Annotated in this window: 46 protein-coding genes and 6 tRNA genes (2 of these 52 running past the window's edge); 32 read left to right on the top strand and 20 right to left on the bottom strand. The window is 53.5% G+C overall.

What is annotated here, in order from left to right:
* Positions 1-106: the 5' portion of a phosphoglucosamine mutase gene (glmM, locus tag ACOYW1_RS12040; protein ID WP_482422989.1), read on the bottom strand. 1,238 nt of this gene lie to the left of the window's left edge; only the first 106 of its 1,344 coding nucleotides appear in the window; its start codon is at positions 104-106; its stop codon lies beyond the left edge, outside the window.
* A 39-nt stretch (positions 107-145) separates the two neighbouring features.
* Positions 146-1,396: a protein GlmU gene (locus ACOYW1_RS12035; protein ID WP_482422988.1), complete on the bottom strand. Its 1,251-nt coding sequence runs from the start codon at positions 1,394-1,396 to the stop codon at positions 146-148.
* A 333-nt stretch (positions 1,397-1,729) separates the two neighbouring features.
* Between ACOYW1_RS12035 and pgi the strand changes: the two genes are divergently transcribed.
* Positions 1,730-3,364, top strand: coding sequence for a glucose-6-phosphate isomerase (gene pgi / locus ACOYW1_RS12030; RefSeq protein WP_482422987.1), 1,635 nt, complete (start codon positions 1,730-1,732; stop codon positions 3,362-3,364).
* Between the two features lie 484 nt (positions 3,365-3,848).
* On the opposite strand, the gene ACOYW1_RS12025 is transcribed toward pgi, so the two are convergent.
* Both ACOYW1_RS12025 and ACOYW1_RS12020 read right to left on the bottom strand, forming a co-directional pair.
* Positions 3,849-4,862 carry a 3-oxoacyl-ACP synthase III family protein gene (locus tag ACOYW1_RS12025; RefSeq protein WP_482422986.1) on the bottom strand — a complete coding sequence of 338 codons (1,014 nt, stop codon included), beginning with the start codon at positions 4,860-4,862 and terminating at the stop codon, positions 3,849-3,851.
* A 16-nt stretch (positions 4,863-4,878) separates the two neighbouring features.
* Positions 4,879-5,808, bottom strand: a complete 930-nt coding sequence (locus ACOYW1_RS12020) for a foldase protein PrsA (protein ID WP_482422985.1) — start codon at positions 5,806-5,808, stop codon at positions 4,879-4,881.
* A gap of 1,262 nt (positions 5,809-7,070) precedes the next feature.
* Between ACOYW1_RS12020 and ACOYW1_RS12015 the strand changes: the two genes are divergently transcribed.
* The 5 genes from ACOYW1_RS12015 to ACOYW1_RS11995 all read left to right on the top strand — a co-directional run bounded on the left by ACOYW1_RS12015 (position 7,071) and on the right by ACOYW1_RS11995 (position 12,181).
* Positions 7,071-8,354, top strand: coding sequence for an MFS transporter (locus tag ACOYW1_RS12015; RefSeq protein WP_482422984.1), 1,284 nt, complete (start codon positions 7,071-7,073; stop codon positions 8,352-8,354).
* A 139-nt stretch (positions 8,355-8,493) separates the two neighbouring features.
* Positions 8,494-9,234, top strand: a complete 741-nt coding sequence (locus tag ACOYW1_RS12010) for an alkaline phosphatase family protein (RefSeq protein WP_482422983.1) — start codon at positions 8,494-8,496, stop codon at positions 9,232-9,234.
* Positions 9,128-9,829, top strand: a complete 702-nt coding sequence (locus tag ACOYW1_RS12005; protein ID WP_482422982.1) for an alkaline phosphatase family protein — start codon at positions 9,128-9,130, stop codon at positions 9,827-9,829. Before ACOYW1_RS12010 ends, ACOYW1_RS12005 begins: the two co-directional genes overlap by 107 nt.
* 188 nt (positions 9,830-10,017) lie before the next feature.
* On the top strand, positions 10,018-11,298 hold the full coding sequence (locus ACOYW1_RS12000) for a Y-family DNA polymerase (RefSeq protein ID WP_482422981.1): 1,281 nt from the start codon (positions 10,018-10,020) through the stop codon (positions 11,296-11,298).
* A gap of 64 nt (positions 11,299-11,362) precedes the next feature.
* Positions 11,363-12,181 carry an SDR family NAD(P)-dependent oxidoreductase gene (locus ACOYW1_RS11995; protein ID WP_482422980.1) on the top strand — a complete coding sequence of 273 codons (819 nt, stop codon included), beginning with the start codon at positions 11,363-11,365 and terminating at the stop codon, positions 12,179-12,181.
* Between the two features lie 91 nt (positions 12,182-12,272).
* On the opposite strand, the gene ACOYW1_RS11990 is transcribed toward ACOYW1_RS11995, so the two are convergent.
* Positions 12,273-12,566 (bottom strand): hypothetical protein, encoded by a 294-nt coding sequence (locus ACOYW1_RS11990; protein ID WP_482422979.1) that lies wholly within the window; start codon positions 12,564-12,566, stop codon positions 12,273-12,275.
* 1,219 nt (positions 12,567-13,785) lie between these two features.
* Here ACOYW1_RS11990 and ACOYW1_RS11985 point away from each other — a divergent pair.
* The gene (locus ACOYW1_RS11985) at positions 13,786-16,035 is read left to right on the top strand and encodes a SulP family inorganic anion transporter (protein ID WP_482422978.1); all 2,250 of its coding nucleotides are present in this window, start codon (positions 13,786-13,788) and stop codon (positions 16,033-16,035) included.
* Positions 16,036-17,612: 1,577 nt separating this feature from the next.
* Here ACOYW1_RS11985 and ACOYW1_RS11980 read toward each other — a convergent pair.
* The 4 genes from ACOYW1_RS11980 to ACOYW1_RS11965 are packed head-to-tail and all read right to left on the bottom strand — an operon-like array spanning position 17,613 to position 22,703.
* Complete coding sequence (locus tag ACOYW1_RS11980) at positions 17,613-19,169, bottom strand: hypothetical protein (protein ID WP_482422977.1); 1,557 nt, start codon at positions 19,167-19,169, stop codon at positions 17,613-17,615.
* Positions 19,170-19,185: 16 nt separating this feature from the next.
* The gene (gene ade, locus ACOYW1_RS11975; RefSeq protein WP_482422976.1) at positions 19,186-20,916 is read right to left on the bottom strand and encodes an adenine deaminase; all 1,731 of its coding nucleotides are present in this window, start codon (positions 20,914-20,916) and stop codon (positions 19,186-19,188) included.
* Positions 20,917-20,928: 12 nt separating this feature from the next.
* Positions 20,929-21,792, bottom strand: a complete 864-nt coding sequence (locus ACOYW1_RS11970; RefSeq protein ID WP_482422975.1) for an adenine deaminase C-terminal domain-containing protein — start codon at positions 21,790-21,792, stop codon at positions 20,929-20,931.
* Entirely contained in the window at positions 21,789-22,703 is a 915-nt protein-coding gene (locus ACOYW1_RS11965) for a hypothetical protein (RefSeq protein WP_482422974.1), read from the bottom strand. Before ACOYW1_RS11965 ends, ACOYW1_RS11970 begins: the two co-directional genes overlap by 4 nt.
* 666 nt (positions 22,704-23,369) lie before the next feature.
* On the opposite strand from ACOYW1_RS11965, the gene ACOYW1_RS11960 reads away from it, so the two are divergent.
* From ACOYW1_RS11960 to ACOYW1_RS11900, 13 genes are all read left to right on the top strand, one after another.
* Positions 23,370-23,798 carry a hypothetical protein gene (locus ACOYW1_RS11960; RefSeq protein WP_482422973.1) on the top strand — a complete coding sequence of 143 codons (429 nt, stop codon included), beginning with the start codon at positions 23,370-23,372 and terminating at the stop codon, positions 23,796-23,798.
* Between the two features lie 398 nt (positions 23,799-24,196).
* On the top strand, positions 24,197-24,577 hold the full coding sequence (locus tag ACOYW1_RS11955) for a hypothetical protein (RefSeq protein ID WP_482422972.1): 381 nt from the start codon (positions 24,197-24,199) through the stop codon (positions 24,575-24,577).
* Between the two features lie 188 nt (positions 24,578-24,765).
* Positions 24,766-25,026 (top strand): hypothetical protein, encoded by a 261-nt coding sequence (locus ACOYW1_RS11950; protein ID WP_482422971.1) that lies wholly within the window; start codon positions 24,766-24,768, stop codon positions 25,024-25,026.
* 2,661 nt (positions 25,027-27,687) lie between these two features.
* A complete protein-coding gene (locus tag ACOYW1_RS11945) occupies positions 27,688-29,226 on the top strand; it encodes an arylsulfatase (protein ID WP_482422970.1) in 1,539 nt (512 codons plus the stop codon).
* 175 nt (positions 29,227-29,401) lie between these two features.
* Positions 29,402-29,923 carry a dCTP deaminase gene (gene dcd / locus ACOYW1_RS11940; protein ID WP_482422969.1) on the top strand — a complete coding sequence of 174 codons (522 nt, stop codon included), beginning with the start codon at positions 29,402-29,404 and terminating at the stop codon, positions 29,921-29,923.
* 290 nt (positions 29,924-30,213) lie between these two features.
* The gene (locus ACOYW1_RS11935; protein ID WP_482422968.1) at positions 30,214-33,135 is read left to right on the top strand and encodes an autotransporter family protein; all 2,922 of its coding nucleotides are present in this window, start codon (positions 30,214-30,216) and stop codon (positions 33,133-33,135) included.
* A gap of 1,016 nt (positions 33,136-34,151) precedes the next feature.
* Positions 34,152-34,625 (top strand): hypothetical protein, encoded by a 474-nt coding sequence (locus ACOYW1_RS11930; RefSeq protein ID WP_482422967.1) that lies wholly within the window; start codon positions 34,152-34,154, stop codon positions 34,623-34,625.
* Between the two features lie 73 nt (positions 34,626-34,698).
* Positions 34,699-35,268, top strand: a complete 570-nt coding sequence (locus ACOYW1_RS11925; RefSeq protein ID WP_482422966.1) for a ParA family protein — start codon at positions 34,699-34,701, stop codon at positions 35,266-35,268.
* Entirely contained in the window at positions 35,190-35,720 is a 531-nt protein-coding gene (locus ACOYW1_RS11920) for a P-loop NTPase family protein (protein WP_482423899.1), read from the top strand. Before ACOYW1_RS11925 ends, ACOYW1_RS11920 begins: the two co-directional genes overlap by 79 nt.
* 190 nt (positions 35,721-35,910) lie before the next feature.
* Positions 35,911-36,609 (top strand): hypothetical protein, encoded by a 699-nt coding sequence (locus ACOYW1_RS11915; protein ID WP_482422965.1) that lies wholly within the window; start codon positions 35,911-35,913, stop codon positions 36,607-36,609.
* 244 nt (positions 36,610-36,853) lie between these two features.
* Positions 36,854-37,294: a hypothetical protein gene (locus ACOYW1_RS11910; RefSeq protein ID WP_482422964.1), complete on the top strand. Its 441-nt coding sequence runs from the start codon at positions 36,854-36,856 to the stop codon at positions 37,292-37,294.
* A gap of 166 nt (positions 37,295-37,460) precedes the next feature.
* Entirely contained in the window at positions 37,461-37,802 is a 342-nt protein-coding gene (locus ACOYW1_RS11905) for a hypothetical protein (protein ID WP_482422963.1), read from the top strand.
* 409 nt (positions 37,803-38,211) lie between these two features.
* A complete protein-coding gene (locus ACOYW1_RS11900) occupies positions 38,212-38,508 on the top strand; it encodes a super-infection exclusion protein B (RefSeq protein WP_482422962.1) in 297 nt (98 codons plus the stop codon).
* A 1,650-nt stretch (positions 38,509-40,158) separates the two neighbouring features.
* Here ACOYW1_RS11900 and ACOYW1_RS11895 read toward each other — a convergent pair.
* The 4 genes from ACOYW1_RS11895 to ACOYW1_RS11880 all read right to left on the bottom strand — a co-directional run bounded on the left by ACOYW1_RS11895 (position 40,159) and on the right by ACOYW1_RS11880 (position 44,547).
* Positions 40,159-41,172, bottom strand: coding sequence for an AraC family transcriptional regulator (locus tag ACOYW1_RS11895; RefSeq protein ID WP_482422961.1), 1,014 nt, complete (start codon positions 41,170-41,172; stop codon positions 40,159-40,161).
* A gap of 270 nt (positions 41,173-41,442) precedes the next feature.
* Positions 41,443-42,138, bottom strand: coding sequence for an SDR family NAD(P)-dependent oxidoreductase (locus tag ACOYW1_RS11890; protein WP_482422960.1), 696 nt, complete (start codon positions 42,136-42,138; stop codon positions 41,443-41,445).
* 680 nt (positions 42,139-42,818) lie between these two features.
* Positions 42,819-43,145 (bottom strand): hypothetical protein, encoded by a 327-nt coding sequence (locus ACOYW1_RS11885; protein WP_482422959.1) that lies wholly within the window; start codon positions 43,143-43,145, stop codon positions 42,819-42,821.
* A 943-nt stretch (positions 43,146-44,088) separates the two neighbouring features.
* Positions 44,089-44,547: a hypothetical protein gene (locus ACOYW1_RS11880; protein WP_482422958.1), complete on the bottom strand. Its 459-nt coding sequence runs from the start codon at positions 44,545-44,547 to the stop codon at positions 44,089-44,091.
* 672 nt (positions 44,548-45,219) lie between these two features.
* Between ACOYW1_RS11880 and ACOYW1_RS11875 the strand changes: the two genes are divergently transcribed.
* Positions 45,220-45,810 carry a GNAT family N-acetyltransferase gene (locus ACOYW1_RS11875; protein WP_482422957.1) on the top strand — a complete coding sequence of 197 codons (591 nt, stop codon included), beginning with the start codon at positions 45,220-45,222 and terminating at the stop codon, positions 45,808-45,810.
* 316 nt (positions 45,811-46,126) lie between these two features.
* Here ACOYW1_RS11875 and ACOYW1_RS11870 read toward each other — a convergent pair whose 3' ends face one another.
* The 4 genes from ACOYW1_RS11870 to tadA all read right to left on the bottom strand — a co-directional run bounded on the left by ACOYW1_RS11870 (position 46,127) and on the right by tadA (position 50,077).
* On the bottom strand, positions 46,127-47,290 hold the full coding sequence (locus tag ACOYW1_RS11870; RefSeq protein WP_482422956.1) for a tetratricopeptide repeat protein: 1,164 nt from the start codon (positions 47,288-47,290) through the stop codon (positions 46,127-46,129).
* Between the two features lie 687 nt (positions 47,291-47,977).
* Positions 47,978-48,054, bottom strand: a tRNA-Pro gene (locus tag ACOYW1_RS11865).
* 60 nt (positions 48,055-48,114) lie between these two features.
* Positions 48,115-49,401 carry an adenylosuccinate synthase gene (locus tag ACOYW1_RS11860; protein ID WP_180145456.1) on the bottom strand — a complete coding sequence of 429 codons (1,287 nt, stop codon included), beginning with the start codon at positions 49,399-49,401 and terminating at the stop codon, positions 48,115-48,117.
* 178 nt (positions 49,402-49,579) lie between these two features.
* Positions 49,580-50,077, bottom strand: coding sequence for a tRNA adenosine(34) deaminase TadA (gene tadA, locus ACOYW1_RS11855; protein WP_482422955.1), 498 nt, complete (start codon positions 50,075-50,077; stop codon positions 49,580-49,582).
* 326 nt (positions 50,078-50,403) lie between these two features.
* Between tadA and ACOYW1_RS11850 the strand changes: the two genes are divergently transcribed.
* From ACOYW1_RS11850 to ACOYW1_RS11830, 5 genes are all read left to right on the top strand, one after another.
* A tRNA-Arg gene (locus ACOYW1_RS11850) sits at positions 50,404-50,480 on the top strand.
* Between the two features lie 58 nt (positions 50,481-50,538).
* Positions 50,539-50,615: transfer RNA gene (locus ACOYW1_RS11845), tRNA-Arg, on the top strand.
* A gap of 58 nt (positions 50,616-50,673) precedes the next feature.
* Positions 50,674-50,750 (top strand) — tRNA-Arg (locus ACOYW1_RS11840).
* 54 nt (positions 50,751-50,804) lie between these two features.
* Positions 50,805-50,881, top strand: a tRNA-Arg gene (locus ACOYW1_RS11835).
* 31 nt (positions 50,882-50,912) lie between these two features.
* Positions 50,913-50,989: transfer RNA gene (locus tag ACOYW1_RS11830), tRNA-Arg, on the top strand.
* A 42-nt stretch (positions 50,990-51,031) separates the two neighbouring features.
* Here the strand turns inward: ACOYW1_RS11830 and ACOYW1_RS11825 are convergent.
* Positions 51,032-51,751 (bottom strand): TIGR04283 family arsenosugar biosynthesis glycosyltransferase, encoded by a 720-nt coding sequence (locus ACOYW1_RS11825; protein WP_482422954.1) that lies wholly within the window; start codon positions 51,749-51,751, stop codon positions 51,032-51,034.
* 99 nt (positions 51,752-51,850) lie between these two features.
* Positions 51,851-53,581: a methyl-accepting chemotaxis protein gene (locus tag ACOYW1_RS11820; protein ID WP_482422953.1), complete on the bottom strand. Its 1,731-nt coding sequence runs from the start codon at positions 53,579-53,581 to the stop codon at positions 51,851-51,853.
* 189 nt (positions 53,582-53,770) lie between these two features.
* Here ACOYW1_RS11820 and ACOYW1_RS11815 point away from each other — a divergent pair, with 189 nt between their 5' ends.
* On the top strand, positions 53,771-54,226 hold the full coding sequence (locus ACOYW1_RS11815; protein WP_482422952.1) for a hypothetical protein: 456 nt from the start codon (positions 53,771-53,773) through the stop codon (positions 54,224-54,226).
* A 184-nt stretch (positions 54,227-54,410) separates the two neighbouring features.
* Here ACOYW1_RS11815 and ACOYW1_RS11810 read toward each other — a convergent pair whose 3' ends face one another.
* The gene (locus tag ACOYW1_RS11810) at positions 54,411-54,566 is read right to left on the bottom strand and encodes a hypothetical protein (protein ID WP_482422951.1); all 156 of its coding nucleotides are present in this window, start codon (positions 54,564-54,566) and stop codon (positions 54,411-54,413) included.
* Between the two features lie 95 nt (positions 54,567-54,661).
* Here ACOYW1_RS11810 and ACOYW1_RS11805 point away from each other — a divergent pair, with 95 nt between their 5' ends.
* The 5 genes from ACOYW1_RS11805 to ACOYW1_RS11785 form a co-directional block, all read left to right on the top strand.
* Positions 54,662-55,108: an ABC transporter substrate-binding protein gene (locus ACOYW1_RS11805; protein ID WP_482422950.1), complete on the top strand. Its 447-nt coding sequence runs from the start codon at positions 54,662-54,664 to the stop codon at positions 55,106-55,108.
* Between the two features lie 161 nt (positions 55,109-55,269).
* Positions 55,270-55,608, top strand: coding sequence for a hypothetical protein (locus ACOYW1_RS11800; RefSeq protein WP_482422949.1), 339 nt, complete (start codon positions 55,270-55,272; stop codon positions 55,606-55,608).
* The gene (locus tag ACOYW1_RS11795) at positions 55,605-56,711 is read left to right on the top strand and encodes a hypothetical protein (protein WP_482422948.1); all 1,107 of its coding nucleotides are present in this window, start codon (positions 55,605-55,607) and stop codon (positions 56,709-56,711) included. The genes ACOYW1_RS11800 and ACOYW1_RS11795 overlap by 4 nt, the downstream gene beginning before the upstream one ends.
* Positions 56,708-57,607, top strand: coding sequence for an ATP-binding protein (locus ACOYW1_RS11790; protein WP_482422947.1), 900 nt, complete (start codon positions 56,708-56,710; stop codon positions 57,605-57,607). Before ACOYW1_RS11795 ends, ACOYW1_RS11790 begins: the two co-directional genes overlap by 4 nt.
* Positions 57,604-57,671, top strand: the start of a protein-coding gene (locus tag ACOYW1_RS11785; protein ID WP_482422946.1) for a sigma-54-dependent transcriptional regulator. It continues 1,297 nt past the right edge of the window; 68 of the gene's 1,365 nt are visible here — the first part of the coding sequence; the start codon lies at positions 57,604-57,606; its stop codon lies beyond the right edge, outside the window. The genes ACOYW1_RS11790 and ACOYW1_RS11785 overlap by 4 nt, the downstream gene beginning before the upstream one ends.

Below are 57,671 nucleotides of genomic sequence, written 5' to 3'. Positions count from 1 at the left end.
TGGCAAAGGTGGCTGCCACGGCCTGGCCCACCCGAAGGGCGGTTTCCACGGTCATGGGATGCTGATTGAAGGTACCGCGGATGCCGTCGGTTCCGAATAATTTCATGGATATCACCTTGGATTTTAATGGGTTGTGGCCCATGTTTTAAGCGTAAGTTAAGGAGAAGTGATCGGCCCCGAGGGCCTCGGTGCGGCGAACGATGTCGAAGAGCCAGTCCCGACCCAGGGCGCGTTCCCGGTCGTCCAGGCCGTGGATGGTTTCAATGTAACCGGCCCCGTCGGCCATCTGGCCCACGACCTCTTCGAAGGGGCCGGGAACCTTGGGGTGGGCGCCAGGAGCTGCAAAGGCCTGGAGAGCCTCTTGAAACGCTTCGAGTTGTGCCGTCACCTCTTTTTTCTGGGCGGCCAGGGAGGAGTCGGCTGGAACCGTCCCCTTTTCCATGCCCATGGCAAGGGAGGCGGGAAGCTTTTCGGCAAAGGCGCGGAATCGCTTCATGCGCTCATTCAGGGCACGGTCCAGGTTGGCCAGGTGTCCCTGGTGCACTGCCTTGGGGTAGGCCCTGCCCACAAAGGCGCTTCGGACCTGGCGGGTCCAGGCGGAGAGAGCCACGAGGTTGCCCATGTAGCGGATATTGTGCTTCACGATGCGGGTGACGTTCTGGTAGACCCCTTCGGGGGCGGCAACGGAGCCTGCCCGCATTGCGCCGCCGAAGTGGAGCCGTCCTTCGGTCTCTTCGTCCTTGCGCATGAGGGTGCCTGCGGCCACCACCGTGCCGAAGGCCAGGTGGCACGGTCCCACCAGGCCCCCCTGCCCTCCCAGAAAGATGGGCTTCTTGTCCAGCATCACCCCTTCGGGGACGTTTCCTAAAAGGGAGGCCGTGGCCTTGTCCTGGTTGGGGGTGAAGTTGAAGTGGATGTAGGAGCTGCCCACCTCACTGTGGTCGCGTCGGCTGGTGCCTCCGGCCATGAGCACGTCGCAGAAGTTGATGAGGCTCCCCAGGGTGACAAAGGGGAGCAAAATGGTCTGTTTGAGCCCCACGGTGTGGGCGCAGGAGGCCTCCTCTTCCAGAATGGTGCCTTCGCGCAGATGGGCGCCGGAGCCGACTTCGGCTTTTTCCAGGAAGACGGTTTTCTGGGCAAAGCCTCCCTTGAGGCGGACGCCTTTGGCCAGCTGGCAGGAGTCCACGGTCATGGGCGCCTCTTCGCCGAGGACGACCCCCGGGCCGATGAAGGTCTCCTCCCCGGAGATGCGGCAGCCCCTGTGGAGTGTCACCCCGTCGCCGGAGATGCGATCGATACGGACCTCCGGAGAGATCTCTATGCTCATGGGGGCGGGAATGTTGACGCCTTTGTCCAGGAGCGCGCGAATGATGTCACCGGGTTCTGTTTCGTTCATGATGGCCTCTTATGGTAGGATGGTGTGGTCAGGTTTATAAATATCATGTTTTTAACGGCTGGTGAATGGCAAGTCAAGGGAAAGGCCCGGCGGAGGATCCCTGGACTGAGGGGTGCTGCGGCACCGGCACTGGCCGGATGGCGTAGGCGGTCATCGCCTGTTTTTCACCGTCGCCATTTTTAAAGAACCGATGTACTTATGATCCGGTATCTTGGCCAGTGGCAGCCGTCGCGGATTTTTTTCCCTTGTCACACCCTGGCCCCACCCTTATAATTTAATCTTTTTTTAACCCGATTGCCTCGCGGAATCACAACAACACGAACTGGAGAGACGATGGCTGAAAAAGGTTTCAGGATCAGCAAAACCCCTGTGTGGAAAAAACTCAAAGCCCATGCGGAAGAGATGAAGAGGCCTGAATACCATTTGAAGCACCTGATACAAGAAGACGGCCGGATGGAGGGATTTTCCTTAAAGCATGTGGACTTCTTCTACGATTTTTCGCGCCAACGGGTCACGCGCAAGACCATGGACCTTCTCTTTGAACTCGCCAAGGTCGCGAAAGTTCATCGCAAATATCGCGACAAGGTGGACGGCTGCAAGGTGAACGTGACGGAAAACCGCGCTGCCCTGCACACGGCCGCACGCAGCTTCTCCGGCCAGTCCATCTGTGTGGACGGGGTCAACGTGATGGATGAGATCGACGCGGTTCGTCGCCAGATGAAGGAGTTCAGCGAAAAGGTCCACGATGGCACGGTGTGCGGCAGCACCGGGAAAAAGTTTCGTCACATCGTGGTCATCGGCATCGGTGGCTCCTACCTGGGCACCGAGTTCGTGGCCAACGCTCTGTTTGCCTATGCCGACAAAGGCATGGAGCTCCATTTTCTCTCCAACGTGGACTCCCACAACTTCGAGACCATCAAGACCAAGATCGACCCGGAATCCACCCTGTGCATTGTCATCTCCAAGAGCTTCACCACGGTGGAGACCATGGCCAACGCCCAGCAGATGAAGGCCTACATGACCTCCTGCGGCCTGGATGCCCCCAAGCATTTCGTGACGGTGACCAGCAAGGGGAGCCCGGGGGACAAGGGCAAAGAGTCCGGCATCGAGACCTTTCACATGTTCGATTTCATCGGCGGCCGGTTCAGCGTCACCTCGGCGGTGGGGGGCGTGCCCCTGAGCCTCTACCTGGGCTACGACCGCTTTAACCAGTTTCTGGAAGGGGCCCGGGAGATGGACATCCACACCAAGTACGCCCCCTCCCCTGAGAACATCCCCCTGGTGTCGGCCCTCATCGGGATCTGGAACAACAATTTTCTCGGGTACCAGGCCCAGGCCGTGATTCCCTATGCCTCTCCCCTCTCCAAGCTGGCCCCCCACATCCAGCAGCTCAACATGGAGAGCAACGGCAAGTCCGTTACCATCAACAACTACGAGATCGATCAGTCCTCCGGGGTGATCATCTTCGGAGAGCCCGGCACCAACGCCCAGCACTCCTTTTTCCAGCTGGCCCACCAAGGCCACCCCTTCCCCATCGATTTTATCGGGGTGATCACGCCCCAGTACCCGGAAGGGAGCTGCCGCCCCCACGGGGTGAGCAACCACCAGGAACTCTGGGCCAACCTCATTTCCCAGGCCACGGCCCTTGCCGTGGGGAAAGATTCCGAGGAAAAGACCCGGTTCTTCCAGGGCAACCGCCCCTCCTCCACCATTTTGCTCAACGACCTCTCCCCGGTGAACGTGGGACGTCTCCTCGCCTACTACGAGGCTCAGACCGTGTACAAAGCCTTTATCTGGGACATCAACCCCTTTGACCAGTTCGGGGTGGAGCTGGGCAAGACCATCGCCAACGACCTGCGCCGGGAGATCGTGGCGCGCAATACGAATCCGGAGCACAGCTTCGGTCATATGGATGAGATCACCCGGTTCTATCTGGAACGGTTGTTTGCCGGGAGGTTGCCCCTTTAAGGGGCATGCCTCCGGCGGCCCTGCCGGGGGATTTGAATGTTTTTCGGTGCGCACGGCGCACCCTACGAACCACCGACCGGTTACGCGTGCTGTAGGGTGCGGCTCCCGCACCGCCTGACGCAGCGTTTGCCACCGTCCTTTGCCAAAACCCTTACAATATCGACATCTTGAATGTTTTTCTGGTGCGCACGGCGTCCCTCACGAACCACCGACCGGCCTCGCGGATCAAAACGAAAGAAATGCCGCCACACATTGACCAGAGGAACGAGGGTCAATGTGTGGCGGCAACCAGCTTTTAAGGTGGCTCACCTTGCCGCCGGAGGCGCTTTTATTCTTTTTTTCGCCAGCCCTACAACGGAAGGCGAGCGCGCGTCCGTTAAGATGGCGCAGGTCTGGTCGCCTATGGCCCAAAACAAAAACGGAGCCGCTTTTTAAAAAGCGGCTCCGTTTTTTTGTTTGGTCAAGTGCCTTGCGGCAGCGGCTGCTACTCGCCGAAGCGGTAGATCATGGCCGCCCAGGTAAGCCCTGCGCCCAATGCGGAGAAGAGGACGGTGCTTGATGCGGGGTCTACGAGGCCCTGCTCAATGGTTTCGTCCAGGGCGATGGGAATGGTGGCGGCGGTGGTGTTGCCGTATTTCTGGATGTTGTTGAAGATTTTGTCGCTGGGGAGGCCCAGGGTTTTCTGGTAGGCCTCGTTGATACGCAGGTTGGCCTGGTGGGGGATCACCATGTCTACCTCGTCCAGGGTCATGTCGGCCTGGTCCAGCACCTCACGGGTGACCTCGGGGAGCTTGCGGAGGGCCAGCTTGAAGATGCGGGTGCCGTCCATGGTGGGGAACTGGCCGCCGGTCTTGAGAAGCTCGGCGTTGATACGCTCCGGGTACTTGGAGGCAGGCAGCTCCAGCATGAGCTTATCGGCGAATTTGCCGTCGGCCTTCAGGATGGTGCCGAGGATGCCTATGTTCTTCTCTGTCTCGATTCCCTCCAGGCAGACGGCGCCTGCACCGTCTCCGAAGAGCACGGCCACGTCACGACCGGCTGTGGTCTTGTCCAGGCCGGTGCTGTGGACTTCGGCCCCGATGACCAGGACCTTGTTGTACATGCCGCTACGGATGTAGGCGTCTGCCGTGCCCATGCCGTAGATAAAGCCGGTGCACTGCTGGCGGATATCAAGGGCCGGTGTCTCGGAGAGGCCCAGCTTGGCCTGAAGGAGGCAACCGGAGCCGGGGAAAAAGATGTCCGGGCTCAGGGTGGCGAAGATGATCAGGTCCAGCTCTTCGGCTTCCCATCCGGCGGTGTCCAGGGCCTTTTTGGCCGCTTCCAGGGCAAGATCGGACGCCCCGACGATCTCTCCTTCCGGAACCCAGTAACGGGTCTTGATGCCGGTGCGCTGCTGGATCCACTCGTCGTTGGTATCCATCATCTTGGAAAGATCATCGTTGGTGACGCATCGGGAGGGGATACAACGGCCGGTGCCTCTGATTACACTTCGTTTCATATATGTATGTTCCTTTCTATTTAAGGTAGATTTTAATGTCGGCCTTGTCTGCCATGGACTTTTCAAAGTAGGCGCGCTGGATCTGCAGGCGTTCTTTGGTCATGTTGTTCTTGATGGAACTTTTGACTTCGTCGAAGCCCATGGTGGAGGGCGCCTTACGATCGGTCACTTCAATGATGTGGTAGCCGTCCAGGGACTTGACGATGCCGCTGCGCTCACCCTTTTTCAGGGAAAAGGATGCATCCAGCAGGGATTTGGCCACGGGAGAGTCTTTGGTGATGAACCCGACATCCCCGCCGTTCTTGGCGTCCACCGCGTTGGATTTGGCCTTGGCAACCTCGGCAAAGGGTTTGCCGGCGTCCAGCTCTTTTTCCACGTCCTGGATCTTTTTAAGGGCCTCTTTGGTCTCTTTGTCGGTGGCGTCGGCGGGAAGTGCGATGTGGATGTGGCTGACGCGTACCTTCTCCGGGGTGCTGAAAAGGGAGGGCTGCTCATCGTAAAAGAGTCGGGCTTCCTCGTCGGTGACCACGATGTTGGCTTTTTTATCGAGCTGCTCCATAAAGGCCTGGACCATGAGCTGCTTTCGGATGCCGTTTTTGATGTCTGCCGGTGTCTTGCCCTGGGAGGCCAGGAGCTTGTCGAAGTCCACCTTGTCGCCGGTGAACCTGTTTTTCAGCTTCTCATAGTTTTCGGTCACAAGGCTCTCTTCCACCTTGATTCCCGCTTTTACGCTTTCCTGGTAGTAGAGGGTGTTGATGATAACGCGCTTGAGGACCTCCTGCTGGAGCTTCCGATACTCCGGAAGAGTCTGGACGGCGTAGTTCAGTTCCTTGAGGGTGATGGCTTCGTCATTGACGGAAGCGATCTCCATGGCCCCGGCTCCACCCGCCATAAGCATGAGGCATGCCGAGGTGGTGGCAAGGAGTCTGGTGAGAGGTTTCAGCATGTGTGGTCTCCAAAGTGTTTTTAAATGGGTACATGGTTATGCAGGACCTTGTGAGGGCTTGGATGCCCTCCATCGTGCTCTGACACTCTACGCACTGGCGTGCGATATGTCAAACAGGGACAGGCGGGACGTCCCGGTGCGCATAATAAACAAGGGCCACCGCCTTATCGCCTTATTATTAAGGTAAGCCTACGCTACGGCTGTTGCCGTCCCCTGTTTTTGGATCGTGGGGTCATGTGGTCAGACTATCCCGGATAGTTCACGAGTCGAGTGCACCTATATTCAAGGCATCAGAGCTGCAGATGTAGTGGTTTACCTCAAGGCTCTGATAACGCAAAAAATGGGTGAACTCGGCTCGCCCAGAGGCTGAGAAAATCGAGCAGAAAACCGTGGGTTTTGTAAAAAACGCTTAATATATAGCTGTTATGGTTTTTTATTGCGTGTTGCTTCCCCTTCCCTATTTTCAAAGTGGTTGGTGTTCCTTCCTTCCTGCCGAACAGATCGGTCCTTTCCCCGCAGCTGAATAGTTACGAATGAACAACAAATTCATCGAGAACTCTTTCAAAAAGGGACATGGGCCGACCACGTATTTCACCCCGACTCCTCATTAAACGTATGATTCGCAAGAAAATGGCATATCGGTTGTTTATTCCTAAATGAAAAATATATTTGTCAATACATACGACAAATATATTTGTCATTTCATTCTTTGGGTCAACATATAGACAAATATATTTGTCAGGCTTTTCTTGCCCAGAGTGTAAAATAAAAAAAGAGCAACATATATTTCTGATATTAACATTTTGATTTTTTTAGAGAATGGATTTGTCTGGCCGTTTTTGAGAAGACAGGAACGGTGTTTTGCTATGTGGCCGGCACGTAAGTTGCTGTGTGTTACTCTGTAATAGTTAATATTGTTAGCACAAGGACGGATACAAGGTTTACCGGGATATGGAATGCACTACCGCCAGATTAGATTCCTTTTGACTTTTCGATTTATTCGGATTGGGTGCAAGTGCTTGTAATGTTCTGATGCGATGAAAAAAATAGACTAAAAGGTTACGAATACTAATTTTTTCATGTGCGTTTTTGGTTATGAACCCATAGCTCAGCTAAACCCCGACTGTGACGGTACTTATCTTATGAGCCGTTAAACTTTTTAGTAAAGTTGACTACTTCCACTGGTGGAACTGTCAAACTTGGGGAGTCCCCCCACCCGAGGTGGGGACCTCTCAATTTACCAGAAGAGGAGGAGGAGGATAATGGGAGATAAGCAGGTAAACAGATGGTTTAGATTTATGGTTCTGGTTCTTGGTGGGGGAACAATATATAAACTTGCATCGTTGAAAGATGCATTTTATGTCCCTATGCAGGAATATTTCAACCTGACGCATACCCAAATAGGTAACGCCATGTCTGCTTGGGGAACTGTAGCGTCCTTTGGTTTTATTTTTTCAATCTATCTGTCCGACAGATTCTCAAAAAGGATATTGATACCTGTGTCATTGATTTCGACCGGGTGCCTCGGGTTCTACCTGACGACATTTCCCAGCTATACCGGAATTCTTGTCACCTGGGCGTTATTCGGCGTTGTCTGCGACATGGCCTATTGGCCTGTTCTGCTCAAAGCGGTAAGGTTGTTAGGAAATAAAGATGAGCAGGGAAGAATGTTCGGATTCCTTGAAGCCGGAAGGGGCGTTGTCGACACCATCGTCGCTTTCAGCGCACTGGCAATATTTGCCTGGCTGGGCAAGGAGGCTGCAGGATTCAGGGGGGCAATCATATTTTATTCCGTAACTGTTATTGTTGTCGGGATTATTTCATATTTCCTGATTGAGGATGATAAGATAGAAGCGGCTCAAGCTAAAGGGGCTAGCCGAAACAAGCTTGCCATTGACGGAATGATCAAGGCCGTAAAAACCCCCCAGATCTGGACGGTGGCATTCACCATTTTCTCCGTGTATTCCGTATTCTGCGGTTTGACATATTTTATTCCCTTTTTGAAAGATATCTATGGGCTGCCTGTTACCCTGGTCGGCGCATACGGTATTATCAATGTCTATGGCCTAAAAATGGTGGGCGGTCCTATCGGCGGGATGCTGGCAGACAAAAAGGTGAAATCCGCATCACGCTATTTAAGGCTCGCCTTTATCGCGTTTATTGTCGCCATGACGGCATTTATCCTGCTGCCCCACGAATCCATGAATGTCTATGTAGGGATGGTGGTTACCCTTGGTATTGGTGCCATTGTATACACCCAGAGGGCCGTGTTTTTCGCCCCCATGGATGAAGTGGATGTTCCCAGAGAAATCAGCGGTGCCGCCATGTCCATAGGAAGTTTCATCGGATATGCTCCGGGTATGTTTATGTATTCGGTCTATGGCAGACTGCTTGACCGTACTCCGGGAATTGGCGGATACAAGCATGTTTTCATTTTGATGACGGCTTGCGCCGTGATGGGTGTTATTGTGAGCAGCATCCTTTGCAAAATGGTGGCAAAGAAAAAAGAGGCCGCGCAAAAGGAAGCCCAGGAAGCATTTGCCTGACGTGTAGGAGTAATATGACACGGACCTGAAATGGTCCGTGTCTATGAAGGTACGGCCAGGCAACACACGGTTACAGATGGCCCTTGGTTTCGTCTAATAGCACATTTTAAACCGTGTTTGCAGAGGACACATCTAAGAGGTGGTGAAAGTGAATAAAACGATAAGACCAAGCGTTGTGCTGGTATCAATAGATGCCGTAAAGTCTGAATTCGTTTTCGATTCCGATCGTCTCGGGCTGAATTTACCCAACCTCCGCAAATATTTTGTGGAGAACGGCACTCATGCCTCCTGCGGCGTCAAAAGCGTTTTTCCCACATTTACGTATCCCTGTCACCAGTCCATCATCACCGGCACCCATCCGGGCACCCACGGAATACATACCAATTATGTCTTTGATCCTGAAGGAAAGCACCTTAAAGCGTACAACTGGTTTGTCAGCGAGAGGGTTCAAAACCTGTGGTACTATGCCGGGAAAAATGGTTATGTCTCAGTTAACGTGGGATTTCCGACATCCGTAGGAGCGGATGCGGATTATAATATTCCCGAGTACTGGAGGGACGGAACCTATCTGGACAGTAAAATACTCGACGCGGTAAGCCGCCCTCAGGGCCTGGTCAGGGAAGCGGAACAAGAAATGGGGCAATACCCTGCAACGGATCTGAGCCTTAAAGGAGATGGAAAACGTCTGGAATTCTCATCATGGCTGCTTGAAAATAAGGTAGCCTCCGGCGCCGGAACCCCCCCCTTTTTTCTGACAACATACATTGCTGCATATGATACCGTGGCCCATGAAGTGGGAACCTACGGCAAGGAGGCCTTGGAGGCCCTGGAAAAGATCGATCAGATGTTGGGTGCGTTCGACCTCCTGCTTATTCCATGAAATGACCGGCGGTAATGTTGTTGTGTGCGTGGTCTCGGACCATGGAATGCTGGACAATATCGGAGATATAAGGCCCAATACGCTTTTTGCCCGGGAGGGGTTAATCTCGCTTGATGAAAGTGGCAATGTCTCGGACTGGAAGGCATGGTGCCAGCGTTCAGGCGGATCAGGGTACATCAAGCTGAAACATTCCGATGACAGCGCCGTCAGAAAGAAGGTAGAGGAAATATTGAACCGGCTTCAAGAAGATGAAGACAGCGGAATCATGGAGGTGATGACCGGTCAGCAAGCCTTTGCCAAAAGAAAAGGCGTATCTGAATTCGATTATGTTCTTGTAACCAAGCCGGGCTATGAAATACAGGAGCAGACTCAGGGAAACTATTTTAAATCAGAGCCCACCTATATGGCTCAGCACGGCTATTCAGAAACGTTTCCCGAGATGAGGGCCGCCTTTTTTCTTGAAGGGGTGAGCATTCCTAAGAATAAAGACATCAACGGGATGGAGCTTGTGGACATTGCGCCGACACTTGCCCATATTATGGGTTTTGCCATTCCGACTGCCGAAGGGAGAAATGTTCTGGAGGATAATGCCTGATAGTTGTGAAGTGATCTGCTGTTGTTCTGATGACATCATGTGCCGTGCCACACAATGTCCAAGACCCGCAGAGATCATGGGGCGGGGCCGCCTTGGGTAACAAATCCTTCCAAAAGGTTGCCCGAGCCTTTATTCTGTGATTGTATCCCTCATCAGGAACCCGAACCATCACCTTTATCGAGGCACCCATGGCCCGTTTTGCCCTTGTGGACTGCAACAATTTTTACGTCTCCTGCGAGCGCGTGTTCAACCCGACCCTTGTGGGCCGCCCTGTCATCGTCCTTTCCAACAACGACGGATGCGCCGTGGCGCGTTCCAACGAGGCCAAGGCCCTGGGCATCGGCATGGGGGCTCCGGTCTTTACCCTGGAGGCGCTGCTCAAAAAGCACGACGTGGCCGTCTTCTCCTCGAATTACGCCCTCTACGGGGACATGTCCCGACGGGTGACCATCACCCTGGGCCAGCTGGTGCCGGACCTTGAGGTGTACTCCATCGACGAGTCCTTTCTGGACCTTTCCACATTCCGGGCGGCAGATGTTCCCGGCCTGTGCCGCACCATCGCCCAAACCGTGACGCAGAACACGGGCATCCCTGTCTCCGTTGGTGTGGGGCCCACCAAAACCCTGGCCAAGGTGGCCACGGGCTTTGCCAAAAAGTGCCCCAGCCTTGGCGGGGTCTGCGATATCTGTGATCCGGTCTGGCATGAACGGGCCCTTGCGGCCACGCCGGTGGGCAAGGTGTGGGGCGTTGGCAGGCGGTATGCAAAATTCCTGAAGGTTCGGGGGATCAACACGGCCCTGGACCTGGCAAAGGCGGACCGGGCAATGATCCGCAAACGCATGGGGATCAACGGCACCCGGATCATGGACGAGCTCTCCGGGATCTCCTGCTACCCGTTGGAGGCCAATCCACCCACAAAAAAAGGGGTCGGTGTATCCCGCACCTTTGTCAGGGGCATTGATGAACTCCGGGAACTTCGGGAGGCCCTCTCCTCCTATGCAGAACGTGCCGCTGAAAAGCTTCGAAAAGACGGCCTCCGGGCAGGCTCCATGGAAGTCTACGCCATGAGCAGCAGGTTCCGCAAAGACGATTTCTACTACAACACGGCCACGTTCCGGTTCCCGACCACGACCTCGGACAGCCCGGAGATCATCAAGGGCGCCCTTGAAGCCTTTGACACCATCTACCGGGAGAACACCCCGTTCAAAAAACTCGGGGTCCACATGCGGGAGCTGACCCGGGAAGCCGCGGAGCAGCAGCTTCTCTTCGATACCATGGACCGCACCCGCTCTTCGGCCCTGATGAAAACCGTGGACGCCCTGAACACATCCATGGGGCGGCGTACCGTGGGCTACGCTTCTTCCGGTCTCGCCGCAAGCCGCCTGGCCCCCAAGGCCTGGCACACCCGGTTTAACCACAAGTCCCCTTCCTACACCACGCGCTGGGATCAGGTCCTTCGGGTGACCTGAGCGTCCACGCAACCCACCGGGGCGGCATGGTCGCCAATGCGCCCCAAGAAAATCGGGAGGACGTATGGAACCGAAAACCATTCTCCTTACCGGAGCCACCGACGGCATCGGTCTGGAAACGGCCAGGATGCTGGCTTCGGACGGCCATACCCTGTTGCTGCACGGACGCAACCCCGCCAAGCTTGAATCGGTTGAAAAGGTGCTGACTGCATTGCCCGGTGCGGGGCCAATGTACGGGTATGTTGCGGACCTCTCCCGGCTGGCCCATGTGGAAACCATGGCAAAGGCGGTGTTGGACGCCCACGACAGACTTGATGTGCTGATCAACAACGCAGGGGTGTTCACAGCACCTGAAACCGAGACGCCGGACAGGCTGGACATCCGTTTTGCGGTCAACACCATTGCACCCTATCTCCTGACCAGGCGCCTGCTTCCCTTGATGGGCGCCACAGGCCGGGTGGTCAATCTCTCCTCCGCCGCACAGGCCTCCCTTGCCCCCAAGGCGCTCCATGGCCCGAGTCGGCTCGGCGACGGCGCTGTCTATGCCCAGAGCAAGCTGGCCCTGACCATGTGGTCCCGCCACATGGCCCTGTATCCCTCGCGGGATAAAGGGCCGTCCGTCATTGCGGTGAATCCCCGGTCCTTTCTGGGCAGCAAGATGGTGAAAGAAGCCTATGGCAGAGACGGCGCAGACCTGGGCATCGGCGCGGACATTCTCTGCCGTGCCGCCCTTTCCGAAGAGTTTGCCCATGCCTCCGGCACATATTTCGACAATGATGTGGGCCGGTTTGCCTCACCCCACCCCGATGCCCTTGACGAGCAGAAATGCAGGGCGGTGGTGCGTGAAATCGAAACGATTCTCAGCGGTATGGCCCACCGTTAAACCTCGAGCGTGGTTTGACGTAACGGAGCCAATCCGGCCTGTCGGCTCCCGCACCGCCTGACGCTATGGGAGCCGAGGGCCTCAAACATGTCTATCCCCTCCCCTTCTTGATCATTTTTTTCTGCTCTTCCCGATAAAACGATACGATTTGATCCACGGCCTGGTATTGCCGTTCCAGAAGATCTTCGGTGATGGTGCGAAGCCCCCATTTTTTGAAATCGATCTGGAGGCCGTTTCCACCCGGGGCCTCAGCGTTCTCCAGTTCGGAAAAGAAAGCTCCCACGGACGTGAGGAGGCGGTGAACGTCTTTGATGGCATCGCAGAGTTCAGAGATTTCCGACCCTGAAAACATGCCGGGGCCGGGCAGGCTGTTTGGTGAGGTCATGGTGAATCCCCTGTATTGGGTGTGAATCGTAAGTGGATCTCCATGGGTAGAGATGGATCGCCCCGATCACCCACGGCGCACCCCTGGTCATCCCGGATATTTCATGGGAAAAATCGAGAAACATCCGGACCGTGGAGTCGCCGGGCACACCGTGGGTGATTGAGGATCAGTAAACAGAGATTGCATTGAGAGATACGTCAACAGCGGTTATGGCTTATCAGTCCGCTATGACATGCTCCCTGCGCATTGTTCACCAATCACTACCCCGCGGGAATGTACAACGCCGTTTTAGCAGGGGAAAGATGCGCAACGTTGCGCGGTTGAAGGAAAATACGACTTGAAATGGGGATGGGTGTGGTGTAAAAAACCGTGTAGCCATGACGACCTCCGTAGAAGGTTGTTTTGGTCAGGCCTGGCAGGATGTTGGTGCATCCTGTCGGGTCGCATCATGAATTCCAAAAACGTCGTAATAACTAGTTATTACATCCCAGCCTAATTTCATATTTTTACCGTGTCAATAGTTTTTTTGTGGTAAATCCTTGGGGTTATTTACTTCTATTCTTTCAGAACTACCCTGTCCCATTATGGAAAATGTCACGAAAATTAAACATTATAGTCTTGGCTGGAGATTCCTGTATGTCTTTGGATGTATGACTCTTTTTGTCTCATTGAACTGGTCAGTCAATTCAATGGTGATGGCTTCTGTCTACACATGGTTGTTTCTGTGCTCCATGGTATCGTTCGTCATTTCTAAAACAGACTATGCTGTCATTTCGAGCGATGGCATATCATTGAATACCGGGAAGTTCACTTCATCAAAGGCGCTTCAATTTACGTGGGGTGAAATCGCGGATGTAAATTTTCGGTGCGCACGGCGCACCCTACGATTTTTCGTGCCCTGTGGGAACTCGTTAGACTGCACGTGCCGTTTTGTGTCATGCGGGCCACCGGCCGCAGCCCCCGATAACATCATATCAACCTTACTCAATTCCTCTTTTTGATATGTCGCTTTTGCGACCCCGTTCTTGTCTTGGTGTAGTATGTATGTTAATTTATTGTTTAGTAAGCATAATTTGCCCCGGATGGTGACGGGGGATTCTTGTCTTGTTGTGCCTGGTGATTTGCTTAATTTCTGGTGGATATCTGTACAGGATCGTAAGCAGACGGGGACCACCGTTTGCCAAACCATAACGCTCCACTGTAGAGGGGGAAAACCCACATGCTAACCAGGATTTTTCCGTTTTTATCATGGTTCAAGGCGTACGATTCAGGCACATTCAAAACCGATCTTGTGGCCGGGATCACCGTTGCGATGGTGTTGATACCGCAGTCCATGGCGTACGCCCAGCTTGCCGGGTTTCCGGCGTATTACGGTCTGTATGCGGCATTCCTGCCGCCCATGATCGCAGCGCTGTTCGGGTCGAGCCGCCAGCTGGCCACAGGGCCGGTGGCCATTGTCTCCATGATGTCAGCGGCCTCCCTTGAACCGCTGGCCACCGCAGGGAGTGCCCAGTTCATCGCCTACTCTGTGCTCCTGGCTCTTACCGTGGGGATCTTTCAGTTTCTTCTGGGGGCGCTTCGCCTGGGGTTGGTGGTGAACCTTCTCTCCCATCCTGTGGTGAACGGGTTTACCAATGCTGCGGCTATTATCATCGCATCCAGCCAGTTTTCAAAGCTCTTCGGCGTGTATGTGGACAAGGCACCCCATCACTACCAGACCATCATCCATGTCATTCAGTCCGCCCTTCATTACACCCACTTGCCCACCCTGGGCCTGGGCGTTTTTGCCATTGCCGTCATGCTGGTGCTCAAGCGCGTGGCGCCAAAGGTTCCTAACGTTCTGGTGGCCGTGGCCCTGACCATTGTCCTGTCCAAGGCGTTTCATTTCAACAACGATCAGGTGGTGACAACGGCACACATCCATGCCCCTGCGGTCCTTGAGACCATTGCCGCATTCAACGATGACATCCGATCCATTGAACGCCTCGCGGAAGAACGGGCAACGCTGAACAACAGGCGAAAAGAATTATCGCCCCAGGCGCCTTCCTCGGAGCAGCTGGAATTCGATTACAGGTTGGCCATGATCAACGCGGAAATTCAGGGGTTCAAAGAGGCCTCCCGGCAAAAGCGCGAAGCCCTGAGACGGGTGCACCTCCTTGCCCCGGACGGACTCAGGGCATACCGGAACCTGTACGTAAGCGATACCCTGCCACCGGGCATGAAGACCGATGGCCGCACATGGCGCATCCGGGTAAAAAACCGGGTCATCGCAGACGACGCCATTGAGATGATCGGTGCCGGAGCCGTTGTGGGAGAGATCCCCCGGGGCTTGAAACTCAGTGTTCCTTCCGCACCGGAGAACAGCAGCTACCTGGCGGCCTTTGTCCAGCTGTTGCCCTATGCGGTGATTATTTCCCTGCTGGGGTTCATGGAGGCCATCGCCATTGCCAAGGCCATGGCAGCCAAAACAGGACAGAAGCTTGATCCCAACCAGGAGCTCATCGGCCAGGGCCTTGCCAACATGATCGGGGCTTTTGGCCAGAGCTACGCGGTCTCCGGTTCCTTTTCCCGCTCTGCGGTCAACCTTCAGGCCAACGCGGTGAGCGGGATCTCCTCTGTGGTCACCAGCATCATGGTGGCCCTGACCCTGCTTTTTTTTACCCCCCTTCTCTACCATCTCCCACAGGCAGTGCTGGCGGCGGTGATCATGATGGCGGTCATCGGGCTGATCAATGTGCGCGGGTTTGTCCATGCGTGGAAGGCAAAGCGGGCCGACGGCGTGATTTCCGTGGTGACCTTTGTCTGTACCCTCTACTTTGCACCCAATCTGGAAGAAGGCATCTATGTGGGGGTGGGCATGACCTTTCTGGTTTTTCTTTTCAAGAGCCTCAGGCCGCAGGTGGCACTTCTCTCACGATCCCATGACGATTCCCTCAAGAGCGCGGAAAAGTACGGGCTCAAGGAGTGCGATCACATTGCCGTGGTCCGTTTTGACGGGGCGTTGATCTTTACCAACGCCACCTACCTTGAGGACAAGGTCCTGGCGTATATCGCCGAAAAGCCAGATTTGAAGCACGTCATCATCGAAGCCAGCGGAATCAACGACGTCGACGCATCAGGGGAAGAGGCACTGGCCATTCTGGTGGAGACCGTGCGTGAAAGCAATCGGGACGTCTCCTTCAGTGGCGTGAAGGAGAGGGTCTTCGACGTGTTGAAGCGAACCCATCTTCTGGAGACCATCGGCGAGGATCATTTCTATGTCACCGGAGACGAGGCGCTGAAGTCCGTTGTCCGAAAAGATTCACAGGGAGGGGAGGTGCCGGTAGATTACCTTCCACCTACCTGCCCAGGGAGGAAAAATCCCGCCACAAGGTTAGGGCCTGATCGAGAACAATGGGGGCATGCACTTGACCTCACGGTTAGTCTAAGGGACACATGCCCCTTCCCTACTGAAGGCCATGACAGGTAACGCTTTTGCTCGGCAAGGTTCATTTTGCCGGGACGCTGCGTTTTTTTCTTTTGCTTTTAACGTGTTGGTGGGCATGGCGGCTGATTTCTGGTATGTATTTAAGGCTATGATCCATAACGGATGCTTCTTTTAACCGTAAATGTATGAGGAAGCCATGTCGTGCCTCGCAGATTTTAAAGTCTTACCGATTTTAGAAGACACAACAGACAAGATTGTTTCTGACCATCTGGCAAAAAGAGATTCTTCCCTTTTGAAGAAAATCACACGGAAATTGTCCACCGGTACAAGCCGGATCATTCGGAAATATATTTTCCGGAATATATATTGAATTCTTAGGCCTCTGCTGAGGTGCAAAGCAGTATGATCATCGTCGGCGTCCGGTTTTCGTTGGGTGCGGCCCCCGCACCGCGTGACGTAACGAGGGCCATCGGCCTTACGCTTTTGGCGGTTTTGGTTATACGGGCGTCTTTCAAAAAATCGTTCAAATTCGGTTTGTTGGATGCCTTTCGGTGCGCACGGCGCACCCTACGGCACATCGCCTACTGTCGAAGCTCGCGGCGGGATGACCCATCGTCGGCGTCCGGTTTTTGTAGGGTGCCTACCGCACCGCGTGACGCAACGAGGGCCATGGGCCCTACGCCTTTTGCGGTTTCGGTTACACGGGTGCCTTTTGAAAAATCGTTTAAACTCGGTTTGTTGGATGCCTTTCGGTGCGCACGGCGCACCCTACGGCACATCGCCTACTGTCGAAACACGCGGCGGTATGACTCACCGTCAACGCCCTGTTTTTGTAGGGTGCGGCCCCCGCACCGCTTGACGCAACGAGGACCATCGGCCTTACGCTTTTGGCGGTTTCGGTTACACGGGTGCCTTTCAAAAAATCGTTTAAACTCGGTTTGTTGGATGCCTTTCGGTGCGCACGGCGCACCCTACGGCACATCGCCTACTGTCGAAACACGCGGCGGTATGACTCACCGTCAACGCCCGGTTTTCGTTGGGTGCGGCCCCCGCACCGCGTGACGTAACGAGGGCCATCGGCCTGCGGCTTTGGCGGTTTGGGTTACACGGGTGCCTTTCAAAAAATCGTTTAAACTCGGTTTGTTGGATGCCTTTCGGTGCGCACGGCGCACCCTACGGCACATCGCCTACTGTCGAAACACGCGGCGGTATGACTCACCGTCAACGTCCGGTTTTTGTAGGGTGCGGCCCCCGCACCGCGTGACGTAACGAGGGCCATCGGCCTTACGCTTTTGGCGGTTTTGGTTATACGGGCGTCTTTCAAAAAATCGTTCAAATTCGGTTTGTTGGATGCCTTTCGGTGCGCACGGCGCACCCTACGGCACATCGCCTACTGTCGAAACACGCGGCGGTATGACTCATCGTCGGCGTCCGGGTTTCGTTGGCTGCGGCCTTACGCCTTTGACGGTTTGGTTGCACGGGCGTCTTTAGTTGATCCGCCCCACCCCTCCCCCACAAACACCAAACGCCCTTCGGCGCGAAGCCGAAGGGCGTTTGGGTTTTCATCTTCTATTCTGAGCTTTGGCCCCGGGTGTTAAGCGGCCGGAGCACCGGAGCTGTTACACATAATCAAAATCTTCTTCGGCGTCGAACCACTTGCCGCGTCCCAGGTGGAGGACGAAGCAGACGCAGCCCATGACCACATAGGCGAGGACAAACTCGGAGGTGGGGAAGAAGCCGAGCATGGCGCTGTGGATAAAGCCGAACGTCGAGAGGCCCGCTGCGGCAAAGGAGACGATGGCGGCTTTGTCCAGGCGGCGGTCGATGATGAACACCACGAAGCTGCTCAGGATGATGCCGATGATGATGGCACCGGCTTTTACGGCGGGGACGCCGTTCCACATGACGCCTGCTTCCATGAGGTTCTGGGTGACTTTGGAGCCGTAGCCTGCGAGGCCGGAGGCCTGGGTTTCGGCCCAGACACCGGAGATGCCCACGGCACCGGTTACCTGGGTGTAGAGAAAATCGGCGATGGGGGGAACCATGGCGATGCCCACACCGGCGTAGTGCTTGGGTTTGCAGTCCTTAAAGGCCTGGGCCAGCATGATGGTGGCGCACCAGAGGTAGGTGATGGCTGCCACCGCAGGGGGCACCAGGGCGCTGAAAAAAGTGAACAGACCGAAGATCCCGGAAAGCCCCAGGAGAAGTCCACCCAGCCAGGAGAACCCGATGCAGGCCCCGGCCTTTTTGAGACCGGCATGGCCCAGCCATACGGTGTTGGGAACCACACCACCGAAGAGGGCGGAGATCATGGTGGCCACGCCGTCTGCGAACTGTGCGTTGCGGACGTTGTAGTTGTCCCCTGCGGCGTTGGCAGCTTCCACGTTGTCCATGGTCTCGATGAAGTTGTAGACCTCAATGGGGATAATCACGGAGAGGTAAGGCAGCACCACGGCAAATCCGTTGAGGAGCGCGTCAAAGGCTCGAACAGGGTTGGGGGTGTAGAAGCCGATGCCGCTGAAGTCGATGGAGGTGCGGCCAAGGACAAGGGCGTACACGATGCCGCCCACGATGGCCACGGCAAAGGGAGGCATGCGCTTGGGAAACAGGTACCCGCCGAACACGCCCATGACGGCCACGGCCAGGATGGGCAGCCCCACCAAAGGATCGCTGTAGAGGTCGAATACCCCCTGGGTGGACATCCAGATAAACCCGATGCCTGCCACGGTGCCGAGGAGGGCTGCACGGGGAATACGCTCCTTGAGCCAGGGACCGATGAACCCGCCCAGGAACTCGATGAACCCGCCGATAAAGCAGGCGGCAACGGCTGCGGACCACTCCAGTTCAGGGTCGCCCAGGGCGTAGTGCAGCGGCATGATGACGCCGAAGAGGATCACGAACATGGCAGGCGTGGACACGCCCGAGGGCAGCGCGGTGACATCGGTGCGGCCTTCGGTCTGGGCCAGGCGCCAGGCGTTGTAGGCATAGTAGAAACCACTCACCAGGAGTCCCATGGAGAGGCCGGGAATCACGCGTCCGTAGACAATCTCGTCCGGCCATCCGAGGACACCGGAGAGGGTCGCAATGACAATGATATAGTTTACGATGTTGTTGGCCAGGATGTAGGTGAGGCCGCCAATATCGCCTTTGCAGAACAAGGGTAACTTCGTACTCATCTTTTAAGCCAGTCCTTTATGCTTCGATGGAAATGAAATCAAAACGGGTCACATCAAACAGCCCCATGTCGGTAAGCTTGATCTCAGGGATCACTGCAAGGGACATAAAGCAGAGGGTCATCACCGGCTCCACATCACCGCTGACGGACAACACCTCGTGGGCTTTTTCGTGGATGGCCGTCAGGCGCTCTTCCACCCACTCGCCGCTCTGATCGCTCATGAGACCTGCGATGGGCATGGGCATGCTCTCCACCACCTCGCCGTTGCTGGCCAGGACAATGCCGCCGCCCTGGGCAATGAGGGACTCCACGGCAAAGGCCATGTCCTCGTCGGTGACGCCAACCACGATGATGTTGTGGGAGTCGTGGGCAACAGACAGAGCAATGGCGCCCTGCTTGATGCCGTAGCCACGGAGAAGCCCCACGGCCACGTTGCCGGTGTTCTGGTGGCGTTCCACCACGGCCACCTTTACCACGTCCTTGTCCGGGTTGTGGAGGAACTCTCCGTCGCTGGTGCGGGAGATCTCTTCAACGCCTTTTTCGGTGACCACGCCGCCGGGCAGGATCTGGATGACGTGGGCCTTGTCTGAGTTGATCTTAAGGGAGAGCTTTTCCTTGGAGAACTCCTTGACCTTGAAGTGACCCTTGGTGGCGGAGATGTCGTGGCGCGTGACCTCGGGGAGGTAAGCCCCCCCGTCTCCCACAAGGGCTCCGTCGATCCATACCTTCTGAACGCCAAAATCCCTCAGGTTGTCAAAGAGCACGATGTCGGCCTTCAGGCCCGGGGCGATGGCGCCTCGGTCGGTGAGCTCGTAGCACTCCGCAGCGTTTAAGGTGGCCATCTGGATGGCCATGATGGGATCGATGCCCTCCTCTGCGCAGATGCGTAGGTGGTTGTCCAGGTGACCGATGCTGAGGATGGTCTTGGGCTGGCAGTCATCCGCGCAGAACAGGCAGCGCCTGCTGTTGGCGGCTGTGACGCCTTTGAGGAGGTCTTTGAGGTTGTGGCAGGCCGAGCCCTGGCGCATGAGCACGTACATGCCGCGGGCAATGCGGTCGTGCATCTCCTCCACGGTGGCGCACTCATGGTCGGTGCGGATGCGGGCGGCGGCATAGGCGTTGAGGTCGTTGCCGAATACGCCGGGGCTGTGCCCGTCAACGGGCTTGCCCGCACGTTTTGCCACCAGCAGCTTGTCCAGGGAATCATCCAGGCCGTTGACAACGCCGGGAAAGTTCATGAACTCGCCGAGGCCCAGGACCTCGTCACGCTTGATGGGCTCTTCCATGGCCTGGGCGTCGATGGTGCAGCCGGCGTGCTCAAAGGGTGTTGCCGGCACGCAGGAGGGCAGCATCATCTGAACGTCCAGGGCGGTGAGCTTGGATGCGGAGATCATGTAATCCAGGCCTGCAAACCCGCAGACGTTGGCGATCTCGTGGGGGTCGGCAATGATGGTGGTGGTGCCGTGGGGAACCACCAGGCGGCCGAGCTCCTCCGGGCTTACGTAAGATGATTCAATATGGATATGGCTGTCGATGAATCCCGGGGCCGCGTACTGGCCCTTGGCGTCCACTTCGTTGGCGGCGGCATACTTGCCCACACCGGCGATGAGGCCGCCTGTGACGGCAATGTCGCCTTCCACGATGGTGCCGTTGTAGACATCGACAACCTTGGCGTTTTTGATGACAAGGTCGGCTTCGACGCGGCCTGCGGCCACATCGATCAGTTTTTTTAGCTCTGTTTTTTTCATGGGTTTCCTCCCCTACTTCGCCGGGGTCAGGCCAAGGATGGGGTCAAAGGTTTCAAGGGCGATGCAGTCCACAGGCCCCACGTCCGTGATGGCGTAGTCGGGGATCGCCGTAATGGGCAGGAAGAACATGTACATCAGGGGCTCGGGCAGGTCACAGCCAAGGGCCTGGGCCGCCTTGTTGAGCAATGTCTCCTGATGCGCGATCTCCTTTGCGTCCAGGTCGCTTGCAATGCCGCCCACGGGCAGGGCAAGGAATTCGATGATTTCTCCACCTTCAACAATCACCTGGCCGCCGCCGTTTTCAATGAGATGGTTCACAGCAATGGACATGTCCTTTGCATCGGCGCCCATGACCACGATGTTGTTGTCGTCAGGCGCTGCAGAAGAGGCCATGGCTCCTTTCTTCAGCTTCCAGCCGGAGCAGAACGCCAGGGACTTGTTGCCGTTGCGGCCGAACCGTTCCACCACAGAGACCATGAGGGCGTCCTGCTCGGTGTCGGGCTGGACGATGTGGTTCCTAACCTTCAGGGTCACGTCGCGGCGTTTGCGGACAAAGGGGCCCACCACGTTCATGGAGAGAACCTCTGCGGTGCCCTCTTCCATATCCACGCGGTATTCAAAGTCGGCCTGGGTGGTTTTCTCGCACTTGAGCTCGCTGGAGAGCACGGTGCTGCGCTTGGGAGCATTCAGCTCGTAAGTCAGGTCCCTGCCTTTGGAGACCAGCTTGCCGTTGGTGATCACCGCCTCGACGTTGAAGGTTTCGGGGTTGTCCACCACGAGGATGTCCGCAAGCTTGCCCGGGGTGATGGAGCCCACAAGGTGGTCCACACGGTAGGCCTCGGCGCTGTTGATGGAGCCCATCTGGATGGCGGTCATTGGATCGACACCCTCTTTCGATGGCCAGGCGCGACCACGTGGTCCATGTGCCCTTTCTCCAGGATGTCCGTTGCCGTGACATCATCGGTGCAGAAGCTTACGCGGCGCGCAAAGGCGGGGTTCACCTCGGTGACGGCGCGGATGTTCTCTTTCAGGAAATGGGTAACGGACGACTCGCGGATCAGCATGTGCATGCCGTTTCGCATTTTTTCCACCACCTCTTCATGATCGTAGCTCTCGTGGTCGAGGCGGACACCGGCACAAAGGTAACCGTTCAGGTCCTTGCCGCGGGCCATGGGGGCGCATCCGAAGATGGTATTCCTTGTCGCGATAGCCAGGGCCCCAAGGGTGTCTTCGTCTTCTTCGATCACCGCTTCACGGACAGTCTCCCACACGCCGAAACACTCCGGCCACGTCTGGACCTCTTTGTGGGTCTCTTCGGTGAAGTTGTAGGATACCGTGGATTTGGGGAAGGTGTACGGGGTCTTGTACGGGGCTCCCCAGAAGACTTTCAAGGGGCTTTCCTTGATCTCGGCAAAGACTTCCTTCAGGCCTTCGATCCCCGAAACGGAGATGTACTCGTCAAGGCCGGAGACGATGCAGGTCGTTCCACAGGGAACCACCGCCTTTGCAAAGCTTGTGATGCTGAGTTTGCTGCATTCGCTGTGCAGGTGCCCGTCAATGAGTCCGGGTGCAAGGTACTTGCCGGTGGCGTCGATGATCTTGGTCTCTTCGCCGATGTAGCCTGTCACATCACCGATGGCGACGATGATCTCATCATAGATGGCCACGTCTGCGGGGTAGATTTCACTGGACATGACATTGACCAGCTGACCGCCTCGTACGACTTTGTGTGCCGGAACAAGGCCACGTCCGGCCCGAATGAGTCGTTTCAGCCTATCTTTACCCATTTGCATAAATCCTCCTATAAATAGTTATGAGATAGGCCGTCCATTTCTGGCAAATCAGGTTTCCCGTCCTGCAACACATATCCCGACGAATTTATGAAAGATTACAAGCGCTTACAAAAGAAGCTATGTTGTGGATGAGGGGCTATATTAAACCATATGGAAATTATTTCAATCTTTTTTGAACAAGACGAATTGAGGAGATGATTTTTTAGTTTCCCTTGAAAGGCACATTGCTGAGGCAAAACAATGCCGCAGGGGGCCGGGCATGTTCTCCCCTCCCCTGACATGATGCCGCAAACACCAACGACATTCGCACCACGCCTCCGTATGACGAGCAGCGGAGAGTGCCTTTCATTGGTCATTTACCCATACCGTTCAAAACCAGCTCACTCTTCTATCGCCGTCCTCACTTTTCTTTCCATGGATCTGGTACTTTCTTGTGGTGGGAATTTGTCATGGGATTTTTTGTTGTCTCTCGCAATGTTTCGTTTTGCCTGGAAAAAAATGACTATTAAAGCTATAAGTGGCTCACCTGCCAATGGCGACGAAACATCATTACTGCTTACCTGAATAATTTATTTTTTACCGAGAGCCTTAGCGAATTTGAGATTGGTCTACAACCGGTTACTCGTGGCATTCATCATCAATTTTAAATGGAGGCGTTAAATGAAACATGTCATTTTAGTCATTCTGGTATCGGTTTGTCTTACTGCGTGTTGCATGAACAGTCTCAAGGTGAGACCTGAAATGAGTGCCGTCGATGTGGAAAATGCAAACGTCGGTGTTGTGAAAGCAGACATTGAATTTGATTTTAGCGAGTGTTGCCCGTCCAAAGAAGAAAAGAAGATTGCTGAGAATATCAAAAAGAAATCTGAAGAGTTGTGCGCACAGCTTGTGGCGGGTGATATAACAATTGAGGCTTACAATTCCAAGATAGAAGCCATCCATAAAGGCTTATACATGGTTGTATATGCTTGTGCTGCCAGCACAGGAAGAGATATCAACGATCTTTCGAAACCTCATTTTACGATTCCGACTGTTTCTGTCCAAGAGGCTTGGGAACATTTGGAAGAGATAGATGAAATAATCGAGTAACCTACAGCCACCGTCAGGCCCAGGGTTACGCAGCATAGAACCCTTTAAAAACAACAATATTCACATGGCCAAATCCCGTATGATGGGCAGCGGAGCGTGCCCATCATCGGTCAATACCCCACATCATTCATCACCATGAAAACGCTGTTTTTCTCTCACGGCCATCCCGGGCATGGGCGGCTCGTCACATGCCCTCCCCCCCCCCAAAAAAAATCATCCTCCCCTGCCCTTAAACGTCGCCACGTGATGATGTCTCCCCTTGATAACAACCGTGAACCGTACTACCATTTGGCGCGTTTTTAAGTAAATCAGGAAACCGGCAATACATTTCTGTGCGTTTGAACTGCTTTCCGGCGGCTTGACTGGATGGCCGAAACCGATGTGAGGTAAAAAGAGACATGAAAAAGACGTTTACGGGCTGCTTGCTGTCAATGATTTTTCTCATAAGCATGCTTACCCCTGCCCTTGCAGACACCCAAACACCGCTAACAGACCGGCATCGGTTTGGCGTGGGGCTGAAAACCCACTATTTCGACTACAAGGAGCCCGGGATCATGGAGGAGACGGGTTTCATGTATGGCGTGGTCGGACACTATACGCACCACACGGCTTACAATGTGATGGTTCATGCCAGCGTCGAATACAGCATGGGCAGCCTCGATTACGACGGTCACCTTCAGGACACGCACAATCTTTCGGTACAGATACGGATGATTGGCTCGTTGAGTGCCGGGGTCTTATCGGCTATGACATCGGCATCAAGGGCAGGTACCTCATAACCCCCTACACGGGAGTCGGGTATCGCTACTGGAACGACGTTATCTCCTCTGCCTACGGATATGAACGAGAAATTCACTACTGGTATGCCCCCATCGGTGTGAAAACGGCGGGACCGCTTGCCGAGAAGTGGACCTGGGGATTGACGGCGGAATATGATCTTTTTTGTCGGGGGACCGTGAAAAGCCACGTGAGCGATGCAGACCCAGCCTACAATGACCCTTCCCTTGATCAGGGCTTTGGCGAAGGCTATGGGGTCCGGTGCTCCCTGATGTTTGAAAGGGCTCTTGCCGGGGGCGCTTCAGTCTCCATCGAGCCGTTTATTTCCTATTGGGACATGCAGCGTTCAGAGGTTGGCGACCTCTACTCCGATGGCGCGCCCATCGGCCATGTGGTCGAACCGGAAAACGAAACGCTCTCTTACGGGCTGAGCATAAGCCTCAACCGATAAGTAGAAAAAAAAGGCGCGTCATGCTCATTGACGCGTACTGATAAAGGCCATTCCAGGCATGGCCGGTTTTTCTAACACCCGATGGGCACGGCGCCAAGGCCGTCGCCCGCCCAACGGTTGCGGGCTTGCCTTTGCCCATCCTACAGGCTCGGGTTAACGACCCCGGTAGCCGTGTGTCACACGTAGGATGGGCAAAGCGAAGCGTGCCCATCTTTGAACGGTTAACCCGCACCTCCCAACCAACAGAACTCTTCGCCATACGCGATGGGCACGGCGCCAAGACCGTCGCCCGCCCAACGGTTGCGGGCTTGCCTTGCCCATCCTACAGAACTCGGGGTAACGACACTGTAGCCGTGTGTCACACGTAGGATGGGCAAAGCGAAGCGTGCCCATCTTCTGGTTACCCCACACCTTCCCAACCAACAGACCCTTTCGCCACACGCGATGGGCACGGCGCCAAGGCCACGCCCGTCCAACGGTTGCGGGCTTGCCTTTGCCCATCCTACAGAACTCGGGTTAACGACCCCGGTAGCCGTGTGCCACACGTAGGATGGGCAAAGCGGAGCGTGCCCATCTTTGCCCGGTTACCCCACACCTTCCCAACCAACAGAATCTTTCGCCATACGCGATGGGCACGGCACCAAGGCCGTCGCCGCCCAACGGTTGCGGGCTTGCCTTTGCCCATCCTACAGGACTCGGGTTAACGACCCCGGTAGCCGTGTGTCACACGTAGGATGGGCAAAGCGAAGCGTGCCCATCTTTGTTATGGTTACCTCACACCTTCCCAACCAACAGAATCTTTCGCCATACGCGATGGGCACGGCCAAGGCCGTTGCCCGTCCAACGGGTATACGTTTTGCCTTGCCCATCCTACAGAACTCGGGTTAACGACCCCGGTAGCCGTGTGCCACACGTAGGATGGGCAAAGCGGAGCGTGCCCATCTTTGTCCGGTTACCCCACACCTTCCCAACCAACAGACCCTTTCGCCATACGCGATGGGCACGGCGCCAAGACCATCATGCCGCCCAACGGTTGCGGGCTTGCCTTTGCCCATCCTACAGGGCTCGGGTTAACGACCCCGGTAGCCGTGTGCCACACGTAGGATGGGCAAAGCGGAGCGTGCCCATCTTTGCCTGGTTACCCCACACCTTCCCAACCAACAGACCCTTTCGCCACACGCGCGATGGGCACGGCGCCAAGGCCGTCGCCCACCCAACGGTTGCGGGCTTGCCTTTGCCCATCCTACAGAGCCTCGGGTTAACGACCCGGTAGCCGTGTGTCACACGTAGGATGGGCAAAGCGGAGCGTGCCCATGTTCCTGGTTACCCCACACCTTCCCAACCAACAGAGTCTTTCGCCACACGCGATGGGCACGGCGCCAAGGCCGTCGCCCGCCCAACGGTTTCGGGCTTGCCTTTGCCCATCCTACAGAACTCGGGTTAACGGCCCCCAGTAGCCATGCCACGCGTAGGATCGCGGACGACATGCCATCGTTGCCCGGTTACCCCACACCTTCCCAACCAACAGAATCTTTCACCACACGCGATGGGCACGGCGCCAAGGCCGTCGTCCACCCAACGGTTGCGGGCTTGCCTTTGCCCATCCTACAGGCTCGGGTTAACGACCCCGATAGCCGTGTGTCACACGTAGGATGGGCAAAGCGGAGCGTGCCCATCTTTGCCCATTCCACACCTTCCCAACCAATGGAACAGCTTCGCCGCACGCGATGGGCACGGCACCAAGACCGTCGCCCGCCCAACGGTTGCGGGCTTGCCTTTGCCCATCCTACAGAGCTCGGGTTAACGACTCCGGCAGCCGTGCCCAGCACGTTGCAGTAGGGCAAAGCGAAGCGTGCCCATCTTTTCATGGTTACCCAACACCTTCCCAACCAACAGACCCTTTCGCCACACGCGATGGGCACGGCGCCAAGACCGTCGCCCGCCCAACGGTTGCGGGTTTGCCTTTGCCCATCCTACAGGCTCGGGTTAACAACCCCGGTAGCCGTGTGTCACACGTAGGATGGGCAAAGCGGAGCGTGCCCATCTTTGCCCGGTTACCCCACACCTTCCCAACCAACAGACCCTTTCGCCATACGCGATGGGCACGGCACCACCATCGTCCGCCCAACGGTTGCGGGTTTGCCTTTGCCCATCCTACAGAGCTCGGGGTAACGGCTCCGTTAGCCATGTGTCACCGTCAGATGCAAAGCGAAGCGTGCCTCTTTGCCCGGTTACCCCACACCTTCCCAAACAACAGAGCCTTTCGTCATACGCGATGGGCACAGCACCAGGCCATCGCCAGCCCAACAGGTGCGGGCTTGCCTTGCCCATCCTACAGGGCTCGGGTTAACGCGACGCCAGTAGCCGTGTGTCACACGTAGGATGGGCAAAGCGAAGCGTGCCCATAGTAGCGCTTGTTTTTACCTTCAAGCTTGCCTCAGCCCTATGTCCCCTTTATACTTACCCATAACAGAGGAGATCCCGACTCCCTTCGCTACCAATTTCAGCACCTTTCCCACTGCCACAATCTCCCCTTTTCCTTTCAAACCCAGACCTTTTTGCAGAACCCACGTTTTTTCCAAACATAGACGTTAAGTCAACGGCAACCGGCCTTTCAGCCAGTGCTGGATGCCCCCTCACCCCAAGCGTAAGGAGTCTTCCATGAAGCCCATCATCGTCTTTTTCGCCTGCCTCCTTGTCGTACTGGCATTCCCTTTTCAATCCGCAGTCGCCGCTAAAAAACCCAACATCCTTGTAATCTTCACTGACGATGTGGGGTGGTCCAATATCGGGGCCTACCACCAAGGGCTCATGAGCGGTCGCACCCCCAACATCGATAAGCTCGCAGCCCAGGGCATGCGATTCACCGATTACTATGCTCAGCCCACTTGCACGGCCGGGCGATCGGCGTTTATCACCGGCCAATTTCCCGTGCGGACGGGCATGCACACCGTGGGCCTCCCGGGGGATCCTGTGGGGCTCAAACCGGAGACCCCTACCCTGCCTGAGCTCCTCAAGCTTCAAGGATACGTCACCGGTCAGTTCGGCAAAAACCACCTGGGGGACCGTGATGAGTTCCTTCCCACAAAACATGGGTTTGATGAGTTCTGGGGCTGGCTCTACCATCTCAACGGTATGGAGTACACTTCGGATCCGGAGTGGCCGGATAGCCCGGAAGCCAAAGCCTTTGAGCCGAGAAATGCCATCCACGCCTGGGCAACCTCCAAGGGAAAGCAGAAAATCGAGGATGACGGCCCTATCCCCCCCAAACGCATGGAGACCCTGGACGATGAGGTGAACAAGCACGCCCTTGCCTTCATTGAAAAAGCCGTGGCCGACAAGAAACCCTTTTTTACCTGGTACTGTCCCTCACGGGCCCACGTGTGGTCCTACTTCTCTGAAAAATACGAAAAAATGCTTGGGACCAACGGCTGGGGCATGCAGGAGGTGGTCATGAAAGATCTGGACGACCACGTTGGGGAAGTGCTGGACCGTCTGGACAAACTGGGGGTTGCGGACAACACCAATCGCCTGCCAATTTCCACAGCAGACAACGGACCGGAGATCATGACCTGGCCCGACGGTGGCATGACCCCCTTCCACGGCGAAAAGGGTACCACCTGGGAGGGTGGCGTGCGGGTTCCCATGATCATCCGCTGGCCCGGCAAGATCAAAGCGGGCGTGGTAAACAACGGGCTTTTTGACGGCATGGATTTTCTCCCGACCCTGGTTGCTGCAGCGGGGGGACCAAAGGATCTGAAAAAGAAGCTGCTTAAAGGGTACAAAGGGCAAAAAGCCCACCTGGATGGGTACAACCAGATGGACCTTCTCACCGGCAAGGGCCCATCCAAACGAAAAGAGATCATCTACTACGAGCGCACCACCCTCCAGGCTGTTCGCTACGGGGACTGGAAAGCGCATTTCATTGTTCAACGCGGAGGATGGTTCGGGGCCAAAGAGAGATTAGGTGCTCCCCTTCTCTTTAACCTGCGGCAGGATCCTTACGAGCGGGCTGCCGATGAGTCCGGCATGTACATCAACTGGATGGGTAAAAAGATGTGGGCCTTCGGCCCGGCCCAACGCCTGGTTCAAAAGCACCTCGCAACCTTTGAGGAGTGGCCCCCGGCAAGTGCAAGCGCAACGAAAAACAGCGATGAGCTTAAGTCTTTTATGGAAGGAGATCAGGGCATGGGCCAGTGATCAAAGCAAGATAAACCCAGTTCCTTGATTTTTTTGGCCGCTTTTGCCATAAAAGCGGCCAAAATGCGTTTGGAAGCCAAACGTTTGCAATCGACAAGCCCCCTTCTGTATATACCCCTTACAAGAAAACCTTCGAATGTAAGCCCACCTCAACCAGACCCGCAAGGAGATCAACATGATTTTATCCGGAAAAGAGATCGAATCGAGGCTCAACGGCGACATTTGCATCGACCCCTTTGATAAAAAGAGGATAAATCCCAATAGTTACAATTTGACATTGCACGATGAGCTGTTGATCTACACCGACCCGGTCCTTGACATGAAAAAAGAGCACAGCACCGAAAGCATCACCATTCCAGCCGAGGGGCTGATCCTGGAACCCCACCGGCTGTACCTGGGCCGGACCGTCGAATACACGGAAACCAGCAATCTGGTCCCGATGCTCGAAGGCCGCTCCTCCATCGGACGGCTCGGCCTGTTTGTTCATGTGACGGCAGGTTTCGGCGATGTCGGGTTCAAAGGGTTTTGGACGTTGGAGATATTCTGCATCCAGCCCATCAGGATTTATTCCGGTGTCGAGGTCTGTCAGATCTATTACCACACCCTTGAAGGCTCCCATGAAACCTATTCCAGCGGGAAGTATCAGGGCAACAAGGGCATTCAACCCAGTTTGCTGTACCGGGATTTCAAAAAGTAGGAAATACCTTTCATCCCCTCTTTCTCGTTGTTATTCAGGTGCATCAATGCACTATCACGCCCTTTCGCATGGGACCTTGCTGTCCCTTGACGCAAGGGTAAAAAACTGAGATCATTGAGGTTATCAAACGGATAACTCTCTTATTTCTCTCCTCTTTGCCTTTCATACAAAGTACCCTCACTACCCCGGCGAGCTGAATGCTCCCATCTTCTGCGTTATCAGAGCTTCAAGGTAAACAACTACATCCGCAGTTCCAACGCATCGCACAAGCTGTGACAGGAGGAAACACGATGAGAAAACAGCTTCTTTTCGCATGTCTTTTTCTCGGGATGGTCAGCTCCGTGGCCGCCGACACCCTTGTCCAGACGTCAGGTGGATTTATAAACGGGTTCGGCATGATCGGATCCTATGATCCGAAGTACGACGCCCTGTTCTTCCCCGCAGGTCGGAATTACAAATTTTTTGTGGAAAGAGACACCTCCATTACTGCGTATCCTCACAGAGTCTGGGCAGATGTTACCTTTGGCGACCTGACGGACCCACACCGCATGGCCATCACATTCCAGGGCTCGGATTTCGACCAGATGCACTTAAGCGGCTGGAAGCGCACCTTGCAGTGCAGCCATTTTGAGATCAACAACGCCGACGCCGATTCCGGGGCCATCCAGCTATTGTTTTATGGGGCCGACAACCGCCTCACACTGAACAACTCGACCATGGATTTCACCATACGAAGCCCAGGATTTATCGCCACAGCCCCCATGGCCCTTCATATCGGCAGTGGGACCAACAAAATCACGGGCATGCAGCGGCTGTATGCACCGCAAACCTTTAACCTTGACATTGACCCCGGGGCATCCCTGGAATTTTTCTACTCCGGCTCGCTGTCAGCAACCTATGACGACGAGCGCCTCTACTTTCATTCGCCCGTCAGCGGCACCATCAACGGAGGGGCGCTTACCTTTACCTACAGCAACGCGTATTTCAACTCCACGGACCAGTTCCGGCTGATAAACGGGGCTCAACTTGAGCTCAAGGGATCCCGGACATCGTTGGAGCTGGAGAAACTTTACGTGGAAGACAGCCGTGTGGTTGTCGGGGGCAACACAAGCATCCAGATGAACGATGAGCTGACCCTTAAAGATTCAACACTCAATTTCGGGTCCGGGGGGCACCTTACCACAGACATTGTTATTGTAACGGACGGGGCCGTGGCCCTGGATGGTTCCGACATAGACTCGGGGATTCGCGGTAAAAGCATCATCGACCTGAACCACAACGGCGCCACCACCCAGTACACGCAAAACAATATCTCGGATGCTGTATACAGCCATGTGTTCATCGACGCTGGCTCATCCATTACGCTCAACGACTCCATGCTGACGGTGCTGGACCAGCTCCACCTGCACGGCCATGCCGATATTACTATCAACAGCCAGGGTGTTCTGCGCCTGTTTGGCGGGGTCGACTCCAGAAGCTCTTTGGTGGACCTGACCATTGCCTCCGGCGGGCAAATGAATGTCTACAAAACGGCGGCGTTTTATCACAACGCTTCGTCCAACATCACAAACAACGGACGAATCGGTGTTTTCGGCGAATACCATGCCCACGGGACCCTTACCGGGACCGGTAGCCTCACTGTGTATGACGACGGCCTTCTCTGGGTGGGCCCTTCCTACACCAGCCTGCACTCTGCAACAATCAATAACCAGCTGGCTTTTGGACCGTCAGAGCCCCTTATTCGGTCCACCGGTGGTAAGTTTTGGGCGACCCTTGATGTCAACGGCGGCGTGGCAGCCAACGATGTTCTGCATTACGGAGACGGCGACGTGGATCTCACCACCATCGGAGAGGTGAAGGTGGCCACATTAAAGCCATTGACAGCCAGCGCCATGGACAGCAAGGAGTTTACGCTCATTGCCAGCAACGGCGGTGCAGGAACCCTGCAGGCCGGCTCCAACCTTCCCCTTGTGGAGGACGGCACCATCCCTGCGCTGATCGATTTTACCGTGGGAGACAAAAACACAAACGGAAAGCCGGATCTCACCCTGACAGCCGCCAGGCAACCGGTCTCGACCCTGACGTCCCACCCTGCAATCCAGACGGCCAACCACTCCGGTTCCGCTAATCTGCTGGTCAATGCCAGCCTGGCAGGCAACGCCACCATCAATCAGGCCCTGGACGCCCTCACCAACGCGCAAGTAGCCAGTCACATGGATTCCATCCATGCAGAACCCTACTCCTCCTACATGACGGTGGCCCTGGAGCACATGGACATGACCATGAACACGGTCTTAAACCATGCCTTCCAAGGCAGCCGCATTGCAACCGGCCAAGGCCTGGAGACCAGTGACGTCACCACCCGCAAGCGATTCTGGGCCGATGCCGGTTATGTGCGTGGTGACATCGACGGAGACAACGGCCTCGGCGATTTCAATTACGATTTATTCGGCCTGGTTGTGGGCACGGATCTTACGCAGAGTGAGGACGCCGCCCTGGGAGTGTATTTTTCGTATGGAACCCAGAAGATGGATGAGCATGATGCCGCCTGGCAGGATTTTGAAAGCGATATCTACCAGCTCGGCGCATACCTGAACAAAAAGACGGCCTCACGCATCGATATCAGCGGATTGATCGGGTATGCCTACGGACGGCACAACTCCGAGCGATCTGTGACCCTGGGCAACACCACAGACACGCCCGAAGCCGATTTTGACAGCCACAGCCTTTACGGCGGGCTAAAGGCACGCCTGCCCTGGCAACCAGCCGATTGGGTAACCCTCTCCCCTGAACTCGGCCTTCTCTACGCCTATTATTACCAGGAATCGTTCACTGAATCAGGCAACCCGGACCTCAGCCTGCAGGTGGACTCAGCCGATGCCCAGTCCATTGTCACCTCTGCCGGAGTCCAGGCACGTTTTAAGAGCATCACAAGCCAAATGGGTCTCCATCCCCTTGCTTTCGTGGGCTATGAGCACGACTGGTATGCCAACAAAAACAGCCACCACACCATTGACGCCGCCCTGGCATCCCACCCGGAAACCACCCTCCCCTTTGTAGGACAAAATCGCGGCGAGCATGTCCTGGTTACCGGCCTCGGCCTTGAAACCGACCTTTCAAGCGCCTTGCAGATAAGCGGTGGAGGCATGTATGCCCTCACAAGCAACGGGTACGAGTGGGGGGCGGGGTTGAATGTGGCATATAGATGGTAGAAATCGGTGGTGATAATGACCCATATTTGAGCGTCGAGTGACGATGGCGCGTTTTGATGAGGTAATAAAAAAGGGGACGTCGCTTTGATGCGATGTCCCCTCTTATATTTTAGCGGTCGGGGTGGGAGGATTCGAATCTATATTCCAATGTATAAAAGTTCATATAATCAGTCATTATGGTTCGCTGTTACTTTTCATTCGAATTGACCACCCATATCTGTAATGAACAACTGTATAAAAAAGAAACAGAATTTGTTATCAATACATAAAAAACAATGGTACACGATGGTTCTATGCTTGGTGAAGAATGGTTATGTCCTAAAAATCCATATATAAAAATGGGATAAATGAAATCAGGGTGTTATGAATATTAACGGAACCTTGACCACGTATCTTGTGCAAACTGTTACATTGGGCCGTCAGTCTCTCTTTGTATATAAATGTCTTCACCTTCAGTGCAGGTCTTTTACGGCTCAGAGATTATCAAGGGGGCTGTGCGGCAACACCGGAAAGACGTCATGTTCAAAATGCAGGAAGTCCACATGTTGGCAGTGACCAGTGGAAAACTTGTCTTGAGAGATTTACTTCGGCTCTAAATAAAGCCATAGGACTATCTATTATCAATATGGACAAACTTACAGCAGGTTATTCATCTTCTGGGTTTTCCATTTGGCACTATATCATAGGGCATGGTGTAACCAGTTGGCCCAAAAGCCCTCTTCCAGAGCTATTCTATAGTCATAGCGTCTTGAAGTAATGTGAACCCTTAAATCATAATGGTTCACATCCGCTCTTGCATTTATGTGAATCAAGGAGTAAGGATTTGAGTCAGCAATGATAAATATCTGAATTGACATTGACTATATCGCTGGCATAATTTGCAATATTTTGGGGTGAGTTTCAATCGAAGCAATAGTTATATGTTCTAGAATATGAATATGTTCCGTTTATAGAAAATGACGAATTTTAGAGGGTGTCTGGCTTACTTAATACTGCTTGTTAAGCCCGAGGTGCTAATGAGAGATATTTTACCAATTCCAACGTTGCAAACTTATGAAGATTGGTTGCTCAAAGCCAAATATGACTTTATGAATTTTGAGAAAACAAGTAATGTATATGACTTAGCAAATTGTCTTCTCTCCTTAAACGCGTTACCTGAATGGCTTGCTAATTCAGAAAATGTTTCCGAGGATATAAGGACTCTTGGGAAGAATAAAAATGATATTATGAAAGGAGAAGAAGGTAAATTTGTCTTCGATGAAAGTAAATTGGATCAGATCGATCAGCAACTTAGAATGATACGTTTATTTTGCAACCATGCAAAACACTGTAAAAAGAAAGAATGCTTTGTGAAAATTTCTACAACAGCAGCATTCCCAGTATCGTTTCCTTGTAAGTTTGAACAACTGGAGGTTGGGTCTACAAGCGTTAATGCCTCAGAAATAATTAGAAACGTAATAAAGTTTTGGGAAAAAGCTCTTTCAAAGTAGCTTAATAGAATTTTGTGATTTTTTTTAAAACAGTGAGTTACCCCAACTGTATAGACAAAATAAGGAGTTTGAATTGAAAGTAATATCACTATTTAATCACAAAGGTGGTGTTAGCAAAACAACAACCGCTTTTAATCTTGGTTGGATGCTTGCAGAACAAGGCCATAAAACTCTGATTGTGGATGCTGATCCTCAATGTAACCTAACGGCATTGGTTCTTGATTACAATGACGTTGAAGATATCGAAGAGTTTTATAAAGGCAATCCAGGGTGTGATATTGCTTCAGGACTATCACCCATAATGTCAGGTAGTTTATCAGGCTTAGCACCTGGCAATCCTGTCCAGACTTCAAACGAAAATTTGTTTCTTTACTGTGGTAATTTGATGCTATCTGAATTTGAGACTCAAATTAGTGTTGCATTAACAACTAGCCACGCTATTCCTGCAATCAAAAATATTCCAGGAAGTGTTTGTGAACTTTTCAAAATCACAGGTATCACGCATGAATTTGATTACGTTATAATTGACATGAGCCCCAGTGTGGCGCTCAACCGTGCTTACTTATGGCGAGTGATTATTTTATTGTCCCAACATCTCCAGACTTTTTTTGCGCTCAAGCCATTAAATCATTATCAAACGTAATTCCAAGATGGAATAAAGAGATTACATCCTTTAGAGAAAGTGGTGTAGACTACGCATTTCCCGAAAATCCACCAAAATTTCTTGGGTTCATATCACAACGATACCGCCCGCGGGGTGGTGCTCCAGCAAAGTCGTTTCAGCGTTGGATAGATATTATAAAATCAACAGTAAGAGACGAACTGATTCCAGCTTTGGAGCCACTCAACATGACGGTTGATTCGTCTACATTCAGAGATAATGTTGGAGGTGATGAACCATTTAATTTAGCCAATATTTCTGATTTTAACTCGCTGATAGCTCAGTCTCAAAAATACAATGTTCCAATTTTTGCACTGACAGACGATCAATTTGAACAAACTGGTGTAATTTTGAAAACGATGCAAGAAAATCGAGAAAAATTCAAAGAGGTTTTTAAGAATTTGGCCAATAATGATGTCAGATGGTCTGGTTGAGGGCGTGTCTCGGTAGGATTGTCCCCCCAAACGTTGTAAAGCTGAGCGGCTCATTTTTTCGCAGCACAGCTTTGCAACGCCGGTTATTAAATCTTTGGAGGTACAATGTCGCTATATAATATTCCAGAAGAATACAGACTTATTTCAGGGGGTCTCTTAAGAAAAAGGTCCTGAATTTCAGATAGACGTAATGCGTGAATGGTTTTTATCTAAGTTTCAAGACCCAGTCCATGAGTGCCCATATGATGGGAGGGACGGTGGGTATCAATTTATTTATGGTGGCCCCTATGAAGCTCACGACGAATTATTCTCGGAGTTTGGTCAAGTGGTCGATGAGGAGTTAATAATCAAACTTGGCGATGATCTTTCTGTAGATTGCCCAGAGTGGTCTGCTATTCCTACTCGAGAGTTTTATGATGACTATCTATATGATTACGTAGGGAAAAGTGAAAATGCACTACAAAGTTTAAATACTTCGATGGAAAATTTAAAAACTCTTCTTTCGGTAGAAGTTGCTAAATCCGTGGAAGAAACCTTCTTTCAAATGATTTACGTAAACGTGATTACATCGCTTGAAGCCTATTTGTCTGAGTTTTCTATTGGAAAAGTTGAATCGGAAGATGATACCTCAGAAAATTCGTTGAAAATAGTTCAGAATTTAAGAATCAAAAATTTTCCTTATCAGAAATTTTCAAATAAAAAAGAATCACTGCAAGAGAGTGTTAAAGAGTACCTTATTAATTTACTATGGCACAATCTACCTAAATTAAAGCCAATGTTCAAGAACACACTGAATATAGATTTTCCTGAAAACATTGGGAGCTTAGTACGAGCAACTCATAAAAGACACGACCTTGTTCATAGGGGGGAAAACAAAAGAGGGGATTAAAGTATCCATTCAAAAAATTGAAATCGAAAATCTTATAAATGATGTATCTGAATTTGCGAAGTATATTAACAGTAGTTATGTTTGCTCGATTGAATTTTGACTAAATCTTAACTCAGGCCAAGCCGCAAGTTTGTCGTTTAAAAAAATATCGTAATCAAACACTATTGATATTCTCTCACTTGAATTAATTGGCCTTATCTTGTTAATACTGCTACTGATTATTAACAACCAAATGGAAAAGCAAATGTATTATGTAAGAAGGCTATTAAAAGGAAAGACTCTTTCTCAAGATGACCTTATCCCCTTTTTAGTTCTTGCAATATATTCTTTTGGTGGCAAAGCTCTAAAGAGTGCTGTCGATGAACGAATGTACGAATGGCTTTCTTTTAGAGTTTCAAAAACTGTATACCAAGAAAGGGTTGCTAACAATATCGAACGCTGGAAACATGATATTGCTTGGTCCAAAGAGCGCGCAAAACTTCATCATAATTACGTCAAATCAGCTACTCAGGCCGGAAGAGGTGTTTGGGAACTGACACCCCAGGGCTTAGAGTGTGCTAGGAAATTAAAAAGAGAATTAGATACGTCTGTAAAATTACGAAAAACTAACTATCCACTGGAAAGGGGCCGATTCCACAACAATACAGCACCTAAGCTCCGGTTCCTTACAGTTTTACCATGGTGAATCATGAAGCAAGTGTTTTGTTGGAAACATAAAGAAACTATAATTATGAACGGAGTATCTTGACTTTCACTCTCTTGATGCTTATTCGTATACAAATTTTTTTTTAAAATCATTCACACATATTAAAACTTACCACCTTTGTCGACCGATAGAAGTTTCAAGCTATATGGAGCAGGGTATTTTACTCTTTGACACACATAGCTTAATCCAAATTTTGAGAGTTAAGGATTATTTAGGTATTGAAATTTCAGATCACGATATTCAGACAACAATTGAAGAGCATAGTGATAAATTGTTGAGCCCAGGTGTTTGCTTGGCTATCGATGATAGATTCATGATAAGTGACTGCGCTCATTACGCTATTTATGGTAGTGAGTGTCTTCTCGGGTTAGTCGGGTTATTAAATTCTAAATATCCTCGAATATCGAAACAATTTTTAAAAAGTGTTGGAAGGCCGACAGTTTTTGAAATAGATTTACCGGTTTCATTTTGTAATGAACTTCTTTAGAAGGCTTGGTTAAAGAAATTAATAATGCCATCTATGACAATGAAATTTCATACGAAGTTGATTTTGCATTTGACTTAAAAGTACCTGTACCACCTGAAAATATAGTGAACTATTATCACCCTAATGAACTCCACAACCCTATTGAATATGGCACTTATATATATGAAACCGAAGACTAATAAATCGTAGTAAGACCTCCCCGCAGTGTCAGAACTCAATCTTCAAATTAGTTTAGGTGAATCAATGGAATGGATTACCAAAATTATAGAAACTCTGAAACTACCAATAAAATATATTTTGGCAATTTTTTTCGCTTGCTTCGTTGTTCTTTTTGTAGATCCAAAAATTTTATTAAAAACAAATATTACGAAATTAAATTAAAAAATATTCAGCCGAACGATTATCTTGATTGGACGATTTTGAAAAAGGGGTATTAAGAGAGTTTTTTTTGCAAGGTCAAAATACCATTCAACTCCCAATTGATGATGCTGTTGTCTCTGGCTTATTAGAGGTGGGCATTTTACAAATTGTTGGTAATCAGGGACGTAAGTCTCTTGCTGGTAGTTTGTTTAATGTACAAATTTCAAAATTCGTCAGAGGGAAAATGACATATGATTTGTTGAACATGCCACAAAATCCTACTCCAGATGATCTTGAGTTTTTGATGAATAACAGGCCTCGATTTATGCAAAGAATTATGAGATAAAAGTTAATCTTTTAGATAATTTGATAAGTCAAGCCACTATCCTCTCGTTCGTTTCGGAGGCTTCTAAACTCAAATATGTATACGAAGAGGTAAGTATGGTTCCGGCAATTAAATTCGAAGATATTGTAAAAAGAGTTAATGATAGCTTCAACAAAACTTCCATGCGCATGACATTTTTCGATTCAGCGAAGCCTGTTGGTAAAAATGCTGCACACGAAATAAACAAATCCACTAAAAAACATCACTAAGGAGGTGTCCTATTTTGCAATCCTAATTCTGAGTTTTGTCAAAAAGAAATTCTCAGTTTTATTCCGTATTTTCATATAAGATCAGAGGAATACATAAATTTTTTTTGTTGTGGTTATGGTGCGTATTGGCAAGAGGACGATTACCCAGACAAACAGCCTGTAATAAAGGTCAATAATAACCAATGGTTTTATAGTGACAGTGCATTGGTTTTAGCGGTTAAAGAATTTGAAAGTAAGATAAGATGGGAATATAGCGGACAAATGGAGCGGCATTATTCAAAGTAAACCCTTCAAATGATGATCAATTAAATATAAGATATAAAACGGTATTCAACCTTGAACAAATGCAGAAAGATGGTGCATTCACATCAGTTCGTAGCTTTGTTGATACTTAATTAAGCATTGCTCTAAAACATCAGATCCAAGTTTGTGGAGTTATAGCGACAAAAAAGGCGTAAAAGAGGCTATTAGTTTGGGACAAAATGTACTTTTAAGTATCGTGCCAAAGGTTTTAAAAGATAGCTACAAAAAGGTAAGACACTTTATCTAACAAATCCGTAATTTGATTTGGGCAGCCGGGGTGTATCTTTCACACCTCCGGCCGGGCCGTGCAAAACAAAAGCCGGACGAAAACCAATATTAGAGTGCACGTACGGAAACATAAGGACAGTGAGAATAAACCGGCCGAGGCCCTGAAGCTCCAGGCACCACCTCGAAGTGTCATTCGCTCACCGTAGTTTTTTATCTCACACCCCGTCCTCACCTAATTCGCCATCAACCGGGGCAAGCAGCAGGTGCTTCATGATGTCCGGTACGGTCACACCTTCTTTTGTTTCCATGATTTGAATAGGCGATATGTATAGCCGTTAGGGCGAGTTTATATGGGTGATTTCATCGGTGGGTTTCGCAGGACCGATTTTGCCCGCGGTGCCCGTGTCGATGCAGTCATACTTGAGAGTGCCAGCTGTACCCGGCAACCAGACCTTCGTCAGGTGCAGCAATCGCCTTCCATGCACTCGACTCGGTAGACTGGTCGGTACTGGCGGCGAGTGTTGCATCGTTGTCCGTGCAAAGGGATCGCGTCTTGACATTTGACACAACCCCTACTCATTCGGTTTATTAGTCGGTGGCTTGAGGCCGATCTGGTTATAGGGCAAGAGCCCTACAAACCAGATAATGGGGCCTGCTGTGGCATATAGTGCTAAACCGGAGGGGATTTGACAGAATGTCCAATGTCAAGACGCGACCCCTTCTTCCGACCCCTTCTTCTAATTCCTCGTCTTGGAGGGATGAGTCTCAGGCCACCGGCAACCAACCGTTTGCTGAGCTCCCAGGTTTGCTCCAACCGGTTCATCGACAACTGACCGTCCCGAGGTGAGCCTTGACAGCCCCAACCTCGAAATCAATGCAATTGATCGGCTTGGAAGTGCTCATTTCGGTACTCACCCGGCGTTGCCCCTGTCCAGCCTTTGAAAGCCCGCAAAAACGAATTGCTGTCCTGATAGCCCAGCAGGAAGGATATTTCGGGCGGAGAAATGGCAGAGCGGGAGAGGTAATGCTTGGCGAGGGCTTCCCGCGTGATGTTCAAGACCTCCTGATAACTCGAAGACTCCCGGCTCAACTGCCTCTGCAGGGTGCGTTTGCTCACCGCCAGCCTTCGGGCTGCCTCTTCAATGGTGCTTTCGCCGCTGGGGAGCATTTCGAGCAGGGCGCTCTTCACCCGTTGGCTAAAGGTTGTTTCGGCCTCCAGGTCGGAAAGCCTCTGTTTCAGCTCCGTCTCGAAAAAATTCCACATGGAAGCATCTTCCGTGAGAAAGGGACGGCCCGCATCGGCCGCAGAAAACCCGATGCGGATCGCTTTGCCCCGCCGGATCGGGTTCTCGAAATACTCGGTGTAGGGGGTGCTGTTGCCCGGAAGTTCAGGTAACTCTAATGTAGTGGGAACAATCCGTTCCCGCGTTGCAAGGCGAATCAGCTGTGTGAAAAACACCAGTTCTGCTGCTCCCAGGGATCGCGGTATACGATGGGTGTAGCCATAGCAATCCAGGGTGGCACAGGTCACCTCTCTTCCAATCTTCACGTCAATGGTCATGGGGCCGATAAGGGGCTTGAACCTGGCCAGCCGCTGCAGGGCCGTGTTCATGTCCGGGCTGCAAAGGCTTGCGAAGATCGCGGGATCAAAGGACTCCACCGAAATGGCCCGCCCCACCATCAACGGGAGCTCCTCGCTCCCGGCTATTTGTTCCAGCCCCTCCCAGAGCCTGAAATAATCAGCCGGGCTCAATGCAGCATCCTTCCGCGAAAAAAGATCCGCGGGCAAGCCCGCCAAGGCAAGCACATGGGCCGTGTTGAGCCCCATGTCCGCAAGCATGATTTTCCAGCCGCGCTGCACAACAAATCGGGATGCTTTTTTCATTTTTTTACCTCCGTGACGCAGCCCCTGCGCATTTGCTTACGGGCTGCGCCTGTGACTAACCAACCCTGGGGTGATTCAAAACCGTTCCGATGAAGACAGCGTTCAGGTATTCGCCATGAGCTGTCCAAGAGCCTCCCACCCAGTCAACCCACCTGGCCGCCTGAGGCATCACGATCCATCGTTACGCTCATTTTTTTTCCATGGCCTTCCGGGAAATTTTCAGCACCAGTTTCCTCGGCAGGAAGGGGATAATCCAGTTGTAGGTGAATTTTAGGGGCCTGCTTCATTGATTTTGATAAGCTCGCCCTTCTCCATTGCTTCGTAGCCACACTTGGCAACGGTATCAGGGGTGGGGGCCTTGTCCCAGATATCGAGGCCGTCAAGATCGCCTGCCTTGACAAAGTCGGTGGCAACAGCGCCGGGACAGAGGGCTGTTGAGGTGACTCCGGTCCCGTCGAGTTCCTCGGCAATGGCCTGGGAGAAGGAGACCACAAAGGATTTCGTGGCGTAATAGACCGCCTGCAGCGGTCCCGGCATGAATCCGGCTGTTGAGGCCACATGGAGGATGTTCCCCCTGTTTCGTTTCACCATGCCCTGGAGGTAGAGGTGGGTCAGATTCACCAGGGAGACCATGTTGACCTGCATCATGGCCTGGTCCTTTGTAAGATTCCGCTCGTGGAATTTTCCATGCCCGCCGAACCCGGCATTGTTGATAAGAACATCAATGACAAGGCCAGCTGCTTCGGTGGCGGCAAAGATTTTTTCTGCTGCGTCCGGTTCGGCCAGGTCGGCAGCGATCACCGTGGCAGTGATGCCGCAGGTTCTCTCCAGCTCCGCCTTGAGGTCGTTGAGTTTGTTTTCTCGTCGTGCAACCAGGACGACGTCGCCGCCTTTTGATGCATGATATCGTGCCAGCTCGGTTCCAATACCGCTCGATGCGCCGGTAATCAATGCTGTGTTTCCCATGATTATCTCCCTGTATGTACTTTGGTTTGCGCCTGTGTCAGGCGTGCTGCTTTTTGGATCAATCATAGGGGAACAGGGCGATGCCATAAATAGCACACCGCGCCATACTTCATTCAAAGTGTGCCACTTTTGTAAAGCGTGCGCCATAGCCAGATAGCTTTGACAAACTGATTTGGCGTGTGGAAAGGGGTCGCGTCTTGACATTTGACACAACCCCTACTCATTCGGTTTATTAGTCGGTGGCTTGAGGCCGATCTGGTTATAGGGCAAGAGCCCTACAAACCAGATAATGGGGCCTGCTGTGGCATATAGTGCTAAACCGGAGGGGATTTGACAGAATGTCCAATGTCAAGACGCTACCCCTCTTCTGCACCGGCCTCGGCCTTGAAACCGAACTCTCAAGCGCCTTACAGATAAACGGTGTGGTGGAAGGCTCTCCCTCGGTCCCGGTTACATCTTAATAGATGTCTTTCGCACTTTGCCTCGGGTTCTCATATGAAAACGCCCCATTTTTATACTTTGTCAGATATATAGGTCTACCCTTCCCTGATAGGTAATCATGCCCCATGGAAACTCAAGGGCGGCGGCCCCTTCCCTTTCTGCCTCTTTCTAATACATATCTTCTTCCCGGCCCAGACCTACGATACATGGAAATAATTGTTTCAAGCTTCGCTTCGTCTTCAAGTTCCAAAAGCATTTGGCTCAATTGATTCATCCTCGTCCAATGTATACATGGTCATCAACTTACTCCCTTCAACCGTCCAATAAGCTTCATTCCCATCCAAGTCACCAAACATTCCATAAACTTTAGCAGCACCTGTTTTTTCACGGTCAGCATAATGAATTGAGCTGTACAATTCTATCAGCAAAAAGCTCAAAATATGCCCAAAGCTCATTTTCACCAACAGACCTGATATCAAGGGAGAACTCATGTTGTCAATGAGAGGGAATATATTTCGAAATGGTTCTTCTACCTCATCCTCGTCCGTCTGCCCCTCATCATCCAAGAAATCAATCGCTTTATCCCTATTTTTTATCGCTGAATTCGGCCTTTAAATAAAAATAGGTATCAGACATAGTCCCCCTTTAACGTCAATTTAGAACAACGGGGGCAATGGGCTCCCCTGCCCACTCCGGAAAATCAATTTCAGATCTAATGGGAAATGCACGCCTTGCATTTATGAAAGGATGGTATTTAACGTTATAAAAAGGATTCATTTTATCGTATCGGTCAACTCTACCCCGATAGTCAAAGTAAGGAGATCATGCCCTGTCTTATGCTTGAACACCCGACGCATCAACCGAATATTCAACCTGTAAGCAACTGCCGAGTTGGGATTGATGCTTTTTCAGGTCGAGGCAATAAAAAGAAAAATCCGGATGTCTTCCGGCATACTGGACGTTGACTTGGGCACCGGCATAATACAATCAACCGCAGAATCGCATCATCACTGTCCACATAATCAGAGGTCGTGATGATTCGATACAGATACCCGGGAATAGCGTCTTCATGATTATACCCAAGGCGTTCTTTTATCTCTGGTGTCAAGTGCTTACCAAGTTCAACGACCTTCACCTCATGTGATGCGAATCTTATCAGTAAACCCCAGCTCTTTATACACCAGAACTGCTTGTTTTTATGAAATCAGGGTGAAGCTGATCACCATGAACCGTCAAACGTTACGTAAAACCCCCATCTTCCAGATCCGAATAAGTTTCTCGTCCACTTTCCTTGGTTTGTAACTAAACTGTACCAGGGCGCGAGATCATCCACCCAATAACTGCTTCGCCCTTCGCGTGTCGACATTCGTTTCCACAGCTGATCCATAACAGGCGGCAACGCCTGATTGTTCAGAAAATCACGAAATGATTCAACCCACAGCTTTTGAGGGGTTTCTTCGCCCGGCATCCCCACCGGTCTATGCTTAGCGCACTGGGAAAAGAATTGATTCATAAAATAATCTTGTGATACGCCCATCGAAATCGATAAGAGGTATCGTCGTCGTGATCATGATATGCATAACTCTTAAAGCCTAAGTGCGTCATAAATTGAAAAAACGGACCATGGGTTGGAGCACCATCCGGTGAGCCAGTCACCCATAGTGTGAGCCCATTGAATAAAAAAGCCTCGTCTCGCGTATAAATAGATTTTTTCACCCTTAAAAATGACCATTGGTTCATCACCATCAACATCGCAAAAGCACGAAGCATTCTCAGCTGTAGACCATTCATCACATCGAATTCGCCTTCATCAAAAGATTTAAACATGTTTTTTATTTTACAATCTCTGCAATCTGTTTGGCCGATCAATTGCTTCCAATTTTCTTCACTTTGATCCGGATGAAACCACAGCTTCTCAAAAAGCTTAAGCCGTGTTGCAAATAACCAATCCCCGCTCTCTGGTCTCACCCCGTAAAAAAGTAATCTTTAATGTAGGCTATCTGATCTCTATCAACTATGCGTGAACTTCTAAGAGCCTTGCTTACAGACTTCCATTCTTTTTTTCGGGCCGTACCATTTCTTATCGGCTTGCTTTGAATTTGACATTGATACATCCTTAAAACCCATGACTATTCTAAGTTTAGATATATGAAGGGGGCATGGCTTGAGCGGGATCCATTTCCTGGCGAACCCTCGTACGAAGACAAGGGGCAATGGAAACCGGCCCAATCTTTCCATAAATTATAAAAACATCATCAACGCCTTGACATTTTTTATCTCAAGGCGTAATTCTATCCCCTGTCTTTCCCTGTTAACCATGAACGTCGGCATTGCCGGAAAGGAGTAAATGTTACCTATGAACATCATCACACGAGAGCTTGTTTGGTTCGTTGCCTTTCGGTAGCGAATGAAGCCAGGGTCCTTTCGGTCCGGGGTGACTCCCCGTCCGCCATGCTGTATAGGCGCTTTGTTTAAGCGTCACGTCTGACACGCTCCCTCTTCATTCCCCGCACCAAGTGCACCTGCCGTTCCGGCAACGATATCCAAACACCAAGAAGCACAGAGCACATTACGTTTCACAGCGATTCCCCTGGGCCTATCATGCGCCGTGGGTGAGCCGCCAGAATAATTGGATATCACATGAAAAACGACACCAGGCCTTTACAGGCAAAACAAACATCCCTGTTCGGAAAAGAAGCCGGTCCTCAATTCATATCATCGAATACAGGCCTGGCCCTGCGTGAAGAAACCCCGGATGATATCGTTGCCATCACGTGCGTGACGGTGGCGGCCTTCATGCATCTCAAGGTAAGCAGCCAGACAGAACACTACATCCTCCATGCCCTTCGAAAGGCAGGCGCTTTGACCCTTTCCCTTGTGGCGGAGATGGATGGGCAGGTGGTGGGCCACGTGGCCTTCTCCCCTGTCACCATTTCCGATGGCACCGAAGCCTGGTTCGGCCTCGGGCCCATCTCCGTACTCCCCGGGCACCAGAGACAGGGAATCGGGGGTGCTCTCATTCGGGAAGGCGTCAAGCGGCTCAAGGCTATGGGTGCCAAAGGCTGCGTGCTGGTGGGTGATCCGGGATACTACAAAAAACACGGGTTCCGAAATCCTCCGGATCTTATCGTTGAAGGGGTCCCCCCGGACGTGTTCATGACCATGCCTCTTGCCGACACCGTGCCCCGGGGTACGGTCACCTTCCATGAAGGATTTCTGGCAACGGAGTAACCTGCGTGAAGAACCAATAAGCCCAGGCTTCCACCCATAGGGAGGCAATACCCTAAAGACCGGGGCTGCCCTGCAGCCCCTCCCAACTCAGAGTTATACGTCGGCATCTCCGCTTTCAGGCGCGCTTGAGAGGGGGGGCCCCTCAGCCTGTCTGCCGAAGGCGACGTGCGCATTTTTCCGAGCCTTTTCTGTTTGAACGGCCTCTTTAAAATTAGGTCGAGTCTTGATAATTGACATCCCCCCTCTTTCAGTCCGGGATCAGGCATATGATTTTGCTAAAGATAAAACGGCCCTTCAAAAAAAGGCGTCTCAATTGTCAATGTCCAACCTGGGCTGTATCGCTTGCTTGAAGCAATGGCTTTATCCGGTCAACAAGCCCATGCACATCATGAAGGCATTGGATTCGATGCCTTTTTCCGGTTTTTAGATCCAATTGTATAAAGTCTGGACATTGAGGGACCATTACTGTGTTGATATCCCGGATTTGGGACAGTTTAATCCGCCTCACCCTTCCAAATCCAAACATGGAGCGTACATAAAGGCTGGTCTTGGTCAGCGCGAATTGTTTCATGATGAGGTGTATATATCCGACACCCGCCGCCAAAGAGAGGTCCAAAAAGACGTGGCTGCCAGGATAGGCCTGGGGATCCGGTACATGCGCCTTCGCTGCCGGCGAAAGGTAGCCGAGCCACGAAAAGTAGAGCATGGAAGACAGTGTGGTAATGAAAAGAAGGCTCGCTGGATAGCTGGGGCGTCCTTTAAGAAGAACGGGTTCCGGCACCTTAAAAAGCATGTTGGATATGGTTCGAAGTAACAGAAAGAGAATCAAAAATACACCGAAGGCGAATGCCAGCCCCGAAACAATGGCCCAGTCTCTTTCCGATGTCAAATCAGGATCAAGATATCGTGCGTAGGATTTGTCTTGCCTCTTCTTGTCGTTGAGCCCCAGACGGCCGTACATCAGACCCCTTGCGTGATAGGCCTCAGCGTATTTCGGGTCGAGGGCGATGGCCTTATCATACGCTGAAATGGCGTCCTTAAATTTTGATTGATACCCGTATGACTTTCCCATGAGATAGTAGAGGGTTCTGGACACGATGTACCCATCTGTTGCCACTGCGTTATCAAAACGGGAAATAGCTTGATCGAACGTATTGAGCTCATACCAGCATATTCCCTCAAGGTAATGAGTATTACCTACATTTATTCCGTATGCGCCCTTTTTATTATGGCAGATGATGGGTTCTAGTTGACGAGCGTTCTGGAAGTCCCCAATTGCCTTCTTAAATTCCTGGTGCTTCAGGTAAGCGAGCCCACGTTGATAGTAGGCACACGAAAGGTTGCGCCCCTTTGAAATGTCGTCGGACCATTCTGTGATCATCTTTTGATACTCTGCGGTTGTCTCCGGAGCCGCTGATGCCATAACCGGTGCGAGAAACCATAAAATCAGCAGGCTAAATGCTCTGAGTTTCAATTTCATCGTAGGCCTTTTCATTCAGGGTGAGGGGCGCAATAAAACGGCAGGAGCAAAATCTTTGCTACAATGTTCGATAATTAGCTTTAGCTGATGCTCACCTTGAGAGCAATTCATTTCGCATGTTGTCATGCTTTTTTGATGCCACAGATCGCGGTCGTCTTTTTTTGTTTCCTTGTGTGGTATCGCAACATGCCATATGTCCGGCGTGACCGTCCTTCCATAGGGGCATCGTTTTGCGTGTGGAGTGCCCTTGCCCTTTGCTTTTTGGTGTTCGTCGCGATTTGCTTTGCAAGGATGCTGGAGCGGCTTTTGGGACGCTGACTGGTGCGAGAGCCGCACCCTACCCTTCCTCTTGGCCTGCGTTGGTTTTACAGGGCCGTGTCTTCTCTCTTGCCCCTCTTGGAAAATAGCAGCTGTGCTCAATACGAAATCAACCGTGGCACGCGTCCCCTCCCCTGTTGGCGGATGGGCCAAAAAATGCGTTTTTTGAGGCTGTGGCAATCATGGTGGTGTTGCGGGGTGAGTTCACTGTTTCTGAAAGCCGTGGGGCTCATTTGAGGGGCTTTGGCGAGGGGGGGGATAGCAGAAGAGTGTGGGGGGCAGTTTTGACGCTCTATTGGTTGGGCTTGCGACGGGGGAATAAAAAAAGGGGACATCGTGTTTAAACGATGTCCCCTTTTATATCTTTTTTGGTCGGGATGAGAGGATTCGAACCTCCGACCCCTGCGTCCCGAACGCAGTGCTCTACCAGACTGAGCCACATCCCGTTTGTTTTACGGACACACTTCTACCGAAACGTGTGCCAAATGTCAAACCCAAAAAAGGGATCAGAAGTGTTTTTTTAGAACGATGGTTTCCTCACGGCCGGGGCCCACGGAAACAACATCCACGGGGGTTCCGGCCAGCTCTTCGATGCGCTTGAGATAAGCCTTGGCATTCTCAGGGAGATCGTCGTAGGAACGCACGCCGGAGATGTCCTCGTCCCAGCCGGGAAGGGTCTCGCAAACCTGGGTGCAGTTGTCCAGGGCATCGAGGTCGGCGGGGAAATCGGTGATCACTTCGCCCTTGTATTCGTACCCGGTGCAGAGCTTCAGCTCCTTAAGTCCCCCGAGGACGTCGAGCTTGGTGATGACCAGGCCGGTGAGGCCGTTCAGGCGGACGGCGTTTCTCAGGACCACCATGTCGAACCAGCCGCAGCGACGGCGACGACCGGTGGTGGCGCCGAACTCTGCGCCCTTTTCCTGCATGTAGGAGCCCACCTCGTCAAACAGCTCGGAGGGGAACGGACCGGCACCCACACGGGTGGTGTAGGCCTTGACGATCCCCAGGACACCGGTGATTTTACCCGGGCCAACACCGGCGCCGCCGCAGGCGTTGCCGGAGACGGTGTTGGAGGAAGTGACAAAGGGGTAGGTGCCGTGGTCGATGTCGAGATGGGTGCCCTGGGCACCTTCGAAGACCACGTGCTGGCCCTTGTCCATGCCGGTGTTGATCTCAACGGAGGTGTCGGTGATGTAGGGCTTCAGCTCCTCGGCCAGCTTGAGGCAGTGGGCGATGGTGGCTTCCACATCTTCGGGCTCTTCGCCGAAGTAGTTGGTCAGGAGGAAGTTCTTCTCCTCCAGGGCTTCGGTGACCTTGGCGCGGAGAACGTCGGCGTTGAGGAAATCCAGAAAGCGGATGCCCACACGGGAGGCCTTGTCTTCGTAGCAGGGGCCGATGCCGCGACCGGTGGTGCCGATCTTGCCGTCGCCTTTTTTGATCTCCCGGGCGTGGTCGATGCGCTTGTGGTAGGGCATGATCACCTGGGCCCGATCGGAGAGGCGCAGATATTCGGGGCTGACGTCAACCCCTTTGCCCCCCAAGTAGGCGATCTCTTCGAGGAGCACTTCGGGGTCTACGACCACTCCGTTTCCGATGAAGCATTTCTTTTTCTGAAGGATGCCGGAGGGAACGAGATGGCTGATGAATTTTTCTCCGTCAACAACCATGGTGTGTCCCGCATTGTTCCCACCCTGGAATCTGACAACGTAATCGGCGTGTTCGGAAAGGAGGTCTACGATTTTCCCTTTTCCTTCATCACCCCACTGTGTTCCGACAATCACATAGTTACCCACAAGATGCTCCTTGACATGTGTGCAAATTAAAGTTGATGCGTCCATGCGTTTCATTTGATGGTACAAGCGGAGGGTGGACGCCTCCCCCGCCATGCCAGCGTATATATAACTGATGGGCGGTGAGCGACTGCCTGGCATGACATGGAGGACGATGCCCGGCGCGCTTCACGTGCCATGCTTACGTGTTTTGCTGAAGGGCGCTTTTTTTGCGCGCCTTCTGTTCCCTGCGCCTGAGCCGGAAAAAATCCTGCATAAGCGTGCGGCAGGCATCGGCACAGACCGAAGGGATAACGTCAAGGGAATGATTCAACCGACTGTCGTCGGCCAGGTTGTACAGGGAACCGGCTCCCCCCCACTTCTCGTCACATGCCCCGAAGACAACGCGGGAAAAACGCGCATGGACAATGGCCCCCATGCACATGATGCAGGGCTCGATGGTGGCGTACAAGCTCATTCCGGGAAGCCTGTAATTGTTCAGTTCTTTCGAGGCTTTCCGTATGGCGAGGATTTCCGCATGGGCCGTGGGGTCCGACAGGGAAATCGTCAGGTTATGGGCGGCAGAGATCACTTCTCCGGTTTCTGCCACAATCACGCAACCTATAGGAACCTCTCCTTTTTGTCCAGCTTTTTTGGCCTCTTCAATGGCCATGCCCATATAATAGGTATCGTTTTTCATGGAGCCGTCCCCGAACGCCGACAGGCACCCGGATGTCTGGTGGAAAAAATACGCCCGCGGGCGCCGTGAATGAATGAAAAGCCTCTCTATACCCCATCGGGCCAACGGGTGCACCTTCTTTCTTGGCCGGGGCCGATGTTTCCGATTTGGGGGGTTGGGCCTCCCCAAAGGGAACCTGTGTCAAAAAAATCGGGAGGGCTATGGGGTTGATATCATGCTCAACCCTTGTCATACGCATGTTTCGCGGTTTTTGGACGTCAAAAAAGTGGAACTTTCACGTTGACAAGCCAACGCGCTTTGGATTAAAAGAAAGCCAACTTTGAGACGCGCTCGTAGCTCAGCTGGATAGAGTACCTGACTACGAATCAGGTGGTCGCAGGTTCGAATCCTGCCGAGCGCGCCACTTCAAAGAGACGGGCTTTGCGAACGCAACCGCAAAGCTTTTTCTTTGGTCCCCTTGTGCGCTTGTAGCTCAGCTGGATAGAGTACCTGACTACGAATCAGGTGGTCGCAGGTTCGAATCCTGCCAAGCGCGCCACTTCAAAGTTACCTGTTTGCGGGTTTCGCATCCCGCAGATATTTTTCGGTTTTTATGTGCGCTCGTAGCTCAGCTGGATAGAGTACCTGACTACGAATCAGGTGGTCGCAGGTTCGAATCCTGCCGAGCGCGCCATTTCAAAGGGACGGCCCCAGCGAAGCCACTTTATCTCCTTTGAATCCCATTTGTGCGCTTGTAGCTCAGCTGGATAGAGTACCTGACTACGAATCAGGTGGTCGCAGGTTCGAATCCTGCCAAGCGCGCCATTTTTATCTTAAACCGGAAAAACCCATTTGCGCGCTCGTAGCTCAGCTGGATAGAGTACCTGACTACGAATCAGGTGGTCGCAGGTTCGAATCCTGCCGAGCGCGCCACTTAAAAAATACCAAGGCCCTGCATGGTTATCATGCCAGGCCTTAGCTGGTCTCCCCTGTTGATACAGGGGCGCGTGCGGCGTTGCCCGTGCTTTCAAGGCGTTCAGCGCCAGAACGCTCGCCACGACGAATGCGGCGCGACAGCCAGGTCCGCACCAGCGAGTAGATCACCCCCTCTTTTTCCCAGCGGCGGGGCGAGGTGGTCACCGCCTCGGGCAGGATGCAGACCCGCTCCTTTTTTTTCCGCAGGCGGCGCATCAACTCGATGTCTTCCATGACGGGGATCTCCCGGAACCCGCCCAGGCGGAAAAAGTCGGCCCGATGCATGAAGATGGCCTGGTCCCCGTAGGGAATGCCCGTGAGGCGGCACCGCAGGCCCGCTGCCCGGGAAATCAGGGCAAAGGCTTTTTTGTCCCCGGAAAAGCGCAGGGTAAAGGCCCCGGCCACATAGCGCCCGGTGGAAAGGGTCTCCCGGATGCGGTCAAAGGCCCGGTCCGGGAGCCGGGTGTCGGCGTGGAGAAACACAAGGATCTCTCCCGTGGCCGCCCTGGCTCCTGCGTTGAGCTGCGGTCCCCTGCCACCGCCTGCCGTGAGGGTGACGGCAGGGGTGCCCTCAAGGGTGGCAATGCTTTCCCCGCCGGGATCGCCATCCACCACAACCACCTCATGGACGGCGTCTCCGAACCGGGCACGAAGCCGGTCCAGAAACACCTTGATGTGGGGTTCCCGCAGCACGGGAACGATGACGGAGATGCGCGGCATGGTCCTCCTTTACAAAGGGGCGCGGCATGGCAATGGAGCCCGGGGCGGACGGAACACCCCGGGACTCGGCCCGGATACGTAACGGAAAAAGCGGTGGGGTCAGACCCGGAACGCGCCTGTCACCGTGTTGATGGTGGCCACCTCACGGTTCAGGCTGTCCACATGGCCGACCACCTCATCGGCGTGCTGTGACGCCAGGGCAACGGCCCCGTTTACCTCGGATATCCCAGCGGACATGTGGGAGACGATGTCCGAACTCTGGGCCAGGTTTTCATTGATCTCCCGGAGCCCCACCGACGCCTGGACCACGTTCCCGGCAATCTCCTCGGTGGCTGCGGACTGCTCTTCCACGGCCGTTGCGATGGAGTTGATGGTCTCATGGACGTGGTTGATGGAGCCCACCACGTTGGTGATTCCCCTGGCCGTGGCGTGGGTGGTGGCCTGGACCCCGCCGATCTGCTCCTTGATGTCCTGGGTGGCCCTGGCTGTCTGGCCTGCCAGCTCTTTAATTTCGTTGGCAACAACGGCAAAGCCCTTGCCCGCGTCCCCTGCCCTGGCCGCCTCGATGGTGGCGTTCAGGGCCAGCAGGTTGGTCTGCTCCGAGATCTCGGTGATGGTCTGGGTGACCTTGCCGATGGCCTCGGCTGCCTGGCCCAGGGCGTCCATCTGTTCAGAGGTCTGCTGCGCTTCGGCCACAGCCTCGGTGGAGGTGTGGCGGGCTTTTTCCGAGTTGGCTGCAATCTCGTTGATGGTGGCGGTCATCTCCTCGGCGGCACTTGCCACCATGTTGGTGTTGGTGGCGGTCTGCTCCATGGCGGAGGCAATGGAGTTCATGTTGGCCGAGATCTCGGAGGCCTCGCCGTCGATGCGGTCGATGCGCTGGGCCGTGGCAGACATGGTCTGGTTCATCACCTCGGCGGACTCCGTGAGCCCCCGGGAGACGCCTTCAAGGGTCTGTGAATTCCGGACCAGCCCGGTGACGATCTTCTGCAGGTTGCCCACAAAGGTGTTGAACCACCTGGAGAGCCTGCCGATTTCATTTTGGGTGCCGGTGTCAAGGCGCCGGGTCAGGTCCCCCTCGCCTTCGGCAATGTCTTTGAGCATCTCACGGGCATGGTGAATGGGGGTGACGATGCTGTTGGCGATGAGGGTGCCCAGGACGCAGAAGACCAGGAACATGAAGGCGGCAACCCCGGCGATTACCTTGATGAGACCGTAGGTGGTGGCCATGACTTCCCGGTTTTCGATCATGGAGATCACCTTCCAGCCGACCCCGGGGATGGTGTGCACCACAGCCCGGTAGTCCGTGTCCCCCACGGCGATCTCTGCGTTGCCTTCGGCCATGGTCCCAAGGGTGGCAAACCCCGGTGAACCAAGCTCGGACAATTTCTTGAAGTTGGTGGCCGGATCGTGGGCGTTGGCCAGGATCACCCCGTTGGGCTGGACCAGCATCAAATACCCGGTCTCTCCTATTTTGATGTCATTGATGAGTTTTGTCAGCACTTTTAATGAGCATTCAATGGAGGAGACCCCCACCACCTCACCCCCACGCCTGATGGCCGAGGTGATGGCCACCACGGTTTCGCCGTTTGACGAGAGAAAGGCCTCTGACACTAAATCTGTTGAGGGCTGGGCTGCCTGTGCCTTGTACCAGGGACGCACCCTGGGGTCATACCCGGCGGCCATGGCAATGTCGATGGAGGTGATGAAGGCGCCGTCCCGCGTGGCAAGGTAGACCTCGATATAGTTCGGGTGGGTTTCATGGATGAGTCTGGCCAGCTTGTAAAATGCCGCATCGGGCTCTCCGGCCCGGGAGGACGGATCTCCCACGGGTCGGTGTTGTTCAGATAGGTCGTCATGCCCGGATGGATCGCTTCTTTTAACGGGGACTCGGACAGCATGTGTGTGTTGGCTTTGGCTTCGGTGAGAAAGGATGCGTAGTGGTCTGAAATGCGATGAAGGAGCTTTGTGCTGTTGGCGTGATAGGACCGGATGGCGTGTCGGCTGAGGGAGACCCCCATGATCACGACGATGATAAGCAGGGGGAACATCACAGCTCCCATGAACGAGGCGATAATCTTCTTGCGGATGGTCAAATTCATGCATGTCTCCGTTGTTTCGGTTATCGTGCTCTTGTGCTGCCTTGAATATGGAGGCATTCCACTCCTGATATATCAGGGCTATGTTCTTTCTATCGGAACACCGGGGGCAATAGTTAAGGACGCCATGAAACAGGGCACCCTGAAGGGCCGCCAGGGGCGGGATAAACTTGTTTTCCCGGGACCTGCGTGTTACGAATCGGTTTTGTTTGGTGTGAAGGCGGGGCTTTTTTGTATGTCCAAGGGTGACGGCACCTTATCCGGGTACCTTTGGGTGGGTCCAGTCCTTTGCAGCGCGATTTTTCGGCGCGTGTTATGGATTATTCAGTTAGCCCGGATATTTCACGATTATTTAGGGTTAGAAGGGAAGCGTTGATGCCTTGTTCCGGTTGTTCATCTCCTGAATCCGGTTGCGGTGTGGCCCACCCATCCATCATGCGGCGGTTTTGCGCGGCGCGTGCGCTTCTCTGCGCCGTGATCCTGTGTTTTGCCGCCAACGCCTCGGCTGCCGAGGCGCCGAAGCGCTACCTTGATATCATCACCTCCTTTCCCCCGGAGTTCTACGCGCCTTTTATCGCTGCCTTTTCAAAAAAATACCCGGACATCCAGGTGATGACCCGCAACAAGAAGACCACCTCCGCCCTGGTGGACATCCGTCGGGACAACCCCCACCGGTTCGATGTGTTCTGGTCTTCGTCCACGGACGCTTTTGCCATCCTCAAGGCCGAGGGGCGCCTTCAGCCCGTGCCCGGGGGCAGGCGTCACCCTGCCCTTTCCATTGACGGCATCCCCATCGACGACCCGGACGGCTATGGGCTTTGCCCTTCTCGGTGTGGGCTGGATGTGGAACCCCGCCTATTTAAGGCGGGAAGGCATCCCCGTACCCAACCACTGGGAAGATCTGGCAGCCCCCGTGTATTACGGGCACCTTGCCATGTCCACGCCGTCACGCTCGGGCACCACCCATCTTATTGTGGAGAGCCTTCTCCAGGAGCTGGGGTGGGAAAAGGGCTGGGCCATGCTGCTGCGCATGGCCGGAAATCTGCGCACCGTCTCTGCCCGGAGCTTCAGCGTGCCCGAAGGGCTGATCAACGAGCGCTTCGGCGTGGGCCTCGGCATCGATTTTCTGGGCCAGTCCCGCAGGGAGCTCAGGTTTTCCTACGCACTCGCGTTTCGTGCCCGCGGGCATCGGAATGCTCACCGGGGGATGCAATCCGAAAGAAGCCGATCTTTTCATCGATTTTATCCTCTCCCCTGAAGGCCAGGAGATCCTCCGGCAGCCCACGGTCTGCCGCTTGCCTGTCTCCAGGGAGGTCCACGACCGCTCCACCGGCGAGGCCCCCGAAGCTGCTGACCCTTATCCGAAGCAACCAGGCCAAGCCCTACGACGCAGACCTATCCCGGTGCCGCTATCACCTGGTGAACCGGCTCTTTGACCGGATGATCACCTACCGGCTCACGGAGCGCCGCTCCCTGTGGAAACGCTACCTTGCCCTGGAGCGCCGATGGGATGCAGAGGAAGGCCTTCCCATGAAAGAGGAGCTGGCGAGCCTGCTCTGTGAGGTGCCGGTCTCCGACGCCCAGAGCAGGAACCATGATTTTGCGGCCCAGTTTGCCCACGCCGCCCGGGGGACCGCCCCCACGGAGATGGAGCGCACCGAGACAGATCGCTGGGACGCCTTTCTCTCCAAGCGCCTGGACCGCGCCCGGGCCATTCTCACAAAGGCGGAGTCCGAACTCATCAGGAGCAGGCCATGAAAATAAGGGGTGTGATGTTGTTCCCCGTGCGTTACGGGATCTGGTCCCGGCTTCTCATCGCCTTCGGCATTTCAGCGGCCATTACGGTGATGGCCGCGGTTACGGCCCTCCTGGTGTTTAACCGGTCCACCACCATCCTCAACGGCTTTGCCGACGAGCACCTTCCGGAGCTGGTGCAGGTGGCCGAACTGGAAGGCGTGGGCGGAGAGATCATGGCCATGGCCCCTCTTCTTCTCTCCGCACCGGACGAGACCACCCGCAACACCGTCCAGGCCGATCTTGACGAACTCGTGGCGTCAGTAAACCGTCATATCAACGCCCTGGGCATCACCTCCCCCACGATCCGGGGCGAGATCCAGGGGCTTCTTACCGATCTCACCGATAACCTGGCCGCCCTGCAGGGCGCTGTCTCCGGCCGTCTGGAGGAGGAGGCCCTTCTCGTGCGCCAGACCGAGCGGCTTCGCTGGCTCTACGCAGACCTTGTGGGGGAGCTGGATCCCCTCAATCAGGACCTTGCCTACAACCTGGACTCCGAGATCGAGCGGATGATCGGCGCCTCCCTGCGGGAAGGCCCCCGATTCTCGGCCCTGAGGCTCCGGGAGAACCGCCATACCAAGGACACCGTGGAGAAGATCGGTTCCAACGGCATCCTGCTGGTGAGCCTGATGCTCCAGGCCGCCACCGTCCAGGGGGACGCCCAGGTGGACAACCTGTCGTCTCTGTCTGCCGATGCCATGGACTTTATCCGCGTGAACCTGGCCCAGTTGCCCGCGGATTCCAGCATGCTGACCCTGCGGCAGCTCTTTACGGAGATTTTTTCCCTGGCCGAAGGGCCGGACGCCCTGTTTGCCATCAAAAAACGCATCCACCTCAAGGAGGCCGAGGGCCTGGAGATCCTGGCCGACAACCGCGCCCTGGTCCTGTCCCTCAGGAAGCGCATCGACACCCTGGTGGCCGACACCCGCCACGATGTGTTCCGGGCCGCCGCAGGCATCCGCAACACCATGGACCGGGCTCAGCGGCTGCTCATCGTCATGGTTCTGTTTAGCCTGTTCATTACCGGTGCGGGCCTCTCCGGCTCTATGTGCGGGGCAGCATCGTGAAGCGCCTCGATGCCCTGGGCCGAAGCATGCGCGCCGTTGCTGCAGGGAACCTGGATTACGGGGTGCCCGAGGCCGGGGACGACGAGATCGGGGAGATGGCCGAAGCCCTGCGGGTGTTCAAGGAGACGGCCGAAGAGCGGCGCAAGGCCCAGAACGAGCTGGTGCAGGCCGGGAAGATGGCGGCCCTGGGGCAGCTCACCGCCGGTATCTCACACGAACTTAACCAGCCGTTGTCCGCCATACGCTACTACCTGCACAACGCCCGGCTGCTCCTTGAGCGGGGGCGTATTGAGACCCACACCGAGAACCTGTCCCGCATCGGGGATCTTGTGGAGCGCATGGCCTCCATGATCAGCCATCTCAAGACCTTTGCCCGCTGGCCTTCGGAGGCTAAAGCCCCGGTGGCCGTGGTTCCGGTCATCGACCATGCCCTCTCCCTTTTCGCCGGAAAGATCAAGGCCGGGGGAATCTGCGTGACCTCTCCGGACCCGGGCCTTTCCGTGCGGGTGTGCGCCGAAGAGATCCGGCTGGAACAGGTTCTCATCAACCTGATCAGCAACGCCGTGGACGCGGTGATGGAGATGCCCCAGGAGAGCCGGCACCTTGTGATAGGGGTGGACGGCGACAGCCGGGAGGTGGTGATCAGCGTGACAGACAGCGGGCCGGGCATCCCCGATGACGCCATGGGCTCCATATTCGACCCCTTTTACACCACCAAGGAGGTGGGCAAGGGGCTTGGGCTGGGCCTTTCCATCTCTTACAATATCGTCAAGGATTTCGACGGGACCTTAAAGGCCCTCACGCCCCACGAGGGCGGCACACGGTTTTCCCTTTCCCTGCCCGGGGTCCACGGGGCCCCTGAGGCACACATAACAGAAGAGAGAGACGCATCATGAGAGTTCCCTTAGGTGAAATTTTCCTGGTGGACGATGAGGAGGAGATCCGCATCGCCAGCAGCCA

The sequence above is a fragment of the Desulfoluna sp. CYM3A genome (genome assembly GCF_056829965.1).
This window is presented reverse-complemented; position numbering and strand designations above follow the sequence as displayed.

What these genes read in the sequence shown, in the direction of transcription:
- ACOYW1_RS11815 (WP_482422952.1), top strand. Translation starts at nt 53,771, where the DNA reads ATGATCACGACGATGATAAGCAGGGGGAACATCACAGCTCCCATGAAC.
- ACOYW1_RS11890 (WP_482422960.1), bottom strand. Translation starts at nt 42,138, where the DNA reads ATGGGAAACACAGCATTGATTACCGGCGCATCGAGCGGTATTGGAACC.
- pgi (WP_482422987.1), top strand. Translation starts at nt 1,730, where the DNA reads ATGGCTGAAAAAGGTTTCAGGATCAGCAAAACCCCTGTGTGGAAAAAA.
- ade (WP_482422976.1), bottom strand. Translation starts at nt 20,916, where the DNA reads ATGAAAAAAACAGAGCTAAAAAAACTGATCGATGTGGCCGCAGGCCGC.
- ACOYW1_RS11805 (WP_482422950.1), top strand. Translation starts at nt 54,662, where the DNA reads ATGGGCTTTGCCCTTCTCGGTGTGGGCTGGATGTGGAACCCCGCCTAT.
- ACOYW1_RS11970 (WP_482422975.1), bottom strand. Translation starts at nt 21,792, where the DNA reads ATGACCGCCATCCAGATGGGCTCCATCAACAGCGCCGAGGCCTACCGT.
- ACOYW1_RS11935 (WP_482422968.1), top strand. Translation starts at nt 30,214, where the DNA reads ATGAGAAAACAGCTTCTTTTCGCATGTCTTTTTCTCGGGATGGTCAGC.
- dcd (WP_482422969.1), top strand. Translation starts at nt 29,402, where the DNA reads ATGATTTTATCCGGAAAAGAGATCGAATCGAGGCTCAACGGCGACATT.
- ACOYW1_RS11920 (WP_482423899.1), top strand. Translation starts at nt 35,190, where the DNA reads ATGGCGAGTGATTATTTTATTGTCCCAACATCTCCAGACTTTTTTTGC.
- ACOYW1_RS11875 (WP_482422957.1), top strand. Translation starts at nt 45,220, where the DNA reads ATGAAAAACGACACCAGGCCTTTACAGGCAAAACAAACATCCCTGTTC.
- ACOYW1_RS11965 (WP_482422974.1), bottom strand. Translation starts at nt 22,703, where the DNA reads ATGGGTAAAGATAGGCTGAAACGACTCATTCGGGCCGGACGTGGCCTT.
- ACOYW1_RS12005 (WP_482422982.1), top strand. Translation starts at nt 9,128, where the DNA reads ATGATACCGTGGCCCATGAAGTGGGAACCTACGGCAAGGAGGCCTTGG.
- ACOYW1_RS11960 (WP_482422973.1), top strand. Translation starts at nt 23,370, where the DNA reads ATGAAACATGTCATTTTAGTCATTCTGGTATCGGTTTGTCTTACTGCG.
- ACOYW1_RS11985 (WP_482422978.1), top strand. Translation starts at nt 13,786, where the DNA reads ATGCTAACCAGGATTTTTCCGTTTTTATCATGGTTCAAGGCGTACGAT.
- ACOYW1_RS11990 (WP_482422979.1), bottom strand. Translation starts at nt 12,566, where the DNA reads ATGACCTCACCAAACAGCCTGCCCGGCCCCGGCATGTTTTCAGGGTCG.
- ACOYW1_RS11870 (WP_482422956.1), bottom strand. Translation starts at nt 47,290, where the DNA reads ATGAAATTGAAACTCAGAGCATTTAGCCTGCTGATTTTATGGTTTCTC.
- ACOYW1_RS11995 (WP_482422980.1), top strand. Translation starts at nt 11,363, where the DNA reads ATGGAACCGAAAACCATTCTCCTTACCGGAGCCACCGACGGCATCGGT.
- tadA (WP_482422955.1), bottom strand. Translation starts at nt 50,077, where the DNA reads ATGAAAAACGATACCTATTATATGGGCATGGCCATTGAAGAGGCCAAA.
- ACOYW1_RS11910 (WP_482422964.1), top strand. Translation starts at nt 36,854, where the DNA reads ATGTATTATGTAAGAAGGCTATTAAAAGGAAAGACTCTTTCTCAAGAT.
- ACOYW1_RS11930 (WP_482422967.1), top strand. Translation starts at nt 34,152, where the DNA reads ATGAGAGATATTTTACCAATTCCAACGTTGCAAACTTATGAAGATTGG.
- ACOYW1_RS11895 (WP_482422961.1), bottom strand. Translation starts at nt 41,172, where the DNA reads ATGAAAAAAGCATCCCGATTTGTTGTGCAGCGCGGCTGGAAAATCATG.
- ACOYW1_RS12000 (WP_482422981.1), top strand. Translation starts at nt 10,018, where the DNA reads ATGGCCCGTTTTGCCCTTGTGGACTGCAACAATTTTTACGTCTCCTGC.
- ACOYW1_RS11810 (WP_482422951.1), bottom strand. Translation starts at nt 54,566, where the DNA reads ATGGCAAAAGCGTCCGTGGACGAAGACCAGAACACATCGAACCGGTGG.
- ACOYW1_RS11825 (WP_482422954.1), bottom strand. Translation starts at nt 51,751, where the DNA reads ATGCCGCGCATCTCCGTCATCGTTCCCGTGCTGCGGGAACCCCACATC.
- ACOYW1_RS12035 (WP_482422988.1), bottom strand. Translation starts at nt 1,396, where the DNA reads ATGAACGAAACAGAACCCGGTGACATCATTCGCGCGCTCCTGGACAAA.
- ACOYW1_RS11795 (WP_482422948.1), top strand. Translation starts at nt 55,605, where the DNA reads ATGAAAATAAGGGGTGTGATGTTGTTCCCCGTGCGTTACGGGATCTGG.
- ACOYW1_RS12015 (WP_482422984.1), top strand. Translation starts at nt 7,071, where the DNA reads ATGGGAGATAAGCAGGTAAACAGATGGTTTAGATTTATGGTTCTGGTT.
- ACOYW1_RS11905 (WP_482422963.1), top strand. Translation starts at nt 37,461, where the DNA reads ATGGAGCAGGGTATTTTACTCTTTGACACACATAGCTTAATCCAAATT.
- ACOYW1_RS11980 (WP_482422977.1), bottom strand. Translation starts at nt 19,169, where the DNA reads ATGAGTACGAAGTTACCCTTGTTCTGCAAAGGCGATATTGGCGGCCTC.
- ACOYW1_RS12020 (WP_482422985.1), bottom strand. Translation starts at nt 5,808, where the DNA reads ATGCTGAAACCTCTCACCAGACTCCTTGCCACCACCTCGGCATGCCTC.
- ACOYW1_RS11915 (WP_482422965.1), top strand. Translation starts at nt 35,911, where the DNA reads ATGCGTGAATGGTTTTTATCTAAGTTTCAAGACCCAGTCCATGAGTGC.
- ACOYW1_RS11955 (WP_482422972.1), top strand. Translation starts at nt 24,197, where the DNA reads ATGAAAAAGACGTTTACGGGCTGCTTGCTGTCAATGATTTTTCTCATA.
- ACOYW1_RS12025 (WP_482422986.1), bottom strand. Translation starts at nt 4,862, where the DNA reads ATGAAACGAAGTGTAATCAGAGGCACCGGCCGTTGTATCCCCTCCCGA.
- ACOYW1_RS11945 (WP_482422970.1), top strand. Translation starts at nt 27,688, where the DNA reads ATGAAGCCCATCATCGTCTTTTTCGCCTGCCTCCTTGTCGTACTGGCA.